The sequence below is a fragment of the Paenibacillus amylolyticus genome (genome assembly GCF_047302515.1).
In the GTDB taxonomy this organism is placed as follows: domain Bacteria; phylum Bacillota; class Bacilli; order Paenibacillales; family Paenibacillaceae; genus Paenibacillus; species Paenibacillus amylolyticus_G.
The window spans coordinates 3344756-3402426 of record NZ_CP168019.1; the positions used below are offsets into that span (position 1 = coordinate 3344756).

Here is a 57671-nt window from a genome sequence, read left to right on the forward strand (position 1 = left end):
AGCTTAAGAATATAGCGGAATAACCGCTTGATCCGGTCTTCCTCTTCAGCCATCATCACGCCACCGATCTGAGGTAATGCTGCAAAGTCTTTCATCATACGGCCCATATCGATAATGTAACCATGCCAAGGTTCAGTTCTGTGGGAACGGGCCAGGGACATAAGCAAGGTCTGAACAAATGTTGTTTTTCCGAGTCCCGGCATGCCGTACACGACCAAATGGCCTTGATCCACAGGCAATGCGAGCGGTTGTTGGCGCTGATTAGGGAGATCATCCAGCAAACCAACCAGTGGTTTCAGACCACTTGCCCCGCCATCAAGCAGCAGATCCCGATTCTCTTCTTCCTGCCATTCCTGAAGACCTTCCCATTCCAGTGTCTCTGGTAAAGGTGGCAACCATGGTCCTGGCAAACGTCGGATACCCGCATCCGCTGCAGACTGCGCAACATAATCAATAAATACCTGAAGCTGTTTCGGAACATCTTCACCTTTGAGAACGGCTCTGCGCTCTCCAGTTAACAGAGGCTCCCGCTTACCGTTCAGGCGCACCTCCATAACAGGCAATACCGTTGTTGAATCCTCCTGCTGGTTATAAGGTGCACCACTCCAGGCGAATTGCATTTCTTCAAACACTTCATCACTACCAACCTGGAAATATCCGCGACCAGGCTTTGTAATCCAGGCAGCATTTGGAATCTTGATCATGTCCCTGCTGTCTCCCTCACTTTGTACGCGAAGGCAGATCCGGAAGCGCGAATTACTCCATATTTTATCGTCTACAACACCGGCTGGCTTTTGGGTTGCCAGAATTAGATGAACCCCAAGTGTCCGGCCAATGGCCGCGATACTGATCAATTCATCCATGAACTCCGGCTGGTCCCGCTTCAATTGCGCAAACTCGTCAATGATAATAACCAAATGTGGAAGTGGCTGTTCATGTCTGGAACGCAGAATCTTGTAATATTCATCAATATGCTGGAGGTTTCCCGCATCATTTAATATTTTTTGCCTTCTGACCAGTTCGGCACGAAGTGAAATATTCGCCCGCTCGATCAGATTCCCATCCAGATTGGTGATTGTCCCTACCACATGAGGCAGATCAACAAATGTATTGGACATCCCGCCACCTTTATAGTCAATCAGCATGAAGGCCAGATCATGTGGATGGAATTCAGCAGCGAGTGAAGCTACGATGGACTGGATGACTTCACTTTTACCTGAACCGGTTGTACCTGCAATCAGACCATGGGGACCATGACCCTGACGTTCAATTTTGTCATGCAGGTTTATCGCAATTTTTTTGCCGCCAGCGCGTACACCCATTGGTACGGGCAGCGTATCAGGATATCTCGTCTGCCCCCACCTGGACACCACATCCAGATCTTCCACGCGTGATGTGCTCAGCATATCGAATAACGGAAGCACTTGCGGGATATCTGAAGCAGATGACCGCTTTAAGCGGATCGGTGACATATAACGGGAAAGCGCCTCTGTCATCTCCTTCGAGATCACATCAGGCTTGTACGTTTGTTGAATAACATCTGCATCTTCCGTTTTTTTGATATACACCCCTTTGCCTTTGGAGGCATCCATAATCAACTGACAATGCATCGGTAGAGACTCTTTGCGATTAGCCAGTATGATGGTGCATACATCAATCTCGTGAGCCGACTCCAGCAGCAGCGGAAGCAACGGTTCTTCTTCAATTAATTGCGTATCGGAGAGAATTACAACGTAACATGGCGTTTGTACGCTTTTCTTGTAGCGGTCTTCCTTATTGCTACGACGCCGGTTCAACACGGAAAACAAGCTGTCCGCCAATTGATGCGCACCGCTGTGCCTGTCGGCCATATAGCGTTGTCCTTGGTCTTCATCCCAGATATGGGGCATCCAGCGAAGCCAGTCCCATTCCTTGCTGTCCTTTTCTTCATAGAAAGCAGCAAGCTTCAGTTCATCCGGGGAATGGCGTACCGTCAGTTGTGAGATGATGACTCGCAGGGAAGTAAGCACTTCCTCCCGATCACCCACAAGTCCCATAACCTTCGATTGGAACAAAGGCAATGTAATGGAAGCATCCGGTACCGTCTGGAATTCAGCCGCAAGTTCATGGGCCGCTTCAATCAGCTCATCCTTCTCATAACCATCAATCCGCGGAACCTGAAGTTTGATGCGGAATGGAATCTCTCCCGTACCAATGCGCACCTGAAGGAAATCATCATCCTCTGGTGAACGCTCCCACAAGGAACTGTTCCGGTTCTTCACCACTTGAAGACACACACCCGGATCACCATGAATTTCGTACAGGCTCTTCACTTGCTCCGCCTGAGCTTCTTTCAGTTCTTCCCTGTGTTTGTCCAGTTGGGCAAGATACATTATTTTTCGTTCTTCCAATTTTTTGCGATATGATTTCTTGTTGCTCAGATACACGAAGAATGGAATGGTGTAAGAAGTAAGCATCATCATGACCGTCATCATCTGAAACATCATATAACTGCTGTTATTCATTTTGCCGGTCATATTGATATATACGTAGAAACCAATACTGACCATGGTCATCATGATCGGCACAATAATGGATATCATGGAAAACGTGGGTTTGCTCGGTTCTGTTGGAGGCCTGAGTATTTCGAGTCTCTCTTCCTTGAGAACCGGTGTCATTCTTGGAGAACGCTGATATAACACATTCACGAAGAGAAGACCTCCTTTAGTTCGTTCAATAATGAATGTATACGTTCAAAAGCCCTATTCGTTGCTGTCCTGCTGAAACAATGAACGTCTTCCATATACAGGCGCTTCTTCCGAAGTTGTTGAAAAAGCCCGCTGGACACGTACGCAACTGCCTTGTCGCAACCCTGTTTCCATTAACTGCTGTGCGTTCTGCGGAGAGAACCACAGACCTTCCGGAAACTTGGCTTCAAGGATGTACTGAATGCCGTCGCCCGGTGCCTGTCCAAAAATGCGAACGCCGAGTAATGTCTTCAAATGTTCAATGGTACATTCGTCCGGAACATCGATGTCGAACCATTCTCCTTCCTCGCGGCCGGAATACACGGTTAGAATCATCCGAATCCCTCCCATGGTCTCATATGTAAATTGTCCTAATGTCAGATTAAATCAAAAAAAAGAGAATGAATCGTTAATCAACCCTATTTTCTTACATAAACACCCTGTTTGCAATGTACCACATGTAATTTTGTTACATATGACCCACGTATATATTAAAATATCGTACATTCGACTCAGAACTTTTGTGGCAGTTATGCAATTTAATATTGCGAGGATACGAAAATTATCGTTTTTTGTTCCATTTAAATGGTAATTAAGTTACGTTTTCCAGGACTTTTATTCCTTCGCTCACAATTGAATTGTGAACACTTTTCAAACATTACCCACCTTTATGTTTTCATAAGCTGATTTTAAGGTAATTTTAAGCATTGGAATTTAATATTAGCTGTATGAAATAACAACCGTGAGGTGATTTCAAGTGAGAACCCTAATAACCTTTCAAAACAAATCAATCCCTGTATATTTTAATCAAGAAAACAAACAACCTATGCAGAAGACATTAAGATTGCTTAGCAGTGCTCTTGAGCATAAAATTAGCAACGGTAAACGCGCCATTCAAAAATGTCTGCATTCTTTAATTAGTATTGAGATTGTTAATGGAGAAGCCATTCTCCACAGTCGAAGTGAAAACGACTCCCTTGCTTTATCGTTATATTAAAAGGAGTCAACCAAGACACATTCATTACAAGACATGAAAAAGGAAGCTGTCGTCATAGACAAGCTTCCTTTTTTGAGTTGTATACACGTTAACAGCGGATAGCAATTATTATCAGCCATCGCTCAGTGCAGTTTGCTCAGGACATAGACGGCATCATGTTCTTCCGCAATCTCGGCTTTACGAATACGAATGACAAACAGCCGAACCAAATTGGCACGTGTATGTTCTTCCTGACAGGTATTCAGTTTCCTCAGAATAAAGCGGTCAATGGACATGAATTTAAGCCCCTTTGCCATTGGATTTACGGATCTATTCTTCCGTGTATCCATAAATAACCAGATAGCGTCAGCCCCAAACAGCTTTTCCACTCTTATCTTAAGCCGTATTTTCCCGAGGTGTAATATTGTGCAAAAAGCCCGTCCCACCAAGCTGGAGACGGACTTTCGCATGATTTGTCGATCTTTTTATAACCCACTCTAATCATTCATAAATGCCCCTGCTTGTTCACCCTTTTTCGACTTATTTCACTCCCGGATATTCCCGATATTGGTGCTGAATGCTGATCCAACGAGTACGTGTAAACTTCTCAATCGCCCAATCCCCACCGAAACGTCCAATCCCTGAAGCTTTTTCACCGCCAAACATCACATGCGCTTCATCGTTCACAGACTGATCATTTACATGCACCATACCCGATTCAATGCGCTGGGCAACCTGATATCCTCGATTCAGATCTTTGGTGAATACGGAACCACTAAGTCCATAAGGAGTATCATTCGCCAAACGTACAGCTTCCTGCTCATCATGAGCCTTCATGATCACTGCCACCGGGCCAAACAATTCCTGCTGCACGATATCCTGTTCAGGTTTAACATCGGCAAGTACAGTAGGAGACAGCACACTGCCTTTACTGGTCCCCCCGAGCAATAATCGTGCACCTTCGGCCTTGGTTTTGTTCACAAGCTCCTGTAATCGTTCTACCTCTTTTTCCCGAATGAGAGGACCCACGAGTGTGTTAGCATCCGCTGGATCACCTGCCTGGACATTCTTCGTTTTGGCAACAAATGATTCGACGAATTGGTCGTAAATATCGGCATGCACAATGATACGATTCAGCGCCATGCAGATCTGTCCCTGATGCAGAAACTTGCCAAAGACCGCCGCTTCGGCAGCACTTTCAATGTCCGCATCTTCCAGCACAACCATGGCGTTGTTGCCACCTAATTCCAGTGCCGTTTCTTTTAAATGTTCACCCGCCAGTTTACCGATCCCTTGTCCAACTTCTGTGGAACCCGTGAATGAAATTACTTTGGGAACCGGATGAGCGACAAAGTAATCCCCGATCTCGCTGCCACTTCCGGCAACGACATTCAGCACGCCCTCAGGCAGACCAGCCTGTTCGAACAAATCGGCAATAAGCCAACCTGCCGTAATCGGAGTGTCTGATGCTGGTTTAATCACCACACCATTACCAAGGGCAATCGCTGGAGCTACAGATCGAAGGCATAGATGCAAAGGGAAGTTCCATGGCCCGATAACACCAATCACTCCCTTTGGCTCACGAACCACACGGTTCTCTTTGCCAGGTGTGTTGGACGGGATGATCTCACCCTTCATGCGATAAGGAAAAGATGCTGCTTCATCCACAATCCGTTTAGCCGCTGCAAACTCCGCCTCCGATTTGATTCGGGTACTCCCGGACTCCGTGATCAGCAGCTGAATAATCTCCTCTTTCCGCTCTGCCATCAGGGATGAAACTTTACGCAATACCTCTTCTTTCGCAGCGGGCAAAGACTTCGCCCATTCAATCGAATTTTTCTGAGCTGACTCATAAGCCTTATCTATGTCTTTCTTATTGGAAGAGCGCCATGTGGCAATAACTTCTCCCGAATAAGGATTGATATTCTCCATTGTTTTCTCACCGGAGCCATTTACCCAGCTGCCATTAATATATTGTTTCGTCCATGTTGTATGTTCAGTGTCCATTAAAGTCATGTGAATACGCCTCCTGATCAAGATTAAATGTCACACCTGCACAACGGTGTAATACATCATTAACCTTGTTCAGAATTACGCAAACGTGAAGACCTGAATTAGCTCTTCCATTCTTTAAGCTTAAGGGAAACAATACAACCCCCACTATTCTCTCAGCATCTGGACGTCTTTCAACAGTCGGGCAGGCTCTTCTCTCCAAAGAGGCTCAAGTCCTCCCATCCGTAGCCAACTTCCATCAGATCTTGACCACCAATGCGGAGGGACTGTGTCTGGACTGGAGTGCCTCCCATCTTTTCATAGAAGCGACAAGCTGAATTACGCTCCAAAGCCCATATGATCAAACGTTTCATATTGTGGGTCTGCAGATGATGAACGACATGTGTCGCGAGTTGCTGACCTATCCCCGTTTGTTGCACTTCCTTCAGCAAATATATAGCATACAACTCTCCATCATAAGGTAATTTGCCTTCACGCTCCTTACCCCCACAAGCAAATCCGACAATGTTCCCATCATCCTGTTCAGCTACCACCAGGATCTGATCCTTTTCGCCAGAACGAATGGTCTTCTCCCACTGGGACAATCTTGATTCTATAGTCAAATGATCCAAAAAATCGTCAGGCACAATTCCCCGATACGTTGTTTTCCAACTCTCCGTATGTACATGAGCTATCCCCTGCGCATCCCCTTCACGCGCCTGCCTGATCAGCATAGTTATCACTCACTTTCTCTCGTAACTTCCGTAGATTTACCATATTATATGTTCTTCTTTCTATAATTCCAAACTCATCCACTTCAGTCCTGATGCCGCTAGGCATGATTCGTAATCAAAAGTGGACTTTTTGAACTACCTCTTATAAAGTAAAATCCGGCGCTACGGCCGGATCGTTACCCTAGTGCCTACAGATACCTTGGAAGACAGATCCAGTACATCCGAGTTGTACATGCGTATACAACCATGGGAGACGGATTTACCAATAGACCAAGGCTCATTGGTTCCGTGTATGCCATAATGGGGAGCAGACAGCCCCATCCACAACACGCCAAATGGCCCACCTGGATTGGATTGTTTGTTAATAATAGTGAACTCCCCATTTGGAGTCTGCGTGAGCATCTTGCCGGTGGCCACAGGATAGCCCTTAATCACCTGATTGCCGTCCAGAAGATATAACATGTGATCAGACAGATCTACAATAATCCTGTAATCTGGCATAATGACATCCCTCCTGACCTATCTTATGCAAGATACCGGATGATGCCCGCCTGATTTCAGGCTTCCTCCCACTCTTTCACACTACGGGAGTGCTTGGGTTTGCGACTATTGGCCGGTTTGCTGGAAGCGGTACGCCTTCTGGATGCCACTTCTTCCTTGCGTTGCTGATATTGCAATTCCTTCTGCATTTTCAGATAATTATTCAGTCTTTTTTCATCCAATGAACCATTCTGTATGGCCTCTTTCACTGCACATCCAGCTTCCCGTGTATGACTGCAATCCAGAAATCTGCACGTGGCCGCAAGTTCTTCAATTTCTCCAAAAGCATGCGACAGCCCATCATTGCCCTCATCCCAGAGATTAAGCTCGCGCATTCCTGGAGTATCGATCAATACGGCTCCCTGTGGAAGTACAAACATCTCCCGGTGTGTTGTCGTATGTCTCCCACGGCTGTCTCCCTCGCGGACGGATTGTGTAAGCTGCACATCCTCACCCATCATCCAGTTCACCAGCGTAGACTTGCCACTGCCAGAAGATCCCGTGAGCGCAACAGTCAGCCCTGGCTGCAAGTATCGTTCCAGTAAGGATTTACCTTGACCCTCCACTGCAGATATTGCAAGCACTTCAACGCCTGAAGCAATTCCCTCTACACTTCGGATCTGTTCTTCCACATTGTTGCACAGATCACTTTTGCTCAAGATAATGACTGGCCTTACGCCACCATTCCAAGCCATCATCACGTACCTTTCGAGTCGTCTAAGGTTGAAATCATGATTAAGTGCTGCCACGATCAACAGTGTATCTACGTTTGCGGCGATTAATTGTTCCTTGGTCACTGGACCTGCCGCCTGTCTCGATACCCTGCTCCGACGGGGCACCAGATTGTGAATAATTGCTTCTTCACCTGCCTGACCTGTAATTGCCACCCAATCTCCAACCGCTGGTACCAAGCTGGTCTCCAGACTATCATGACGCATTCGGCCCGAAATTCTTCCCCAGCATTCGCCCTCTTCTGTAATCAAACGTTGCAGATGTCCATGGTCTGCGATAATTCTGGCTGGCTTTTTCTCCTGCTCTTCCATCCCTGTCTCTTGCCACAGTTCCTGCCACTTTGCTGACCAGCCGTACTTCTCAATATGGTTATCTAAAATAAAAATTCCTCCCAAAATAAGTTGTTTACTTCGTTCAAGCCGAGTGAACAATCATCTCCGGTTCAGATCAAAACAAAAAACCACGAGTAGAAATACACCCGTGGCAATAAGTAGTTAGCCGAATCAAAGATGATCCCTTCTTGTAGATCTACCGGATAGAATACTTAACCCTCCGATATAAACAATTCAGGAATACCCTTTTATCGGCAAACAAAAAAGCCACGGGTGCGTCACCCGTGGCTTCATCTGAGCATGTCATACTTCACGTTACAATGGATACTACTATCCAGCTAACGCAAAATTACATGCTTTGATCCGTTCCGGAGACGCTGTTCATATTCAAATTAACGTATACTGCATTTAAATTTGTCATAAACAATCGCCTCCCTTGTAGAATTATCCATTATGTTACACACTGAGCTTAACAGTTGTCAAGCCCAAACTTTTTTTACCACCAGCTACTCTATTTAACCTGATCCCAGCGTGTCCACATTTCCTTCGGATTCAATTCGTAGATCTCCTCTTCCCGATACATGAACTGATGCATGATAAATTCCCGCCGAATCGTGGCAAAGTCTTCATGGTATTGCTTTATAAATGTATTGATTTCTTTTTCCGTATACTTCCGACCAAATTCAAGCTGCTCGACCAGATGACCAAGTACAATCAGTTTTTTCTTGTATTGAGCCGGAATCTGACGCAGTCGTCCATCTTTGGAGAAAAAATTCCTCATGACCGACGCTTTCAATGTTTCGTTCACATCACTCATATCCTCAACCTCCTCTCGATTAAAGATAAAATCAACCGAAGCCTGTGCATTCTCGCGGATAAACGAAGGATTGAGTGTGAAATACACTGTATTTTTCTCCCGTCGTTCCTTAATCAGCGCCGCCTCTCTCAGCTTGGATGCATGATGTGTCACGGTTGGCTGTGACAGATTCAGCCGCTCGGCAAGTGCCTGTCCGTGCAGTTCACCCTGTGCCAACAACAGCAGCATGCGAAGCCGGGTCGGGTCAGCCAACGCTTTATGATAAGCCACAATTTTCTCCAGCTGCATCATCGTTCATCTCGCTTTCAATTAGATATAAATCTAATTTGATATTAGTCTTTTCTTCTCTGCACGTCAACTCCTTTGCTTTCAAGTAAGCTTGTCTAATTAAACTCCACGCTTGAACTGGCATTGGCTCGTTATTTACGGTAGGATTATATTGCTTGAAATAAGGAGGATTAAGAACATGGAAGATGTCATTATTATCGGCGGAGGCCCATGCGGTCTGTCTGCTGCCATTGAATGTGAGCGGCTGGGACTGTCCGCTGTGATTGTTGAGAAATACAATATCGTTCAATCTATTTATCTGTATCCAACCCATATGCAGTTTTTCAGCACAGCCCCGCTGCTTGAGATCGGAAACGTTCCGTTCAGCACACCTAATGATAAACCGTTTCGTTATGAAGCACTTGCCTATTATCGCAGGGTAGCCGAACATTTTGGTCTGCGTGTTCATAACTATGAGGAAGCCCGTGAAATTAAACGCAAGGATGATGGTACGTTTGAGGTACATACGCTCAATCGCCGCGGGGAAGCCATCGTACATGTTGGAAGCAATGTAGTTGTAGCTACCGGTTATTTTGACCATCCTAACTATCTGGGCATCCCTGGAGAAGATAAAGATAAGGTAACCCACTACTTCCGGGAAGCCCACCCGTATACCCGTACACGTGTCGCCATTATTGGCGGAAGCAACTCAGCCGTGGATGCGGCCATGGAACTGGTTCGGGTCGGAGCACATATTGATATGGTTTATCGCGGCAGTGGTCTGTCCCAGCATATTAAACCATGGGTACGCCCGCTATTCGAGAGCATGGTGACAAAAGGTCATATCACACTCCACCTGGAATCACGCGTGAATGAAATACTCGATGATTCGATTCGTCTGATACACACGGATGGTTCCACTCGGGAACTGGATAATGACTTCGTACTGGCAATGACCGGTTTCCGACCAGATCGTCAACTACTCACGTCGGTAGGTGTGGAGATGTCTGATGATATGGATAAACCTCTATATGATGCACAAACGATGGAAAGCAGCGTACCTGGTGTATATGTAGGCGGAGTCATCGCTTCGGGTCGTAATGCCAATGAAGTCTTTATTGAATCCGGGCGCTGGCATGGACGTTACATTGCGGAACATATCGTTAGCAAACAACGTGGACAGACTGAAGGGAAATGAAAACAATGGATATGACTTCCCTGCTGTTGCTCGTATTTGCGGCTCTCGGGATTATCAGCAGCAACACACCTGTGACCGTAGCGATGGTATTTCTGTTGTTGCTACGAGTCCTGAACCTGAATCAGGCATTTCCATGGCTTGAAAAATACGGACTTACACTGGGCATTATCATTCTGACCATTGGCGTGATGGCACCTCTTGCCAGTGGAAAGATGAGTCTGCAGACGATCGGTGAGTCTTTCCTGCACTGGAAATCACTGCTCGCCATTGGCGTAGGATTACTGGTGGCATATCTCGGAGGACGTGGCGCTACGCTGATGGGTACACAGCCAACTGTCGTTGCAGGGCTGTTAATTGGAACGGTACTTGGGGTTGCCCTATTCAAGGGTGTACCTGTGGGTCCATTGATTGCGGCGGGAATTTTATCATTGCTGCTGGGCAAATCCTGATTCAAGTTGTGAAGGTTGTGACCTGACATGCTATGCAGATTGGCTGTATTTCCCACCGTTGTGTGATATACTTCTATTCATGCAAATCATGTACACGAGTCTACAACAGAATAATCCACATTAGAGGTTGTTCAAAAAGTCCGCTTTTGATTACGAAGGATGCCTAGAGGCATCCTCAGCATCGAATATGGAATTCAGCCGAAATAAGCGGGAGGCTTACGAAGTATGTTTCCGTAGGAAACATTTTGGTTGCTCACGTAGTTTTCCCTACGCTCCGCTACTCCATTTCTAGCTTCATCCCATCTTCTCGGTACTGAAAACCGTCCTATTTGAACACGTACTATTATGGTTATGCTGTTGCATAAACGTATAGATTCACTTTGCAACTATTAATGGCGCAGGAGGATTCAGGAACCATGTCACGTCAGTTTATTACAGAAGCCGTGATGGTGGCCATTTACGGTCAATTATTAGCGCCGCCCGCGCCTGTAGAATATATTGTTCCTTATACCACCATCCTTGAGCTATATGAATTCCAGACCAGTCCTGATCCCATGATGGATAACCCCGCAGATGATCAGCATGTGAAATCCAAAATCAATGAAATGATTTCTTATTTCGAGGAACCGCTGAATAAGAAAAAAATAGAGCGTGCGTTACTTGTTCCATGGGCCAAAAGCCCCTCCATTTTATTTGGTGACCAAGTATCCATTGCCATTATCAATGCAATAGATACGGCACAGTACGGGGAGTATTTCGATCCCATTGAGACCGAACTGCTGCTGACATCTCAGCGCCTGAGTATCCCGATTCTCACCGATCAGGTTGAACTGATTGCACGCATAATTGAGTCTGAATCACCTGTACAGGTATTTGATATTGATGATTTTGATTTTGCAATGGATGATGAACCACTGGATCAGGTGTAATTCATGCTCTGTGCACTTGAATCGGATTTTTTTAAAAAAATGACCTTGGCATCCACTGTATCGTGCATGCCAAGGTCATTTTTTGCGTCAACACTTATTTTATTCTGCAATATCCCGCGCTAACAGGATTCGGCTAATCTGATTCAGAGGTGGTAACGACTCCAAAGCAAAAAACTTCAGACCTGCATCACTATTTACACGCGACTCCACAAGGTCATCCTGAATGATCACTGTCCGGAACAGGGCAATGACATAATACTCTTCATCTCCGCTTGAATGCAAATACCGAAGGTCAGGCCCCGAATAGAGACCTTCAAGTGTCATGGTATCAGCAGTCCAACCTGTCTCTTCCCATAACTCCCGATGTGCAGCATCTTCAATAGCCTCACCCGGGCGCATCTCACCTGCTGGCAACCGCCAGTGACCATGTTCAGCATGCTGAATCAGCAGTAATTCACCTTGTTCGTTCTCAGCCCGCACCGCCGCTTTTACAACAATATGAGAGCGTTTTGCGATATACTGGGCCAAATCTCGTGGTGGCAGATTCACTGCTTATCCCCTCCTCCTACTCGGAAGCCGGTGGCGACCTGTAATCCATCTATTGCTTAGCAGAATACTTCAAGGATTAGACTTCGGTATAACGGTATTCGATATCTTGACCTTCATCAACGATATCCACATGCAGTTGGTGCCCTTTCAGATACCAATAATCGTGATCTTCCATAAAGAATTGGATCCCCGACACTTCGGTTTGATCCGCAGGATGTCTTGGTTTCTCCACAGCAATACCTAGGGAAAATCCAGGGTGAAGACCTCCGCCAGAGCTATAACGTGCAAAAAATCGAATGCTGTCTCCCTCGTTCAAATTCAGCTCTTCCTTGTACCAGCGAGCAGCTTGATCGGATACATGTATGGTACTCATTTGGTGTCAGCTCCTTCTGTATATATATGTTCCATCATATCTCGACAGGGACTTGAATACAAACCCGAGTGACCACATAAAGACAAAATAAGTTGTGAAAAATGTTTGACAGATTGTAAAAGCCGGTGTTAAGATGCAAACATACGAGGTCTACATTGTATTTATTTCCAAAAAAAGAAAGGGTGATTACGGTGTTTAACAAACATATGATAGGTCAATTCAGCACACAACTAAATACCGGAGCACACCCGAAATCATTATTCCGTTCATAAGTCGGCATGACAGGCGATCTTTCATTAGAACCTCTGTGATGTATACTCACAATCGAACTTATATATGGTGACGGCTCTGTTCTCTGAGCCATGCTGCCGTATGATTATATGAAGACATACCGCCTGCGTGCGGTATGTCTTTTTTTGTGGGTACATTTCGGCATTCATGAACGGAATTTGCATTTCTCGGACATCGAAAGGAAGGGATAACACTTGTTCTCTGTACTTAAAAACCTGGCCTGGTTCTTCCGGCTGGAACGCAAACGATACCTAACCGGTGTCATTTTGCTTATTCTGGTGGGCATTGCCGAACTGCTGCCTCCTCGTCTTCTTGGTAATGCCATCGACGAGATTGTGCGCGGTTCCATTACCGGCACCTCACTTACGCGTTATATTTTGCTAATTCTAGGAACGGTCATCATTATCTATCTGGTTACATACGTTTGGATGCACAAACTGTTTGGTGGTGCCAACCTGGTGGAGCGGCTGCTTCGTTCACGCTTTATGGACCACTTGTTACGGATGACTCCTCCCTTTTTTGAGAAAAACAGAACAGGAGATCTGATGGCTCGGGCCACCAATGATCTTCGTTCCATTGCCACTACAGCAGGCTTCGGCATGCTGACCTTAACAGACTCTACAGCCTTTCTGGCCACCGTATTGTTCGCCATGGGTTTCCTGGTTAGTTGGAAACTGACCTTGGCGGCAATCCTGCCATTACCTTTTATCGCCATTGCCATGATGATCTATGGTAAAGCTGTACATCAACGTTACACCCTGGCACAGGATGCATTTGGAGATATGAATGACCAGGTGCTGGAATCCATCGCCGGGATTCGTGTCGTGCGTGCTTATGTGCAGGAACGTCTGGACGAGAAACGGTTCGCCGACGTGACAGAAGATGTGTATCGCAAAAACCTGGCTGTTGCCAGAATGGATGCGCTATTCGAACCCACCATCCGCCTCTTCGTTGGACTCAGTTATGTGATTGCACTTGCCTACGGCATATATCTTGTATTCCATAATGAAATTACCCTGGGGGATCTCGTATCGTTTAACATGTACCTGGGGATGATGATCTGGCCCATGTTTGCCATCGGCGAATTAATTAACCTGATGCAACGTGGTAGCGCTTCGCTTGATCGGGTCAACGAGACTTTATCGGTAGTACCTGCCGTACAAGATGTGGAGCAACCTGCTCACGTTACGAATCCGGAAGAAATTGCGATGCAGGATGTTACATTCCGCTACCCAAGTTCCACTGTCGACAATCTAAGTCACATCAGCTTTTCGCTGCGACGGGGTCAAACATTGGGTGTTGTGGGCCGTACAGGTAGCGGTAAGTCTACTTTGCTCAAACAACTGCTTCATGAATACCCTGCCGGTTCGGGTACATTAAGCATCTCGGGTCATCCGATTCAGGATATCGCCAAAGATGACTTGCACAGCTGGATTGGGTACGTACCACAGGAACAAGTTCTGTTCTCCAAATCAGTTCGTCAGAACATTCAATTCGGTAAACCTGGGGCCAGTGATGAATTCATCATGGAAGCCATTCGTACCGCCGCTTTTGACGGGGATCTGGGAACCTTATCCGATGGACTGGATACACTCGTTGGTGAAAAGGGAATCTCTCTGTCCGGTGGACAGAAACAGCGGGTATCGCTGGCGCGTGCCTTTATTGCTAATCCTGATATTCTTATCCTCGATGATGCCTTATCTGCGGTCGATGCACGTACTGAAGCCAAGATCATTGAAAATATACGCAACAAACGCTCGGGCAAAACCACGCTGATCTCGACTCATCGCCTGTCTGCTATTGAACATGCTGACCGAATCATCGTACTGGAGCACGGGAAAATTACGGAAGAAGGCACTCACCAGGAACTGTTAGCCATGAACGGCTGGTACCGTGAACAGTATGAACGGCAACAGGTCGAGTCCAATCTGTCCACGTAGGAGGTCAATTCATTGAAGTCTAATACAGGCAAAAGGCTGCTTGATTACGCCTTGAAAGCCAAAGGAACATTTATCGCTGCATTAATTATGCTTACCATTGGTGTTGCGGCCGAGCTTGCCGGGCCGTTCATCGCCAAATCCATGATCGACAATCACTTGCTCGCGATTGAGCAGCCTTTCTATGAGACGACAGCTTCAGATGAAGCCGCGGTCTACAACGGTAAGAATTACAAACGCGAAGGCTTGTTCGAACCGGATGAAAACAAAGGTTCCGAAGTGCGGGTATTACAAGCCGGCAGAAGTTTTTATTTTGTAAACGAACCGGTAAGCGCACCTGACGGGGACCGCACATATGCGGATGGAACCCTCACGGTTACACGCGCAGGTGAGGTAACAGGCCAATATGCGGCAACACCCCTGTCCGCTGGTGAACTGTTTGCTTTTTACAAACCGGAGATGCCCAGCATCTATCAATTAATTGTGTATTACATGATCTTCCTCGTGATCTCGGTCATTATGGAGTTTGGTAAAACATTCTGGCTGCAATCCTCGGCCAACAAGGTCATTCAAAGACTGCGTAACGATGTGTATGCCCATATTCAGCGACTGCCGGTGCACTTTTTTGATAACCTGCCCGCAGGTAAAGTTGTATCTCGGGTCACAAACGATACAGAAGCCGTCAAGGATCTGTTCGTTGCCGTTCTTTCGAACTTTTTCTCAGGAATCATCACGATTACAGGTGTGTATGTCGCACTTTTCCTGCTTGATGTTCGCCTGGGTCTTATCTCATTATTCGTTGTGCCGATGCTCATTACATGGATTGTGCTCTATCGTAAATTCGCCACTCGCTACAACACGATCATTCGATCCCGACTGAGTGAAATCAATGCAATCATTAACGAGTCCATTCAGGGGATGTCCATTATCCGCGTATTCCGCCATCAGAAACAAACCAAACAGGAATTCGAAGATCTGAATGATGACTATATGAAACACCAGAACAAAATGCTGAACCTGAATGCCTTCACCTCACACAACCTGGTTAACGTATTACGGAATATCGCCTTTGCGGTGGTCCTGTGGTACTTCGGTTCCAGTGTGCTGGATGGCACAAGTATTATCTCATTAGGTGTTCTGTATGCCTTTGTTGATGTTCTGGGTCGCTTGTTCCAGCCAATCACCGGTATGGTGAATCAACTCGCCAACCTGGACTCCTCCCTCGTATCCGCTGGTCGCGTCTTTGAGCTGATGGATGAAAAGGGAGAAGCTGTAACCGATGGCTCTATGCCAAGATACAAAGGGAATGTTGTCTTCGATGATGTATCCTTTGCCTATAAAAAAGATTACGTGCTTAACAATATCTCATTCAAAGCATCCCAAGGTCAGACGGTCGCTCTGGTCGGTCACACCGGTTCAGGTAAAAGCTCAATCATCAACCTGCTATTCCGGTTCTATGATCCGCAAAAAGGCAAGATCACGATTGACGGTCAGAACGTCAAAGATCTGCCTAAACAGTGGATTCGCGAGCATATGGGGATTGTATTGCAGGACCCGTATCTGTTCACAGGCACCATTGCTTCCAACGTCAGTCTCGGCGATGAGAAGATCTCCCGTGAACGAATTGAACAGGCGCTGCGTGATGTAGGCGCTGAACGTATCCTAGCTCATTTGCCTCAAGGCTTTGACGAACCTGTCATCGAAAAAGGAAGCACATTGTCTGCTGGACAGCGTCAGTTGATCTCCTTTGCTCGGGCACTGGCGTTTGATCCGGCCATCCTCATTCTGGATGAAGCGACTGCCAATATTGATACGGAAACGGAAGCATTGATTCAGAATGCACTCGAAGTCCTCAAAAAAGGACGTACCACCTTCATCATTGCTCACCGTCTCTCCACTATTCGTTCGGCAGATCAGATTCTGGTTCTGCATCGTGGGCGTATCGTTGAGCAAGGTGCACATGATGAACTGATGGAGCTTAAAGGCCGCTATTATAAAATGTATCAGCTTCAGCAAGGTGCGCAAGCAGCAGCGAGTGCAACCAGCGAGAATCCGTCAGGTGAGATCATTCCAACCTCAACCTCCTTTGCCGGAGGCAATGCATAACAGAGTAAAACAGATAGCTCTTTAAGTAACCAATCAAAATGATGTACTCGACGGCAAAACAAAAACCGATCTACACGGCTACCTCAGGGTTTGCGGTGTAGATCGGTTTTTTGTATTTTTATCTGGAGGCATGTTCTGTTAATGTTTATTTCGTCCAGACAAAAAACAATCCACGTGCAACCTTACGGCTGCTGCGGATTGTCTATCCATCCTTTGATCGTATATCCCATGTACATCACGGTCTCTCTTGCGAGAAAAGGAAACTTGCTGCGCCAGGTTCGATACGCCGTAGTTCGTGTCGGAGAAGGTACGGCATCCATACCCAGTCCGGCAGCCAGCTTCATGGCACGTTTCATATGTAATGGATCACTCACAATCGTATAGGTTTGATAACCGGCCTGTTCACCAATCGGAATTGAATTGACTAGATTCTCCTCGGTAATTCTGGATTTGGTCTCTATGCGAATGTCCGCAGGATCTACTCCATGTGCGATGGCATACTTCTGACCCACTACAGCTTCCGTATGTTCTCCATCACCACTTGATCCACCTGTGAAAAGCAGATTACGAACGGTACCCTGACGGTATAATTCAATCCCGTGTTCAATACGTTCGCGAAATACAGGTGAAGGGTTATCCCCCGCCACGGCTGCGCCCAGAATTATTGCTGCATCCGATATCCTGGATGAATCCTCATCCGTATATGCAGATATACGTACAGCCGTAACTACAGTCCACAGGATTCCAACCAATACTACAGCCAGAACCGTCATTAATATCCAGCGTTCCGTTATCCGTTTGCTTGTCATCCATCCTCTTCCAAAGCCCTTGCTTGCATACTCTCGGTATGCATCCGCTCCAGCGTTTGCAGAGCTGCTGCGGATTCGGCATCCAGACCAAGCTCTGCAATCCATGCACCCGTATACTGCTGAAGACGGATCTCCAACTCCTGTGCACGGTCTTTGAAATCCTCCAATTCCTTAATCATGCGTGATCGTCCTTCCGGACTGAATGTCTCGTGAATTCGTTCCTTGAAATAATGATGTACGATACGGTTACGTTGCTGCCATAATTCATTCAACTGGCGAGTCTCTTCCTCAGAGAATGTAAAATGATGCCGCACTTCGTGAATGAGCTGCCCCAGTGAACTGCTCATCTTTCGTTCGTACAGATCTTCCAGATCTTCTTCAGACACAGCCTTGCCCTGAGACATTTTCATTAATAAAATCAGATTGACCAGCTGCTGTTCAAGCGCCTGCCCGTAGTACACTGCCAATCCGTAATAGGCAAACAATTCCCTGGAGTGTTCGCTGTCCAGCATGTCACCATTCTGGATATCTGTATTTTGCATATGCGAGCGCCCCCTTCAACCGTACAATGTTAACCATTCCATGTCCCTCTATCCTAACCAAACCAAGAGCAACATTCAAGTTATCGGGAAGCGCGTCTTCTAACTCCGCAGATCTCTTCTTCCGGACAGCCACACATGGATGATTAGTAACCCTAATGCATAGAGCACAGTCCACAGCATAACCGAAACAAAAGAGTCCACCTTTGATTCATCAAATAACATCATCTCACCAACCAGATAAAAGGCTGGTGGAAGAATGCGGCCAAGCCATTCTAACGATTCAGGCAAACGTTCACTTAAGGAACCTTGGATAAACGATAGTAATAATACAATAATGAGGGCAGGCATACTTCGACTAAGCAAGGGAATGTACGATTTTTGAAAGAATACACTGATGCCTAATCCCAGCAGTGATAACCCCAGATGTCCTAACCAAGTCATCATCCACTCCTCACCTGTGGGTTGTCTCTCGAACATTCCAGCGAACACGGGATACAGCACAGTGATTGCGGTGAGCATGAATTGCATTATCCAGGCACAGATGAGTTGACTTGTTACCACCTTACGCCTGCTTCCTGCATGAAGGACGAGTAATTGATACTGCTTTGCAGGTTCGGTATTCATCACCATTACTCCGAGCCAAGCAGCTGCCAGAAATAACAGCATAGCCGTGACACTGTAACTGTCCGCAATAGGGTTGGGTTTGTAGGAATAGATCAGCAGCATGGTGATGATATAAAAGATAACCGGTGCAAAATATTTCTGTGAGCGAATGTGATGCCTTAACAAATATCGGGTCAGATAGATCATTTGGCTTCTCCCCCCGCATCATCCATGGAAGAGCTTAAGTCCACAGATTCTGTGACACCTCTAAGACTCGCATGTACAGCTGGATGTTGTCCTTCCAGCAGACTTTCCATATGTAATTGACTTTCTTCCTGTTGTACAGACACAACCGAACCTCCGGATGCCAGAATTATTCTGAGGACATCATCTGTTGATTGTTGAACTACTTTCCAATCCCACAACCAAACATTGGATATCCCTGAACTTGTATTACGAACTAAAGACAGTACTCCCGGTTGTTGTACAATCGATAGATCGTTAGCCAAATCCTCTTCAGCTTCCGTCAGACTTTGAATACGTACAACGGGTTCGCCAGCTTGTAGTATATCTTCACGACTCCAGTAGCGGAGCACGCGGCCTTTCTTCAACACAATTACCTGGTCTGCCAAACGTTCGATAAGCAACGGTTCATGGCAAGCTGTAACGATGGATGTCCCTTCATCCTTCCATTGTCCCAATAAGGATACGACTGCCTCTTGAGCTGGAATATCCAAGCCTGACAACGGTTCATCCAGCAACAAAAGACCACCCGGTCCAGGTAACAGGGCCTGAATCAAATTCACTTTTTGCAATGTGCCCTTGGATAATAAGGGTAACTTCTGATCGATCGCGGTATCCAGATATAAAAGTTCACTAAGTTCTCTAATCCGCTCACGCAGTATTTCGGGGCGAATGCCCCGAATCCGACCCATGTCCCACAGATACTCTCCAGAGGTAAAGGGTAAACGTGGCAGGCTATCTACTGCATACCCATCAGAACCCTTCATTGTGCGCTGGATCGATCCTGTGTCGGGTAACAAAATACCTGCCAACATACGTAGCAACGTGCTTTTGCCCGAGCCGTTTCTGCCAACAAGTACAGCACATTCGCCCTGCTTCACTTCCAGATTAATTTCATCAAGTACTTGAGCATTACCTAATCGCTTGCTCACTTGTTGAAGCAATATACCTCGACCTGATGGGTCTAGTGTAGCTTGATCGGACTTCTTGAAAAGACCACGTGTACTCCATGTCATTGTGGGATCACATCCGTTCCGGAGCCTGCACACCAAGCAAATATAGAGTGTGCGCGAGGCGTTCGGCAGTCCGTTCGGCCAATGCGATCCGGAAAGATCTTACATCAGATGGCGCATCCGCAATCCGTTCGGCGTGATAGAAGCGGTTGAACGCTTGAGCGACATCTATTGTATATTTGGCAATGACCGAAGGCTCATTCCGATGAATTGCTTTTTCCAGATACTCGGGATAATCACCCAGCAGTTTCAGCAATGCCCAGGAGGTATCTCCGATAAGGGATGGAGTGGTTACTGTGTTATTCTCACCTTCCGCAAGGTTGGGTTTAGGCATAGGGTTTTCATTTTCCACGCGGATCGCCTCTTCTGCCTTGGCAAGCACACTTTGAATCCGGGCATGGGTATACTGCACATAAGGTCCGGTCTCTCCTTCAAAACTCACCGCATCTTCCAATGAGAAGTCCACATCGTTTAACCGACTATTCCGCAGATCACCGAAGACAATGGCACCTACACCAACAGCCTCAGCCACCTTCTGAGGGTTCTCCAGATTCGGGTTTTTCTCCTGAATAATCTGCAAGGCACGAGCAACTGCCTCATCCAACACTTCCTGCAAAAAGATGACTTTACCGCGGCGGGTAGACATTTTCCGTCCCTCAAAACGCATTAATCCAAACGGGATATGTTCACACTTCGCAGACCATTCATGACCCATCCGGGATAGGACCGCAAATACCTGCCGGAAATGTAACTTCTGCTCGCCTCCGACCACGTATAACAACCGATCTGCCTTCATCACCTCATGACGATAGACTGCCGTAGCCAAATCCCGAGTAGGATAGATTGTTGTTCCATCTTTTTTGATAATCAGGCACGGGGGCATGTTCTCATCCTCCAGACGTACCACGAGTGCTCCATCACTCTCTTCAAGTAAACCTTTTGCCTTGAGTTCTTCAACCACTGCGCCCATCTTGTCATTGTAAAAGCTTTCTCCCAGCGTATGGTCGAACTTTACATTCAGACGTTCATACATCCGGTTGAATTCCTTCATGCTCACTTCCACAAAGAACGCCCATAACCGCTGTGCTTCATCATCCCCTTGCTCCAGCTTGCGGAACCAATCCCGTGCCTCAATCTCCAGAGAAGGATCGTTCTCCGCCTCATCGTGGAAGCGCACATACAGTTCCAGTGACGTACGGATCGGGTCTGTCTGCAACGCTTCATCATTGCCCCACCGTTTGTAGGCTGCGATCTGCTTGCCAAACTGGGTTCCCCAGTCTCCCAGATGATTCACACTTACGGAGGTATAACCCGCTTCGTTATACAACCGATACAGTGCTGCACCGATCACAGTAGAACGCAAATGCCCGATTCCGAAGGGTTTTGCGATGTTAGGGGAAGACATATCAATCACAACACGTGAACCTTGACCAAGCTGGAGCTTACCAAATCCGGCATTCCCCAGTTCTTTCAGCAGATTCGGCGCGAGCTTCTCCCGGTTAAAACGGATATTTACATACGGCCCGGCGGGTGTCGCTTCAATTCCAGATGCCTGTAATCCCGTTGCGAACTCAGTTGCAATGACTGCCGGTGCTTTTTTTAATGACTTCGCTAATGCAAAACAAGGGAACGCTGCATCCCCCATCTCCGCCTGTGGTGGGACTTCCAGTAATCTCAGAACCTCTTGTTCATTCAAACCCGTTAAAGGGGCAATATCGGCCGCAGCCTGCTTCATCAACATGCCAAACACTCCTTATCCATTCATTATTGGCTGAAAATAAACACAAAAAAGCTCTCGTCTCTAAATAAGAGACGAGAGCTGAATTAACAGTTCCCGCGGTACCACTCTAGGTGAACAGCTACTCCTAATATGCATCAACATGCATACCAGTATAACCTGTTCCGCTCGATGCGTATAACGGTCGCAAGCCGGGTTACCCTCAGACAGATATGGCCTATCCCCAATCGGGATAAGTACATCTTTTCGGATAACCATCTCACGGGTGCGGTTCACTCAGGTCATGTCATACCGGCTTCCACCTCTCCCGGCTCGCTGTCATGTATGGATCTGGCTACTCTCCCGATCATTGATATTCTTCGTTTCAATTCATTGCCATCATTATACATACCACGATCAGACTTGGCAACCTACATTAAAAATCCCCTACTGAAAGGCAACACATAGGCACATCGTCTCAGATGCTTGTGTTCACTGCCTTCCCTTAGGGGACAACGGTCATTATCGGTTTTAATTATATATTCCAGTGAAATAATATTTACGCCACTGCTGCCATCAACCGGCAAGCTTCTGCACATCTGCGGCAAGCCTCTGCACATGTTTGGCAGTGATCATGGTGGTGTTTGCCACACTCTGCGGCGCAAGCTTCACAAGCTTTCACACACAATTCGCATATTTCAGCAATGAAATCACTTCCACGTGTCATCGCTTGTGCAGCAAAACTGCAGATCTCCGCACATTCCCGATTCAAACGAATGCAATCACGCAGCATCGCCAGATCATATTCTTTCAGACTCGATATGTAACATACGTTGCATGCATTCATGCACTCCAGGCAAGCATCGATACATTGTTGATATTGTTGTTGTGTCATTTAAAGTTACCCCCCAGGCAAAGTTTGCTATGCATCTTAATACCCAGTTCGGAGGAATATTGAATCATCTAACCTACTTTATCGCTTCCAATTCCAGTAATTGGTCACGAATGACAGTTTGGTCAAAATGTTCACCTATAAACACAGCAACATTAGGGACATCTCCCTGAGGTGTGATCTTCATGTAATCCGATTCACGGTAGGCATACTGGAACCAGAAACGGCTCGCCGTGTCACTAAACGATAAGATGCCTTTTGCTCGATACACGTCCCGTGGCAAAGCAGATACAAATTGTTCAAATGCTTCACTGTTCACCGGATGACTGAAATAATGCGTATACACCATAACATGTTCGTGTGAGGCATGAGGAGCAGAATGCTCGTGTCCGTGGTCATGACTATAGCTATGAGATGCGTCAGTATTCGTAGCATCGCCTTGGACTGTATGATCTGTATGCTCATGTCCATGATTGCAGCCATGTGTACCACAAGCTTCCGTATGCACATGATGCTCCTGGTGAGCCGGCTTGCCTGCTTCAGAAGCTGAATCACGTACGTGCACGTCTACACCGCTGCGAAGCAACAGATCCATCTCCACCTCACATTTCACTGTAGGGATTACAGGTGCGAAGCCATTCCATTTTGCCAAAAGCTGTTCCAGATCCTTCAGTTCCTGTGCACTCACCCGATCCGTTTTATTCAAGAGAAGCACAGACGCACAACGAATCTGCTCCTGCATTAGTTTGAAGGTCTGCCCCTTCTGCTCCTGATACAGACCAGACAGATGTGCTGCATCCACAACAGTAATGAGACTTTTCAGTTCCAGTCGCATGTAGAGTGAGGTCTCCGTTACCGCATCCAGAATCTCCATTGGATTCGCCGCACCGGTTGCTTCAATGATGATCACATCCGGTGATTCCTCCTGAATGAGATCGGCAAGTTGCAATCCCAAGTCACCACGAACGGTACAACAGATGCATCCACCTAACATCTCTGTCATCGGAACGGTGGAATCCACAATCTGACCATCCAGATTGACTTCGCCTAACTCATTCATCACTACTGCGGGACGCAAACCCTGCTGTTGCCAATGTTCGATCAACTGAACAAGCAGTGTTGTTTTGCCACTCCCCAAAAAACCTGACAGTATATATACAGGTATGGATTGTTCTTTTAAAATCGTTTCATTCATGCGTATACACCTCTCTGATTGTCCTTCTTGTAACCTAGTCTATCTATATCTAGCGAGTGTACACCATCCCGCATTCGTTGTGCAATAACGTTCAACTCTTCCCCAGTACATTGCCTGATTCTAACGGATGGTCTATGCTATGAGGACATGTTGATTGAAGGAGGAAGTTTCATGACTAATTCAGTGGAACAACATCGCCAGGAAGCTCCAACCACGGTATCGTGCATGATTGTTACAGTGTCTGACACGCGAACTAAAGACACCGATACCAGTGGCCAGCTCATGCACCAGCTTCTGGATGAAGCAGGTTATCAGATCGTTGAATACATCATCACACCAGATGAAACAGAGAACATTCGAAGCATCCTGCAAGATGCAGCCGTTCGTGATGATATTGAAGCCGTGCTGCTTAGCGGCGGAACAGGGATTGCACCCCGAGATACAACCTACGAAGCGGTGTCCTCACTACTGGACAAGGAACTCCCGGGCTTTGGTGAGATCTTCCGTTTTCTCAGTTACACCGAAGATATCGGTTCCGCTGCCATCCTGAGCAGAGCCGTCGCTGGAACGATTGGACGCACAGCCGTATTCTCCATGCCGGGTTCCAAAGGAGCTGTCAAATTGGCCATGGAAAAACTCATTTTGCCCGAGCTGCGACATGTCATGCGTGAAATATATAAACCCGTCTGAAAGATCAGACGGGTTTTCGGGTTTATTTTCAGCTGTACGGTAAAGTAAGTACAAAGGGTATCTCGCTCTACTTACCTTAGTTGCCCCAGCACACGTTGGAACACCTGCATAACATCCTGTTCATACTTGTCCTTTTCCCCACCGGAAGCTGTATAAACGAGTGAGACGTATCCTTTGCTGCGAATCGTTGTCCGGCCAAGTGCATTCTCCAAGACAGCCTCATCACGATCCTCACTATACATTTGTTTCATGCTGGCAGCTCGTGCAGCCTTATCACTGAAAATATGGACTTTCACAATGTGCCTGCCACTTCCATTCAACAAATACATATAAGAGATCCCACCATGGCCGTCATCGGCAGACATATTATTCATCAGCTGAATACCTTTTGATTCAAAACTCTTACTGATCTCACTCACCAATTCACCGTTTAATCCGTGTCCTTGATTCTGTGCCCGCATATTTCCTTCATCTGTCGCTTCACGGGTGTAGACCTTCCGCTCCTGTTCAATGGATGATGCCGAACAAGCCACCAGGGACCAGATACTCGTTATCAACACGCCACTTACAAGTACTGACTTCATTGTTCTTCCAGCCAGACTTCGCCCTTTTCTACCAAACCACATGCCAATCCTTCCTTTCCAGCCACGTGTACTGTGACCCAATCAGGTAGAATTAGCATGTCTAAGGACTTAGAATCTTATGCGGATGGCAGATCTGATATTGTATTGACCACCGTACGACCCACTGCACCACCTTGGAGTATCGTCTCCAGCGTAAGAGGCAATTGACCTAGAGAAATCTCCCGGATTCCCAGTTCCAGCGCGCGCTCTGGTTTCCATTCTCCGCCGAGCAGTTTCCACAATCGTTCCCGACGTTCCATCGGACAATATACAGAGTCTATACCCATAAGCTGGATGCCACGCAAAATAAACGGAAGTACCGTGGATTCAAAAGCTGTGCCTCCAGTTAACCCGGATACCGCTACCGCACCTCCGTATTGAATCTGTTTCAATCGCTCCGCAAGAGCCGGTCCTCCTGTTGGATCAACAACTCCCGCCCATAGCTGTTTCCCCATCGCTCCTTTAGCTGGAGTATCAGCTTCTTCACGAGTAATGACCTCTGAGGCTCCCAAGTTTCTAAGCAATGGCTCCTCCTGCTCCTTCTTGCCTGTGCTGGCTGTTACTTCAAAGCCAAGCTTCGCCAGAATCGCTACTGCCATACTGCCAACACCACCCGTTGCACCCGTAACCAGAACCTTGCCCATCTCCGGTGTCACTCCAGCCTGTAACAGCGCATCTACCGAAAGTGCAGCCGTAAATCCTGCGGTTCCAATTGCCATGGCTTCTTTCTCACTAAGACCTGGTGGCAGAGGTACCAGCCATTCACTGCGCAGACGCGCATACTCGCTGTACCCTCCGTAATGGGATACGCCAGGTTCAAATCCTGTACTGATCACCCGATCTCCTGGTGCAAAACGTCCACTGACCGACTCCTCTACCGTTCCAGCCAGATCAATTCCCGGTACCATCGGGTACTCACGAACAACACCGCCTTTCTCAAGGGTAGCGAGTCCGTCTTTATAATTGACACTGGAATACTGCACCTGTACCGTAACATCTCCATTCGGCAGATCTTCCTTCTTCAGTTGCTCTATAGAAGCTTTCACTCCGCCCTGTTCTTCTTTACGGACAACATATGCGTTAAAATGGTTTTTCATCGATAGCCACTCCTTCTTTGGATTTTATATATTTTTCCATTAAGCACATGAATTGTTCGCATTCAGCTTAACGGCTCCTTTTACCTATGGAATTCTTCGAATATTGATGATCAAACTCTGTCTCTCCTGAGCGTCAACAGATAGATTAGTGGACCCACAATAGGGATGATCCCCGCCGCTGCCCAAGCTGCTGAACGTCGACTCACTTCAGTATCCCTGTATATCGCAATCATGGAAAGTAAAGTCAGCAGCACAAAATCAATCGTCATGATATGTACAAAGGCAGATTGCTTGAATGCTTCCATATATACATCCGGATGACCTTGCATCACGGCATAGAAAGCTGTCCCCAGCGTCAACAGCAGAAGGACTACATGCGTCAGCTTGTGGGCTGCTACCCGTCCAATTCCCGACTCCCGCTGACGACCAAAATGCAAGCTTGCGTAACCCGAAGCTCTATTTGCGGATGATGACCATGCATAATAGGGAAGCAGGGCAAAAGCACCCAGTCCGAAAGAAAGTATGACAAACGGCCAAGCCGGAACACGGCCTCGTTCTTTCGCAGATGTTCTTAACAGCATACAGGCATAAACTGCCGGGAAAATACCTAACCACGAAAATACCGTAAGTAACCAAGGTTCTTTGCTTTGCATTGTAATCAGTTCTTTGAATATCGGATCACTTCCAGGTGACTGCCCCGGTGCCAACAACAATGCATAGGCAATAAAAGCGATCCAGACCAGTCCTAATATCCATCTCATGTCTGCACCTCCTCTTACTTTCATCCCCTACAGCTACGGGATTGAAACAATGCGATGCAGAATTTGGCGGCTCCTGCGCTTTCCCGAGAAATAATTACTGTTTTTCCCCTACAACCTCTTGAATTGTGCATGACTATTTCCAGTATAGCCTGTTACCTTGGCAGCCTGTCCATGAGATTTCTTACATCACTGGTCCACCTCATCGGGATCATATAAGAATAACGTCTATCAACTATCGACGTACTTTCACAGAAGACAGACCGCGTATAGCGGAAATTTTGCTTGCGATCATCGAATCGTTCAACTCCGCTAAGAACGTATACATTTTATAGGCATCAAAAAGGCATAAGCCAGTATACCTCACTGGTTATGCCTCTCTGTAATTCTTATGTGTGAATTATTCCTCTGTGGATTTCACATGTTCCGCAATGAGCTTCTGCTTCATATTCCATGCCGCAGGGCTGATGTTCACACGGTAGATCTCCGGGTTGAGCTTCCGTTGGTATTCAGGCCAGAAGAGGTTCATCTGTTCCCGGTGGTACGCCCGAATCTCATCCAAATTAGGCAGTTCATAAACTTTACGTCCATTCACAAAGATTGGCTCCAGCATATTCACCGCTTCGTAGCGGGTAACGGTCTTTTTCAGATAAGGGTGTAGCGGGTTGAACAGCTTGAGCGGTCCGCCCTGTAGCGGCTGCTCTTCCTCTGGATAGCAGATATAATCTGCAATCGCTTTGCCATGTTTCGGATCAATGATCCGGAACACTTCCTTTTTACCTGGAGTGGACACCTTTTCAGGATTGGCAGATATTTTGATCGTAGGCAGCATGGCACCGTCCACTTCACGCTCCACCAATTTGTACACTCCACCCAAAGATGGCTGGTCAGAAGCGGTAATCAACTGTGTACCAACACCCCATGTATCAATCCGTGCTCCTTGAGCCTTTAGGTTGAAAATCGTGTTTTCATCCAAATCATTAGATGCAACAATTTTCACATAATCCAAGCCAGCCTCATCCAACATCTGACGTGCCTGAATCGACAAGTACGCTAGGTCACCACTGTCGAGACGAATGGCATTCATCTTTTTGCCTTGGCTCTCCAACTTCTTGGCTGTTTTGATGGCGTGAGGTACTCCACTGTTCAATGTGTCAAAGGTATCAACCAGCAGCGTAACCTGATCAGGCAACACTTTGGCATACACGTCAAACGCCTCCTGTTCGCTCATAAAGCTCTGTACCCAGGAATGGGCATGTGTACCTGCTGTTGGGATTCCGAAGCGCTCTCCGGCCAGCATATTAGACGTTGCATCGAAGCCTGCTACATACGAGGCACGTGCGCCCCAGATGGCAGCATCCGCTTCCTGCGCACGTCGGGTGCCGAATTCGAGCAACGTATCCTGCTGCGCTACTTGTTTGATCCGCGAAGCCTTGGTTGCAATCAACGTCTGATAATTCATGAAGTTAAGTATCGCCGTCTCCACCAATTGAGTCTCCATAATGGAGCCTTCTACCCGAATGAGCGGTTCGTCAGGGAAAACAATTGCACCCTCCTTCATGGAATGAATCGTCCCCTGAAATGAAAACTGGAGCAACTCTTCCAGAAAGACCGGATCGTAATTTTCCTCTTGTTTGGATAAAAATTTGATGTCGTCCATCGTAAACCGAAGCTGGCTGATATAGTTCACAATGCGTTCCAATCCGGCAAATACGGCATATCCGTTGCCAAAAGGAAGCTTACGGAAATAGGCTTCAAATACCGCCTTCCGCTTATGAGTACCATTCACCCAATGGGCGTACATCATATTGATCTGATATTTATCCGTATGTAAAGCCAGGCTAGTTGTCTGCATTTGTCTCATCCTCTCTGACTTCCGCTCGTGCCCCCAGATTTCATCTGTGAACACGGGTTAACATATGGAGACTCATTCTTCATGATTCTGTTCATCCGTATTAAACAAACAAGTCTCCCGTAAAAAACTCTATACACCATTCACCATATTCATCCGGTTCCTAACATGAGGTCAACCAAACATGACTATGGAGTAAATTAAGCCAAGACTGTCTCGCTCGCCTTAACCACCGAAGCACCAAGGCTGGAACGAAAATGTCCAAGTGCCCACTCATGCCCTGCCGGATTGAAGCTGGCAACGGCATCTTCATATACCGTAATATGAAAACCTTTATTGTAAGCATCCACTGCGGTATGCAATATGCAAATATCCGTGCATACCCCTATGAGTGCAATATCCGTAATACCACGTGCACGCAGTCTGAGTTCCAGATCGGTCCCACAGAATGCACTATATCTCGTCTTATCCATCCACTGTATATCTGTTTTCCGTTCTTCCATCACTTGGGCAAGACGACCATATAACTGTCTTCCCTCCGTATTTCTGATGTTATGAGGTGGGAAAAGTACAGTCTCCGGGTGATATGGATCATTTTCTTCGTGTAGATCCACAGCCATGATTACCTCATGTTTGTTCTTACAATAGGCCTCGGTTACAGCTGCAATTGTCTCTTCGATCTCTACTGCCGGCTGACCTACAGGCAAAGAACCTGTCACAAAATCCTTCGTAAAATCAATGACAATCAGTGCTTTCATCGTCAACACTCCCTTAGCCCAGAAATGGTTGATCCTGATTCAATCAGATTGACACACCTATACATTATTACGTATAGATGGAAAGGCGTGGTACGAGTTCTGTAAAACGATATAGCTGCGCCGGACGCTGCGAGTACTGGTTGGAACTCACCAGGTTCCCCTCTTCATCTCTTACTTCTTCCACAATGCCTTTACGGCTGCGGGTAGACGTAATCTTGCGAATGAAGTTTGGTTCTTCAAAATCCGGTACAACACTTTGAATAACCTGATATAATTCACTTAATGTAAAATCACGTGGCAGGAACTGACGAGCAATCGTCGTTTCCAGCATCTGCTGTTGAATACGTCGATAAGCATCTTCAATGATTGTTCTGTGATCAAAGGCCAGTTCCAGTTCTTGCAGCGCCTCCTGAATGGTGAACAATCCAACATCCTCAGCATCATCTGCTGCTTGGCGTTGATCCAGCATCCATTCTTCCACAAGCGCGAAAAATGCGTGGGAGATAATCCAGCCCCTCGGGTCACGACCCGGCTGACTGTATACATTCAAGTACTCCAGATGTCCACCATCTACACCTGTCTCTTCCATCAGCTCACGCTTAGCTGCACCATAGATGGATTCATTCTCCTGACAAAATCCACCGGGTAATGCCCATCTGCCTGCAAAAGGCCAGCCTTTGCGCTTGATCAGCATCACTTTCAGTTCCCGAATGGGAAGTGTCTTCGTCACCGTCTTGCGCTCCCGCTTGGTTAAGGTGAACATAACGATATCCGCAGGAACACCATCGGGGGTACGATATTTTTGGGAACTATAAGCACGTGCTGCTTGTTCGTCGCTCTCTGCATTGAAGTGTTCGTAGTTTTCGCTCATGGGCACCACCGACTATTTTCATTTTGATAATTTCATTATGACATAATAATATCTTTTGTCAACAGCAGGATTCATGCGTTACGTTCTCGGGCGTGCTATGCGGAATGTCGCCGTAGCCATACATCCCAACGTGCCCGATGCATCACGAACCTCCGATTGAGTCGTAACACTTCGTCCTGCTTGATGCAGTACCGTAGCTGTCACCGTTAATTCCCCTTGTTTCATTGGTGCAAGGAAATGTACGTTCAGATTTGTTGTCACACAGCCGTCTACTTCCATTGCTGCTGTTGCAACCATACCCATCGCCTGGTCCATCAGTGAAGTCAATACACCCCCATGAATAATCCCCATGGAGTTGGTATGATGTTCACCTGCTGTCAACGCGATCTGTACTTCTTTGCCATCTCCTTTAATATAACGACAACCGAGAAATCCCCAGAATCGTCCGTCTCCGTCTTCCACCATTTTGTCCAAAATACTCATTATTCATTTCTCCTTTATTCACTGTACGTATCAAGCTCTCTTGATGTCATGTGCCTTTATCATTAAAAATCAGCCGCGCCACACAAAATAACCCCACAGCGTGGAGCTTTGCTTGGAATTATACTCCGAGTACTTGGCGATAGCCACTCCACATTAACGGTTATGTAATGTCAAAAAGGGCGCGGACAGCGTCCGCACCCTTCCGTCATTTAACCGCAACTGGTCGGAGGTGAATCCGTTCCAGCCTCCACGTTTACTTTTTCAGAAACCGTATCCCGGATTACAGAGATCACTAGTTGAAGCAAGTAGTTGATGTCGCTCTGGCTCTGCTGGAATTCCGTAACCAATGGAATACTGTCCAGTTCGCTTTGCAGATCTTCAATTTCCTGTTCAATTTTGCTGACCATCTCCACATTTTTGAAGCTTTCAAAAGCAACAATCTCTTTTTGTTTTTTCTTGATCGTTGCAATCAACTGCTGGATGCGCTCATGATCCCGAATTTTGGTTTCAGCCTGTTGAAACTGTCTAACTTCCTCACTCGTTCCGAGCATATCAGCCAATTCTTTGGCTTTTCCCATAATGTCGTCGCGTATGACCAGATTGCGCGTATCGTAGGTTGGCATTCCATAATGGTTGTACTGCACTTCTTCCTGCGCCACTGAAATCGCTCCATTCTATGAGATGATATAAGATGAATACTTGACGTTGCATTAAGCTCAGTTGACTGCTCAGTGACCGCTGCGGTGTCGGATCGTTCTTTTGATCGCTGTTGTCTCCGAATTTTTTCGATTGAAATTGTTCAAGGTTAAAATTTGGAGACAAAGGCGAACGCTTCGCTTCTACAGAATCGATTCCGTCACCTTCGCTACGCTCGGCCGTAACCCGCTAAGTGCAAAAAGTATTCATCTTATTGGTGTGTGTATTACTGATTGGCAGCTACCGGCTCAGGGAGCAGGTTGCCCCGAATATAAAAAGTCATCGGATCGGTGATTTCCACTTGTACGAAAGTACCGATCAATTCTTTGGGTCCTTCAAAATGCACCAGCTTGTTGCTGCGCGTACGTCCTGCCAGAACTTCGGAATTCCGCTTGCTCTCACCTTCAACGAGCACTTCAACGATTTTGCCGCGTTGCTTTTCATTGCTTCGGTGGCTGTATTCGTTGATCGTTTCGTTCAAGCGCTTCAAACGTTCCTTTTTCACTTCCATCGGTACGTTGTCTTCCATCACCGCAGCCGGTGTACCTTCCCTTGGGGAATAAATAAAGGTATAGGCAAAATCATACCCTACTTCACGGACAAGGGAAAGTGTATCTTCAAACTGTTCTTCCGTTTCCCCCGGAAAACCAACAATAATATCCGTTGTCAACACAACATCCGGGATGGCCTTTTTAATTTTGTCAGCCAGCTTCAGATAGTGTTCCCGGTTATACTTGCGGCTCATACGTTTGAGTACTTCTGAACTGCCAGATTGCACCGGAAGATGAATGTGCTCCACCAGATTTCCACCCTTGGCCAGCACTTCAATCAAGTGGTCATCAAAGTCACGTGGGTGACTGGTTGTAAAACGTACCCGCGGAATATCAATTTGGCGAATGGCATCCATCAAGTCACCAAAACTGTAGTTCAGGTCGGTGAAGTCCTTGCCGTACGCATTCACATTTTGACCAAGCAGCGTGATCTCCTTAAAGCCTTGTCGTGCCAAATCCCTAACTTCAGCAATGACATCTTCCGGACGACGGCTGCGTTCTTTGCCCCGCGTAAACGGAACGATGCAATATGTACAGAACTTGTCGCAGCCATACATAATGTTCACCCAGCCGCGCATACCCTCACGTTTCTTCGGCAGGTTCTCAATGATGTCGCCTTCCTTGGACCACACCTCAACAACCATTTCTTTGCTGAACAACGCTTCCTGGATTAGATGTGGCAGTCGATGCACGTTATGTGTACCAAAGATCATATCCACAAATCCATGCTTCTGCATGATTCGGTTGACGACGCCTTCTTCTTGGGACATACACCCGCATACGCCAAGTAACAATCCCGGACGTTCAAGTTTTAGCGTTTTCAGGTGACCGAGCTCACCAAATACTTTATCTTCCGCATTTTCTCGTATGGCACACGTATTGAGCAGAATAATATCAGCTTCTTTGCGATTCTCTGTAGCCTGATATCCCATAGACTCAAGGAGTCCTTTGATGGTCTCCGAGTCATGCTCGTTCATCTGACATCCATACGTATATACAATATAGTGTTTGCCTTTCCCTATGTTTTTCAGTTCATCGGGAACGGCATTTTCGTAAAGCACCTGGACGTCTTCCTTGCCCCGCTGTTTCTCCTGACGATGATTGGGTTCCGATTTGATGTTAATCTCACGGCCCCGGATTCTTATCTTTTTGCTGAATTCATCTTGCGAAATTACTTTGGCATCGGAAAAATCAAAATATTGGGAGTAATCCTTTTTTGAGTCTTTAGCCATTTCCTTCGGTCACTCCTTACAGCCTCTATTAATAAAAAATCGTTCATTCATCCGTGTTCCACATGAATATCTTGCTTGGAACATCAAAAGAGCATTACAGCAAATTATAGCATGAATTGGGCTGTAGTTCCACATCCAAAGCGCATCTCCCTTCGTCTAATCCGAAACATGCCATGCGCAGAAGAGCACTCAGAAATCACAAAAACCTGAGCCTTGCCATCAGGGCTGGAATTAACCGGCCCCTGTTGGCTGTGCTCAGGTTTATATGTTATTCAGACCGCCATAATTGGGGGCTGAAGCTATTACATGTAATTAATCGATGATTTCAGCAGTGTCGCCATTACGAGCGCCAGCAGCGTTAGCTTCATCTGTATCAATATGCATGTCCAGTGCAAAAGAATCGGATACACGAGCCAGTACATTTTCCAGTACCAGACCGCGATCTCCACCCAGACGAACTTTCAACATTTGTTTGTCCTCGATACCCCATTTAGCAGCATCAGAAGTATGGAAGTGAATGTGACGAGCAGCAACGATAACACCTTTATCAATCGTTACCTCGCCAGCAGGACCTTTAATTGTGATTCCTGGTGTACCTTCAATGCTTCCAGATTCACGTACAGGTGCTTTAACACCAATCGCAAATGAATCTGTCATGGAGATCTCCAGTTGCGTTTCAGGGCGAACAGGTCCAAGGATACGCACTTTATCAAACTGTCCTTTCGAACCAATTACCGCTACAGTTTCGTTAGCAGCGTATTGGCCAGGCTGGGACAGAGGTTTAAATTCAGTCAGTTCATAACCTTTGCCAAACAAAATTTCAACGTGCTCTTGGGATACATGAATGTGACGGGCAGATACGCCCACAGGTACTGTTTTACTCATTGTAAATTCACTCCTTGTTTATCTATGGCCTGTACTCAGGCTCTTAACAACCCAATGGTATTATACCCCTTTTTGGAGTGAAATGAAAACGAACTGGTGAAAATTCATGAAATACACTTATTTCACCATCATTCCCCTCCTTTATTTGGAAAACAAGTTTCAATTCAACCCATTCAACGCACACACCAGTTCACTATTTCATGGAATTCCCCTTCATCTGCATCTTCGGATTGCTCTCTGGCAAGTGTTCCCCCAGATAACTCATCGCATTCCCCCACAACCAGCCGCGCACTAAATGTTCATCATAATGCTTGAGCAGGATTTCCGTCAGTTTCGGATAATGTCCTGAATGTTCAAGTCTCTGAATATACGTTGAAATCCCATCAAAATCAGACCCCATCATCAGATGGTGCTGCCCGCCGAGAGAACAGAATTGCTCAATATGAGGCAACAGATCTTCTATTTTTATCTCACCCTCCTGCTTTACAAACCAGGGCACAAACGTCAGTCCGATCCGCCCTTCCCGGGCAATGATAGCCTGAATCTGATCATCTTTCAGATTACGCACATGGGGACATACGCTGTAGCTATTGGAATGGGAGGCGATAAAAGGACGTTTACTCAAGTCAGCCAGTTCCCAGAAACCTTTCTCTGTCAGATGTGACACGTCGAGCAGCATTCCGATTTCATTACACTGGCGCACTAGTTCCTTCCCCTTCTCGGTCAGACCTGCTCCACGCTTCTCCATTACTCCGTCAGCCGCCCAATTGGCATAATTCCAGGTTAGTCCAATAATTCGAACGCCCATCTGATAACATAACTCCAGATAGAACAGGTTGCCCTCCAGGCCATCCACACCCTCCAGTGTGATTAATCCCCACGGACCCTCTGTTTGCCCCACCTGAGCCACCTGTTCACGCCATAACAACGTCTGTGTGCCGCCAGGCCGCTCCTGACTTCTCTCCACACGTCTACGATAAATCTCCAACTGCCCCATCACATGTTCAAACTTGCCTCTGCCAAGCACTTCGGGTAAATAGATGGCGAACGCCTGCAACCCTACATTCCCCTCTTTCAAACGTTGCAAGTTCGCATCCAGTTGTGGAGCATTTTCAAATGAAAGGGCAGGCTGCATCAAAATTTTGCTCAGTGCATCACAGTGAAAATCAGCTACACGCCAATCAGACATGGACATCTTAAACCCTCCTCCATATGTTATTGCAAAAAAACGCAAAAAAACCTGTCTACATCGTAAACAGGTTCAATGCATACTGCATGTATTATCTGGGCTCCACAATCAGCTTAATGGCCGTTCGGTCCTCGCCGTCGATCACAATGTCTGTAAAAGCTGGAATACAAATCAGGTCAACTCCGCTTGGTGCTACAAATCCCCGGGCTATCGCTACCGCTTTAATGGCTTGGTTCAGTGCTCCTGCTCCAATTGCCTGCAGTTCAGCATTTCCACGTTCACGAAGAACCCCTGCAAGAGCGCCGGCTACAGAATTAGGATTGGACTTTGCTGAAACTTTTAATACATCCATGGTAAGTACCTCCCTGGGAATGTTGAAAGTTTGTTTCCACTTACTAGATGTTATTCGCGGGAGGCAAAAAAATTCCTTCTTTTTAGACGGGTTTCCCTGCAAATTGGGACAATACCCCTATTCCATGCGCCACTCGTCCTCCGTCAGACGAATTTTTTCGATGCGTGTTGCCGCACCTGTGGCTTCATCAATTTCAACAAAAACACCATGGAAGTGCCATTTGCCATCATCCACAACAAAACGTACAGGTAGCTGGGTGTAGAACTTACGCAGAACGGCCTCACGTTCCATACCCAATATGCCGTCACGAGGCCCTACCATGCCTGCATCCGTCAAGTAAGCTGTTCCTCCAGGCAAAATCCGATCATCATTACTCTGTACATGCGTATGTGTACCTACAACGAGAGACGCACGTCCATCCAGATGCCATCCCATGGCAATCTTTTCTGACGTCGCTTCAGCATGCATATCGACTAAAATACATTTATGGTCTTGGCGCAGCTCATCTACAATTTCATCAGCTACACGGAATGGACAATCCAGAGCAGGCAGGAACGTTCTTCCTTGAAGATTGACAATCGCTAGCTCTTTCCCTTCGCCTTTGACAACCGTGTATCCTCGTCCTGGTGTGCCTGGTGGAAAGTTCGCTGGACGAATCATGCGGGGCTCATCATCTATAAAATCAAAAATATCCTTATTGTCCCAAGTATGATTACCAAGTGTAATACCATGTACACCCCAGTTGAAAAACTCATTTGCGATTGCACCGGTAATACCACGACCTGCTGCCGCATTTTCACCATTCACAATCACCACATGTGGTTTATACTTCGATTTCAGATACGGTAAATTTTCCTTTAATGCCTTACGTCCCACGTTACCTACAATGTCACCAATAAACAAAACTTTCATTGATTACTGCCTCCTCAATTCCTGCAAAGTCCTCTTACTTCAAATGTTGAACCTTTGCAGGACTCTATCTCATGCTCCATGATGTGTAGTTGCCTTTTAACAGGCTATCAACAGGAAAAGTGGCCCACTACTGCGGCCACTTTTCCGTAATGCTCTATTTTGCGTATTCAACCGCACGGGTTTCCCGGATGACAGTGACTTTGATGTGACCCGGATAGTCGAGTTCATTCTCAATCATCTTCGTGATGTCACGGGCTAAGCGGAAGGCTTCAGCATCATCGATCTTCTCAGGCTGTACCATAACGCGAACTTCACGTCCGGCCTGAATGGCGTACGATTTCTCGACACCTTCGAAGGATTCTGAGATTTCTTCCAGCTTCTCCAGTCGTTTGATATACGTTTCCAGCGTTTCGCGGCGTGCGCCTGGTCTTGCTGCGGAGAGCGCATCTGCTGCGCCAACCAACATGGCAATGACCGAAGTCGCTTCGCAATCTCCGTGATGGGACGCGATACTGTTGATTACAACCGGATGTTCTTTGTATTTCTTCGCCAGTTCCACGCCAATTTCGACGTGTGATCCTTCCACTTCGTGATCCAGCGCTTTACCGATGTCATGCAATAGACCTGCACGTCTTGCCAGAGTTACGTCTTCTCCCAGTTCGCCAGCCATCAGTCCAGCCAGATAAGCGACTTCCATGGAATGTTTCAAGACGTTCTGACCGTAACTTGTACGGAACTTCAACCGGCCCAAAATTTTGATCAGATCCGGATGCAGACCATGCACGCCCACTTCAAAGGTAGCTTGCTCACCGTATTCACGGATGCGCTCATCCACTTCTTTGCGGGATTTCTCAACCATCTCTTCAATCCGTGCCGGGTGAATACGTCCATCAGCCACCAGTTTCTCCAGGGCAGTACGGGCGATTTCACGGCGAATCGGGTCAAAGCCCGACAGAATAACAGCTTCTGGCGTATCATCGATAATGAGGTCAATCCCTGTAAGGGTTTCAAGCGCACGGATGTTACGTCCTTCACGACCGATAATCCGGCCTTTCATTTCTTCATTTGGCAGGGTAACAACAGATACCGTTGTTTCCGCTACGTGGTCAGCCGCACAACGTTGGATGGCGAGTGTAATAATCTCGCGGGACTTTTTGTCCGCTTCTTCCTTCGCTTGTTGTTCAATGTCCTTGATCATTTGAGCCGTCTCATGACGAACTTCCTGTTCTACGTTGGACAGTATGATACTGCGTGCGTCTTCCATGGTGAGGTTGGATATACGTTCCAACTCTGTCACCTGGTTTTTGTAAATCATTTCGATCTGCTGCTGAGTCTCATCAATTCGTTTCTCTTTGTTAGCCACTTGCTCTTCTTTACGTTCGAGTGATTCCAATTTTTTATCCAGCGACTCTTCTTTTTGCAACAATCGTCTTTCTTGTCGTTGAATTTCATTCCGACGTTCACGAGTGTCTTTTTCAGCTTCAGCGCGAATGCGATGGATTTCATCCTTCGCCTCCAGCACCGTTTCTTTCTTCAGTGCTTCTGCCTCTTTCTTCGCGTTCTCCACGATTTGTACGGCAGCTTGTTCCGCACTAGAGATTTTAGCCTCTGCAAGAGATTTGCGAATAAAATATCCTACTCCGAACCCAATGAATAGCGCGGCTGCAACGAGAGCGATCGTGATTGCAATTTCCATACTGTTCACCTCCTCGTTGGTTCCTCCAAGGCATTCCTTGGGTCAATTTGCAGTTTTCAAACCTTACATATGTTTGGGAATAACGAATACTCACGGCGATCCCCCGCCGATTTTCATTTCACATGTACATGTTTCCACGTACTATTCACTGTTTCCAGCGAACCCATAATTAAGAATGGTATAAATCTTAAGAAACCGAAACCGCTTTTTTGGAAGGAAAAAGGGTTGTCCATTTCTTACAGACTCATGTCCATTTTAGTATTTGACGAAAGAAATTGTCAAGAGAATGCAGTATAGTGACTCTAGTCTGCTAATCCCATAACAACGCTTCGTCATCTTCAGGGTCCCCAGCCTCATCTTCTTCAATTAAACAATTCACGACCCGGCGCACCATATCCATTGAAAAACCACGTCTCATTAGGAAGGGAAGCGTTTTATTTTTCTTCTCTTTGACGTCCCCTTTGACCTGATTCCATTTTTTGCGTCCTGCACTCAAAGCAGTCTCAAATTCCGCATCTGTACTGATCCCTTCTAGTGCCTCAACAATGAGATCATTGGCAATGCCCTTTTGACGCAGCTCTTGCCTTATCCACAGTTTTCCCTTCCGCTTGCCCTCCATACGCTGTCTTGTCCATTCCTTCGCAAATAGATCGTCATCCACCAGGTTCTCCCGCTCAAGCCGATCCAGCGCCTCTTCAATCAAAGGTGCAGCAAACTCCTTCTGACGAAGTTTCTGACTTAATTCATGGCGTGTGCGCGGTTTATGCTCCAAAAAGCGCAGAGACTGTGCATACGTCCGCTGTCGCTCGTCAGCTAGAATGATATCTTCCAGATCCTTCTTCATAAACGTATTACCTTGAGTCATCCTGTATTTAATCATCACATCTTCAAGAACCGTAATGGAGTGGATGCCAAAAGTGATTCGATAACGAGCTTGCCTGCTCTTCGTTCGTTCTACACGTGTAATAATAAGTTCTTCGTTGTCCGGAAATTGGGATAGGCCATCCTGTTCTGCTTCTTCATATAAATCCTCGTCATGTTGATCCATTCTGGTCTCCCCTTTCATAACATTTTCATTCTGACTACGCCAAACACATCTTCACATAAGACAAAGAACACCAATAATACAAAAGACCGGGAACTCTGCCCGGCCTTTACTCCACAGTTAGCGTGCTAACAGCCCCTGTCCATTGGGACAGGGGCTGTTAGACAGCACGAGTACTCCCACTACAATCCATTATCCAGATTGATCCAAGCTCAATCAGATAAGTTTACGGAGTCCAGTGGGGAACACCCTCAGGGTCCTCCCTACAAGGGAGGTTTTGAGAGATTACTCGTTGATTTCAAACAATTCTTGTTCTTCTGCTGCTTCTTTTTGTTGCTCTTCACTAGTTGGCGCAGGAACTGCAGTAACCAAGTTACTGGCTACACGAATTTTTTGTTCAATGATGTCAGCAATATCTTTATGCTCTTTCATGAACTGCTTTGCGTTCTCACGGCCTTGTCCTAAACGCTCGCCTTCGTAGGAGTACCATGCACCACTTTTATTAACGATGTCCAGCTCTGTACCAATGTCAATGATACTGCCTTCTCTCGAGATACCCTCGCCATACATGATATCCACTTCCGCTTGTTTAAACGGAGGTGCCACTTTATTTTTAACAACTTTAATACGAGTACGGTTACCAATCATGTCATTGCCTGATTTGATACTCTCAATACGACGCACATCCAAACGTACTGTAGAATAAAACTTCAGAGCACGACCACCAGGTGTTGTTTCCGGGTTACCAAACATAACGCCGACTTTCTCACGAAGCTGGTTAATGAAGATTGCGATTGTTTTGGATTTGCTGATTGCACCAGACAGTTTACGCAGCGCCTGAGACATCAAACGCGCTTGCAAACCAACGTGTGAATCACCCATTTCGCCTTCAATCTCTGCTTTTGGAACCAATGCGGCTACAGAGTCAATAACGACGATATCTACTGCACCACTGCGTACAAGAGCTTCTGCAATTTCCAGCCCTTGCTCACCCGTATCTGGCTGAGACAGAAGCAATTCATCAATATTAACACCAAGTTTGCTTGCGTATTGTGGGTCAAGAGCATGCTCGGCATCGATAAATGCAGCTTGTCCACCCGCTCTTTGTACTTCAGCGATAGCATGCAATGCTACGGTTGTTTTACCAGAGGATTCAGGTCCATATATTTCAACAATACGGCCTTTAGGCAAGCCGCCTGTTCCTAATGCAATATCCAAAGCCAAGGAACCACTGGGAATAATTTCCACATTCATATGAGTGGACTCACCCAGTTTCATGATGGATCCTTTACCAAATTGCTTCTCTATTTGACGGAGCGCCATATCAAGCGCGGCACGACGGTCTGACAATAAGCTCACACCCTTTACTGTTTATAAGATAATGATACCTTGTTTTAACACGTTTGCCAAGCTTTTTTTCGAACATACATTCGTTTTTTTTGTAAAGGCCGAGGCGCCTCTTCCTCAAGGAAACTTTCCATTAAACAGAAAAAAGAACCGTAAACAAGGCTGTAAAGCCTAATTCTACGGTTCTTCCGTCTTCCTTAATTATACTTGCTTGGAACTGTAAATGCAATCGAAGCTATTAACTAATCAATCCATCGCCACAAGTTTTTGCCATAAGCGATAGAGAATCGCTTTGGCTGAACGAATGCGAACCGTCTCGCGATTACCATTAATACGCAGCTCATGAATTTCCGTCTCTTTTCCACGTTCAGCAAGAGCGATGAAGACAAGTCCGGGTGGTTTGCGTTCCGAATATCCCGGTCCAGCTACACCGGTAACAGCCAAGCCAAAATCAGCATCACCAATCATGCGGATCTGCTCAGCAAGCACTTTTGCAACCTCAGGACTTACCGCCCCAGGTGCATCTTCACCTTCCAGATAATCATGAGGCACATTCAGCAGCTTTTCTTTAATTTCATTGGAGTAACAAACAATTCCACCTTTGAGCATTGATGCGCTTCCGGGTACAGAGGTCAGACTTTGCATGACAAGCCCTCCTGTACAGCTCTCAGCAGCGCTAAGCGTCAGCCCCATGTCAGACATCATGGTTACAATCGTGTACTCTATAGGCACATCCTCGTTCGCGTAGAGATGTTCTGTCAAACGTTCCCGAATCTGAACCTCCATCGCATCCAGCTTCAGCTTCGCCTCTCCCTCACTCGCAGCCTTTGTGGAGACACGTACCGTAACTTCGCCTTCGCTCGCGTAAGGAGCAATCGTAGGGTCTGTCTGCGCGTCAATCAGATCCATAAGTCGATCTTCCAGAGCAGATTCACCAATACCTGCGAATTTGAGCATTCGGGAATAGATCGGCATCTCTTCTGTGAGTACATGCTGGAACAGCCAAGGTTTGACTTCCTGTTCAAACATTGGAATCAACTCTTTAGGTGGTCCAGGCATCACAACATAATATTTGTCATTGTCAGAAATCGCATTTCCTGCCGCAAGGCCCGTTTCATTGGCCAGAGGTGTTCCGCCATCAATAACGATCGCCTGACGTCTGTTATTCTCTGTCATATCCACATTACGATCTCTGAAAAAGCTCTCAATTTTGTCCATTGCCATTCGATCTGTATGCAGTTTCCGGTTAAGAACAGCTGCGAGCGCATCCTTGGTCAGATCATCTTGGGTAGGCCCGATGCCACCGGAAAATAAAATAACGTCTGCACGGCTCTGCGCAATGCGAATAGCTTCACTAAGTCGGTTCAGGTTATCCCCAACCACCGTTTGGAAATATACATCGATCCCCATCGCAGCCAATTCACGGGATAGGTATCTGGCATTGGTATTGACGATTTGTCCAAGCAGTAGCTCTGTGCCAACTGCAATGATTTCTGCCTTCATTGAGCATCCTCCTGTACACGTGGTGAGTGATCAAAGGGCAATAGGATAATTTCCTATTGCCCCTGACCCAATGCTTCCTTCATGATTACCCATTTAAGAACAAACCATTATGCTTTTGTTAAATGAAGCAGGTTTTTGTTTTTGATAAAGTAATCGATACCCGACCAGATAGTAATAAGCGCTGCTGCCCATACCGCGATAATATCGACGTGAATACCCGTGTATGAAAACGGGAAATTGTTCAACAGCAACAGCACAATCGCCACAATCTGCACTACAGTCTTCAGCTTGCCCCAAGCACTAGCGGCAACAACCGAACCATCCAGCAATGCAATTTGACGCAAGCCGGTAACTGCGAATTCACGACTAATAATCACAACTGCAATCCAGGAATCCAGCTTGCCCATCTCCACAAGCGAGATCAAAACTGCAGTAACCAGCAACTTGTCTGCGAGTGGATCGAGCAGTTTCCCCAGATTGGTAACCATGTTATTTTTCCGCGCAAGGTATCCGTCAATTCCATCTGTGCTTGCGGCGATGATAAAAATAACAGCAGCAATCAGTTGATTATACGGAAGCGACAAGCTTCCAAGCTGCAACGGCTCTGGATAAAATGGAAAATCCACGAGCAGGAACACCATCAAAAAAGGGATTAAGCAAATTCGTGCAAGCGTAATCCGGTTGGGTAAATTCACAAGACGCCCTCCCTCATATCCTCCATTACTCCAAACAATCATCATAATCCCGTTATCATCATCCGGAACATGAAATGTACAGTTTCAATGTCAATCCATATTAACATGATCCCACTATGTAGAAACGCAAAAAATAAAGTCAACCGCTCAAAAGCAAAACGCTTTAAACGTTCCGGTGACTTCCAGAAGATGTACTGCTTTTCACAAAGTCAGCAAACGATGAGGACTGGACTTGATGCTTGACTGCCAGCAATGCACACTTAGTATAATATACGCCCAATACCGTGTCAAAAAACACTTTTGCTACAAAAAGGCCATATTACTTGAAATTTGTATATTGCAAATCCAAAGGTAGGTTAGCACCATTTAGCAGTTGCATGACAGCTTGCAAATCATTTTTACTCTTACCAGTTACCCGAAGTTGATCTCCCTGAATCTGACTCTTCACTTTCATCTTGGAGTCCCGAATAAGAATATTGATTTTCTTAGCGATGTCCTGATCAATGCCCTGTTTAAAATTCAAACGCTGGCGGACTGTACCAGAAGACGCTGGCTCTACCTTTGCGTAATCAATGTTTTTCAATGGTAGACCACGCTTCGCCATTTTGGATTGAAGCACGTCAATGACAGCCTTAAGTTTGGTCTCATCATCAGATACGATCGTTAACGCATCCTTATCCAGTTTCAGGCTGCTCTTGCTGCCCTTGAAGTCATAACGAGCGCCAATTTCTTTCTCGGTTTGTGTAACGGCATTTGTCAGTTCTTGCAAGTCCATTTTGGACACGATATCAAATGAATTTTCTGAGCTCAAACCAGTCACCCTTTCAGTTAATCGTATGTTCTGTAACATTATAGAGGATACCTTAAGCAAAAGTCTAATTTCAAGCTGTTTTACACAAAGAAAAAAAGCATTTTTGGCTTCCACTTCAAGTGGTTGCCAAAAATGCTTGCTGGTCCAGCTTCCAACCTAATAGCGGCTGCGGTTGGGCTGTCTAAACATATCGAGCACACCCAAAAGTACATGTGCAAGTCCAAAACCCAATATTCCGTAACCCCAAGCACTTGGAGTCAGGTAATAACCTAGGAGGCTGACAATGATCCCTAAACCTGTTACGATCCAGCTGACTGTCATAGCCATCCACCTCACTTCACCAAAAGTTAACTGCAAGTTAAGACACGATTATTGTCTCCTGCAGTTGACCCGGTTATTCGCTACCAGTGGTACCCCCTGTACCGTCCGTTGATCCATTTTCAACACCTGTGGAAGAAGTAGTGCCACTACTGTCTTCACCAAGCTTCAAACGGATCCGATTGGTCGCCTTGCCATCCGTTACAACTTGCCCGCCAACCTCAATCGTGGTCGCTGCAGCGTAACCAGACTTAATATACATGCCTGTACTATCAAGCTCAAAGGTATAGCTGTCACCTTCGGCTGTGTTACCATACTCCAACTTCTCTCCACTGGAGTTTTCGCCTTTGTACACTTCCAGCCAGCTATGACCTGTTGCTTTAATTGTAACCGTTACAGGTTGCCCTGCACTACCGTTAACTTTAAAGTTCGTAATATTTCCTGATTTCCCATCTTCTGCAACACTCACATTAGACGGTGAATTGTCAGTTGGTTCTTTCTCAGTTTCATCCGTCTGTCCGTCCGTTTGGCCATCAGTTTGACCGTCCGTCTGTCCTTCCGTGTCTGTACCGCCACCGTTACCACCAGCGTCGCCCTCACCAGTACTGTCAGTACCTGAATCTGTCGCAGGCGGATTAGATGCCTGTCCGTTGTCGGCAGGTTGATCCGGTTTGTCCTCAGGCTGTTGTTGACTGTCTGTAATTTTGACCTGATCAAGCCCCGGATTTTCTGACTCATCACCATTGTTATACACCACGTATACATACAACAGTACTACGATCAAAACAGGGAATGTCCACATCAGCGCGACAGACATCCACCGATTACTACGCTCAACCGGACGGCTGGAACGCTTCTGAATAACCGGTTCCATCGTTGCTTCCGTCTCTTCTTCGGGTACGTCTTTTTTGTGTCCCTCCAGCAGCTCATCAGGGTTCAGTCCCACGGTCTCCGCATAGGTTTTGATGAAAGCACGCACATAGAAGCTGCCCGGCAGCACCTTATAGTCTCCTGCTTCTATGGCCTCCAGATACCTCTTGCGAATTTTTGTCATTTCCTGTACATCGTCAAGACTCATCCCTTTTTGCAGCCGGGCCTCCCTTAACTGCTGACCCAGTTCAGACATGCCATCTCCTCCTTATGTTTATCTCTTGAGTTGTTGCTAATCTATTCCATGATTCCGTACGGTTCCTTACAATTCGTCGGTGTAGCTAGCCGTAAACGTATCATAAATAATTTCTTCATTCGGATTGTTGCGAAGTTCAATAATAATATCAAAATCATTAAAATCATATTCGGATTCCTGTACAAAAATATCCGGATGTTCAATAACTTTGGTGCTAGGCATGGACATAATATCCTGCAACAAATTGTAATGCCGCTCACTGGAACGAATCGTGCTTACAATTCCGTCAATGATGAAGACATTGTTCGGGTTCAATTCGTCTTCGGACATTTGACTCCTTATCGTCTGACGAAGAAGTGTGGAGGAAACAAACGTCCATCGCTTCATTGCACATACGCTGCCCGCAATAATGGACTCCGTTTTGCCAACACGAGGCATTCCGCGCAAACCGATGACCTGATTGCCTTCCCTCTTAAATACTTCACCCAAAAAGTCCACAAGTAACCCAAGTTCATCTCGTGTAAAACGAAATGTCTTGCGATCATCCGAGTCACGGTCAATGTATCTGCCATGACGCACGGCCAGAATATCCACCAATTTAGGTTGCCGCAAAGCCGATACGGTGATGCTGTTTACTTTGCCAAGCATTTCACCAAGCAAACGGATTTTTTCATCATCATCCGATTCAAGCAGCATGCCTCGAGTTTTGCCTTCAACACCGTTAATGGTCAATATATTCACTTCAAGCATCCCCAGCATAGAGGCAATATCGCCTAACAAACCGGGTCTGTTCTTATGTATTTTATATTCCATATACCATTGTTTAGATTCCATTTCAACACCCCGTAATGCATTATTCCACATTATTCGACAGCAACAGAACGTGTCCACTGGACAACAATCTGAGACATCTTCTACAAATGGGTCACGTTAATGATATATAAAATGAAAATGAATTACAAGAACAGCTCTGTAATCCGTTTGTAATCATTAGAGAAAAGCCCCCTTGCGGGAGCTCTTCATCTGTAATCTTATGCGTTTTGTTTGGCCAATTTGACCATCAGGCACGCAATCGTACGACGCTCATCAGCATCGCCGACATCCCATAACTCTTTCAATGCCCGGTTGGAATGGTTCGCCGGATCGACTTTCTCATCAAGGAAGTCGCCGATTTCATACGCAAGTTTGTTGATGGTTTCTTCACTCATCCCCATCTTCTCTGCTTGCAGTACGCGATCACCCAGGAACTTCTTCCATGTGTCAAAACTGGAGAGCACTGTTTTTTCTGTTGACATGATAAATCCTCCTTAGATGACGCATGAGATTTAAAATCAACAGTTGTAATATGTGCTTTCCAGGCATTTTATATACGAGCATTTTGAAAATAATCCGGAAGACGACTGCTTCTCAGCAACCTTCACCTGTTTCGTTCACAGCCAGTCAAGTTTTCTTGCTTTTTTACGTTAACCAACCGCCATTTGGACTGATGATCTGCCCATTGATATAACCCGATTCAGGGAGGGCCAGAAAATAAACCAATGATGAGATTTCATCAGGTTGAGCAAGTCTTCCTGCCGGAATTTCCTCTTCCAGCATCTTCAGTTCACTCTGATCCAGATGGTTCAGCATGGATGTCTGAACGGCACCAGGAGCAACGGCATTTACGGTTACTCCGGAAGGTGCGAGTTCTTTCGCAAGCGCTTTGGTGAATGCATTCACCCCACCCTTGGTTGTGGAATACAGCACCTCACAAGAAGCACCAGACAGTCCCCAGATCGACGATACATTAATGATCCGGCCATACCTTTGGGAGATCATGTGAGGCATCATTTCCTGTGTACACATAAACGTGCCTTTGAGGTTAATCGCCATCACTTCATCCCAGATCTCCTCTGTAACATCAGCCAACATCCCATAGTGCGAGATTCCTGCGTTGTTCACAAGGATATCTGGCATGAGATTGTGCGACTCCAGCTTCTCACGCATACGCTCAATCTGTTCCCGGCTGCGAAGATCCGCAGACACGGTCATGATTTTTCCACTGCCCTGTTCCATGCACCGTCTAGCGGCTTCATTCGCTGCTTCATGCGATCTCATATAGTGTATAACAACATTCATTCCCACTCTGGCGAAGCGTTCTGCGATAGCCGCTCCGATACCACCGCTTGCGCCAGTTACCAGTACAGTCATTTCCCCAATTGCCTTCAATTGTCCCGTTCCCCTCTCCATATCAAGGACTCACGACTAGCGAAATAGCCAGATGATCCCAGCGAATATGTTCTCTCAGTCTGAGATTTACATCTTCCAGTGTAATCGATTCATAGAGCGGGAGCATATTGAAAAAGTCACCGCCACGGAATTGCTGACGTGTAAATTCATGCGCAATGTTCTCCGGAGAATTGAGCATACGCAAATATCCGCCTATTTTCTTTTTGCGTGCACGTTCAAAATCCGTGGAATCAAACCCTTTTTCTACAATGGCATCCACTTCTTCACGTATACGCGCGAGCAGTTGATCCGGGTCTTTTGTATCACCACCAATGGCTGAAAACGCGTATTGCGGCGAACTGTTATACTCATGTCCAAAGCTGTCCGAGATCAGATCTTCATCGTAGAGCTTCTGAAATAATCGTGTGCTTGAGCCAAACAAAAGATCCATCATCAGCTGCGTTGTCATATCTCGCCGTAACAATTGTTCCCCGGTAAGTCCAACGTCCGTCTCCTTGAATCCAAACAGACATTTGGGCAGTGACACAGCCAGTTTCGCTTCCCGTCTGGCTTCTCCTACCTGCTCAGGCTCCGGCTCGAAGAAACGTTGAATACTCCCCTGTGGCTTATAATCCTTCTGCTCCTGGTTCGATCGAACCATATCAATGACTTCTTGTGGATCTACACCACCCACCACAAACAAGAGCATATTACTCGGGTGATAGAAGGTGTTATAACACTCATACAACATCTCTTTGGTAATCGTACGGATGGATTCCACCGTTCCTGCAATATCGATATGCACCGGATGTTTCTGATACATAGCTTCGATCAATCCAAAATAAACACGCCAATCCGGATTATCAGCATACATGTCAATTTCCTGTCCGATAATGCCTTTTTCCTTTTCCACATTTTGATCCGTGAAGTAAGGATTTTGCACAAAGTCGACTAATGTTTGTATATTTTCATTCACATGTTCGGTCGCTGAAAACAAATAAACCGTCTGATCAAAGCTCGTAAATGCGTTAGCTGAAGCACCATGAGATGCAAACGTGGCAAAAATATCGCCTGTTGGTTCTTCGAACATTTTATGCTCCAAGAAATGGGCAATCCCATCCGGAACCTTCACTTCTTCCTGCCCTTCAACCTGAAAATGATTATCCACCGATCCATACTTGGTTGCAAACGTAGCATACGTTTTCTGGAATCCCGGTTTAGGCAAAATATAGACATGCAGTCCGTTATCCATTACTTCGTAATATAGTGTCTCCTGCAAATGCTCATACCGAATGCTCTCCACCGATTATTCCTCCTTCTCGTCCCGCAAGAAATAAATCGTATCCAGACGGAATTGTTCTGCCGCCTCACGAACATCTTCCTTGCTAATGTGTTCTACCTGAGCCAACAGTTCTTCAGCCGTTCTTTCTTTGCCAGACAACTGTCGATTGAAGTCATAAGCGATCATCTCAAAAGCAGAATCCTGCATTTCCTTAAGCAGGTTACGGATCATTGCTTTGGTCTGGGACATTTCCAGATCAGTGATTGTACCGCTTTTCATTTCTTCCAACTGCTGCTTGATGATAGTAACGGCCTTCTCATAATTAGGGATTTCAATCCCGGATTGAATCGTTGCAATGCCCTTATGTCCGTCATATCGCGAAGACGCGTAATACGCCAGGCTTTCTTTTTCACGAACATTGACAAACAGTTTGGAATGAGGATAACCACCGAGAATTCCGTTGTACATTAGTGCTGCGGCATACTGAGGATCTCCATAAGTGATAGAAGTACGGAGTCCCATATTGAGTTTTCCCTGACTCACATTCAGTCGCTCAACAACGGTCTCCACTGCCTTATCTCCTCGAACCGCTGCCTGTGTCTGGTAATCGGAGGAGGACGTTCGATCCACATTGAAATGACGCTGAACGAGGTTCTCGACCTCCTCCAGTGTCGTATCCCCTACCACGTACAGATCCATACTCGCCTGCTGCAGCCACTCCTGATAAGACGCAGTCAGTGTGTCGGGCTCAATCCCAGGCAGATCCCTTCGCTCACCCAATGGATGAAGACGGTATGGCTCGTTCTTGCACATTTCCTCGATACTGCGTTCAGCGGCATAGCGCATTTTATCGTTCACGATGGACTCCAGCTTTTTACGAACGGTCTCTCGCTCTGCTTGTACATAAGACGTCCTGAAATGCCCATTCTCCTGTGCAGGTCGTGTAAGAACCTCTCCAAGGAAGGCAAATGAACGATCCAATAGCTGCTCATCCCCTCCAACAAAGGAATCATTAATGGTATCCATTCGGAACTGTACAATCTGGTAATCCCCGCGTTTATAAACGTCAAAACCAAAACCTGCTCCATAGAGATGCTCCAGTTGCTCACGAAATTGCGTTGTTTCCGGATAGGACTCCGTACCGCGTCGCAGAACAAAAGGTGTCAGCGCTACTTTGGTTACTGTATCTTCCCGTAAAGGAACTCCTGCATATAGCGATATAGCAAACGTTTTGAAACGTTTAGTCGGAAGCACATGTATACGAAACTCTCTCTTGTTACCTCGTTCGAATCCTGATGTATTCAAATGTTAAAACCCCTTTACGGCGTCATTTATCATGCAATCGTATTAAGCTAAACGTAACAACCATTTTAACCCATTCAAAAGGCAAGAAGCAACCGAAGTCACGCCTTCTGGTTGCTTCCAACATCATCACATACAAAAGATATGCTGTCCGATTGTTTTCACTTGTGGGCGGGTCCAGATCCATTTGGATGTTGCTGTTTTCGGGTTAAAATAATAGAGACATCCACCGGACGGATCCCATCCATTCAGGGCCTGCTCAACTGCCTTTTTGGCTTGTGCGTTCGGTTCCAGATAGATCTGTCCGTCTGCTACAGCCGTAAATGCACCTGGCTGAAAGATCACGCCAGAAGGCGTATTTGGAAAGCTTGGTGATTTCACGCGATTCATAATTACTGCCGCTACTGCGACTTGACCTTCAAACGGTTCCCCTCGGGCCTCACCATATACTGCGTTAGCCATAATTTTGAGTTCATTCTCCGAGAGACCGAGTGCATTGGCAGATCCCATATTATCTTGCTCTTTATCTGCCGTATTGTTACTACTATCACTTCCACCTGAAGTTTTTTTCTTGTGCAATGGCGTTTCCGTTGGCGACCATTTGGTTGAAGCATTATACAATTTCAGTTTGGTTTCAGCTCCAACGACACCATCGGCTTTCATACCAAATTCGGATTGAAACCATTTGACGGATTTCAGCGTGCTGTTGCCAAAATTGCTATCGATTTTACCATTGTAAAATCCCAAATACTTGAGCCGGCCTTGAAGCTCATACACATCCTGACCGTAACTTCCATATTTCACAGCGTTGCTGCTGAAAGTAGGCAAGGCTTTCTCTTCAACTTGTGGTGTGCTTTGATTCGAACTTTCGGTTGCTGCATTCTCAGGAAGCAAATAGCGGATTCCCAATGCGGACATCAGCAAAATAGCAGTGAAAAGCCATATGTTCATTTTTCGCATCGACTGTGCTCTACCTTTCTCTTGTGGGATTAACAGAATCGCTAAGGTTATTATGACAAGCCTGCTTGCTTCCTATGCACCAAATCATCCGATCATTGGACATCATGGTAAAACTTCAGTCAAATTGTATGAAAAAAGCCCCCAACCATTAAGGTTGAGGGCTCGAATCGCCTGAATATTCATGTGCATTACAAGCTACGAGCTTATTTTATTCTGCTGATACTGTTCAAGTGAAACCAGTACTTCCCTTGGTTTGCTGCCCTCATAAGGACCGATTACACCCCGGGCTTCCATAGAGTCAATTAAACGTGCTGCACGCGTGTAACCAACCCGCATACGACGTTGTAGCAGGGAGACTGAAGCTTGTTTTGCCTCCAAAATAATCTGTACTGCCTTTTCGTATAAATCGTCCTGTACTTCATCTTCAGCCTGAATAGAGTCGTCCACCTCAGGTACAAGGGACTCATCATACTGTGCCTCACCTTGACCACGTACGTAGTTTACAATATTCTCGACTTCTTCATCGCTCATAAATGCACCTTGTACACGAACCGGTTTTGATGCGCCCATTGGCATGAACAACATGTCTCCGCGACCCAACAGTTTCTCGGCCCCACCCATATCCAGAATGGTTCGAGAATCCACCTGTGAGGATACACCGAAGGCGATACGAGAAGGTATGTTGGCTTTGATTACGCCAGTAATAACATCCACAGAAGGCCGCTGTGTAGCAATAATCAGATGGATACCGGCTGCACGAGCCATCTGGGCAAGCCGCGCAATCGCATCTTCAACATCTCCGGCTGCAACCATCATCAGATCTGCAAGCTCATCCACAATGACAACAATATAAGGCAGAACAGCCGCAGGATTATCTTTCATCAGATTATTGTAACCTTCAACGTTACGCGTGCCTGATTTGGAGAACAGTTCATATCGTTTCTCCATCTCAACCACAATCTTTTTGAGAGCAAGTGACGCTCTCTTAGGATCAGTTACTACGGGTGCCAGCAAATGGGGAATCCCGTTATATACGTTCAACTCAACCATCTTGGGATCGACCATCAGGAACTTCACTTCATCCGGCTTGGCTTTGTACAATATGCTGGTAATAATTCCGTTAATACACACCGACTTACCGGAACCTGTAGCACCCGCAACCAGCAAATGGGGCATACGAGCCAAGTTACCAATAATCGTCTGTCCCGAGATATCTCGGCCAAATGCAATGGTCACTTTGGATTCTGCATCCTGGAACGTTGCTGTCTCCATTACTTCACGCATCGTTACAACCGATACTTCACCATTAGGTACTTCGATACCAATAGCAGACTTTCCGGGAATCGGTGCTTCCATCCGAATATCTTTTGCCGCCAGAGCCAACGCGATATCATCCGTTAGGCTGACAATTCTGCTGACCTTGACGCCAATGTCAGGTTGAATTTCATATCTTGTAACGGCAGGACCCCGAACCACTTCAAGTACTTTGGCACGAACACCGAAGCTTTCCAGTGTGGCTTCCAGCTTACGTGCTGTTTGCATATAATCCTTCTGGTCACCCGCCTTGCCCCCATTGTTTGGCTTGGCAAGTAGACGGAATGATGGCAGCTTGTACGGCTTAGGAGGTGGCGGTGGTGGTTTCACCGGTTGTGTGTCCTGCCCTTCAGGAGTTGGAGTATCTGTTCCCTGCATTGCATCATTAGATACTTCTTCTCCACTCTGAATCTCATCCACAGCATTCATCCCGTTTGTACCCGCATCGGATGCAGACCACTCTGTCTCTACCAGTTCATCCGTTATTTTAATGGTATGCTCGCCCTGTTGTACTACGTTTGGATCGGCCAGATTATCCGGGAAAGGATAAGCATCATCCAGATCATCTTCAATGCTTGCCTCTTCTGCTCTGACGTGCTCGAAAAAGTCTCGAATGATCGGCGCTGAGTTAGGTTTAGCCTGAACAGGAACACGTGATGAAGCTGATTTGTTAGTTACGTCTTCGGTTGCATCCTGCCACGCCTCTAGATTGTGATCTTGTTCGGCGCGGTACACAATCTGTTCTGTTTCTGCCGAATCGACCTCATCCATTTCACGTCCTGATGTCGCCTGTTCCCGTTTAGCTCCCCATTTTTCGAAAAGTTGGAAGAATATGGGCGAGTTTCGTTTTGGCAGATGCTGTTCCTCTAATTCATCCTCATACTCGTCTTCGTCATCTTCAACAGGAACAGGTACCACTTTACGAGTGTTACCTCTCTTCCTGGCATCAGAAGCTGAAGCAGAACGTGCAGAGGGTCTAGACTCCAGCTTCTTGTACATCGAACTCCCGGCATCCCAGATCTTGGTTCGGAATATTCGTATCAAATCCACATAAGAGAGATTCGTAATCAGCATAAAACTGATGACAAACATCACGATCATGATAAGCCTTGCTCCAAGGCTGCCAAACAGCCACAGGAAAAGAACAAATTGTCCAGCTCCAAGATAACCACCGCTGATGTCCTTGTTAAGCATGGAGTCCCTCTCACCTGGCGTAGCAGGGGTTAGCAACTCGGTTTGCATATCATTATGTACCTGTGTAATCACAGCTCCAGGCTCAAGCGCACCTACCGGAATGAGCTTCTGGTGCATTGCAGAGACGGTGCTCATCAGGGTTAAGGCAAAGACCAGCAATACCAGTCCTGTTTTGCGTGTGGTCCAGCCACTCGGCCATTTCCGGTGAATCATCACCATGAGACCATAATAAATACCAACAAGTGGAATCGCAAAATAAAACTTACCAAGCATCAGTCCGAACATCTTGGAAAGCGAACGTCCAACGGTGGCTTCACCCGATAATGCTATGACAGCAAGGGTAATAAGCACAATCCCGTAAATTTCATATTTTAAAACGCCGCTAAAACCAGCGCCCTTTTTTTTCCTCTTTTTTCTTCTGGCCAAAATCAGGTCACCCCCAGAAGAATATTATACCATACAAATATATTCCGTACATATGTTCTTTTTCTGCTCAATTTGTCTGAATTCGTCGCGTTATGCTGATCCCCAGTTACCTGAAATCGGAATGGTCGAACCCGGCATATTGGCAGGATTGAGATAGGCTTCAAGAGGACAATCCAGCAAACGTACAATAACGGCTTCATTGTCATTAACAGGTCTCACCTGCATCAATAAACCATTCATTTTGATCTCCTTTGTATCTTCGCCCTCTTTCCACATTCCCGACCAGAGTTGTTCCGGGGGCATCACGGTATATAACGTCATTGGGTATAACCTCCCGCTTGCAGAGTCTGTCTCTTGTCTCCTATGAGCTGATTTAACTGAGCAATAGCCTGTCCAATCCCGCCCACTGCATCCATTAATCCATGTTTCACCGCATCTGCGCTTCCTACAGCTGTACCAATATCCCGATTCAACTCACCAGTCTTAAACATCAGTTCTTTGAACATCTCTTCAGAGATATTCGAATGCGAAGTCACAAATCGAACAACCCTCTCCTGCATTTTCTCCATATACTCAAACGTTTGAGGTACACCAATGACAAGGCCGTTCATCCGAATCGGATGGATCGTCATCGTTGCACTTCCGGCAATCAGGGAATATGTTGAAGCTACAGCAATCGGTACTCCAATGCTATGCCCACCTCCAATGACCACAGTAACCGTAGGTTTGCTTAGAGAAGCAATCATCTCTGCAATAGCCAGCCCCGCCTCTACATCTCCACCTACCGTGTTCAAAATGATCAGAATACCTTCAATACGCTGATTCTGTTCTGCGGCCACCAGCTGTGGAATGATATGCTCATACTTTGTTGTTTTATTTTGTGGCGGCAAAATCAAATGCCCTTCGACCTGTCCAATAATGGTCATACAGAAAATATTCGATTCACCTGCAGGAGACTGTGTCTGCCCAAATTGCTGAATAGTCTCTGTCACGGGAGAGATGGCCTTGTCCTCCTGAATCGGAATTTCCGGCGCTTCAACTTCCGGTTGATTGGATCTTGATGCCTGCTTGCCATTCATACGTTCATTCATTTCAATAATCCCCTTCTCCAGAAACATTTAATGTATTTCCTTAGTATGGGGATTTTTCCAACCGCCTTATACCCGATATATCAAATTGCTTCACATATTCACCCTATTGCAGATCTTCCTGAAAACGCAAAAAAAGCCCCTTCTCTACGAGGAACCGTCCAATATTACTCGTAGAGAAGGGGCGACTGTGTGCCTGAATATATGTTTTTGTTTAGCTTATTTTAAACTTCCATAATGATTGGCAAAATCATCGGTCTACGACGAGTTTGCTCATACAGGAAGCGTCCCAGTGCATCTTTAACATTTGTTTTGAGTGAAGCCCACTCGTTAACGTTCTCACTCATCAACTTCTGCAATGTGCTGCTAACGATCCGGTTGGCCTCATCCAGTAGTCCTTCCGATTCACGTACATACACAAATCCGCGAGAGATGATGTCAGGACCGGAAACAATTTTTCCATCCTGTTTGCTCAGTGTTACCACAACAACAAGGATACCATCTTGTGACAACAATTTGCGGTCACGAAGTACAATGTTACCCACATCGCCTACACCCAAGCCATCGATCAACACATTACCTGCAGTAACTTTACCTGCTCTACGTGCTGCTCCACCTTGAATTTCAATCACTTCACCGATATCCGTGATGAAAATGTTCTCAGGTTCTACCCCTACAGATTCAGCAAGAACCGCGTGGCGACGCTGCATACGGAATTCACCGTGAATTGGCAAGAAGAATTTCGGTTTCATCAGGTTGAGCATCAGTTTCAACTCTTCCTGGCTACCGTGACCAGATACGTGGACGCCACTGTTAGCACCGCTGTAATGCACGTTAGCACCCAGACGGAACAGTTCATCAATCGTACGGCCTACATATTTTTCATTACCTGGAACCGGTGTTGCTGCGATAATGACGGTGTCACCTGGCAGGATGTCCACTTTACGGTGTGTGGAACGAGCCATACGTGTCAGTGCTGACATTGGCTCTCCTTGACTTCCTGTGCAGAGAATCACGACACGATCAGCTGCCATCTTGCCTACTTCTTCAGGCTCAATGATCATGCCATCCGGAATCTCAAGATAACCCAGTTCTGAAGCAATACCCACCACATTCACCATGCTGCGTCCGATAACTGCAACTTTACGTCCAGTCACTTCTGCTGCATTGATCACCTGTTGGATACGGTGTACGTTGGAAGCAAATGTCGCTACAACAACACGTTGACTTGCTTTACGGAAGATATCTTCCAGCACGATACCCACATTTTTCTCCGATGGTGTGAATCCAGGTTTCTCAGCGTTCGTACTATCGGACAACAGCGCTAACACGCCATTTGTTCCGATCTGTGCCATACGCTGAAGATCTGCATATTGACCATTGACTGGAGTATGGTCGAATTTGAAGTCACCTGTGTGAACAACTGCACCTTCCGGTGTTTCGACACATACACCAACAGAATCCGGAATACTATGGTTAGTAGCGAAGAACGATGCTTTCAGAACAGATCCAAGTTGGATCTCGGAATCAGCATCAATCAGAATACGTTTTGTATCACCCAGCAAATTCGCTTCTTTCAACTTGTTTTCTACAAGTCCAAGCGTAAGTCTTGTTCCGTATACAGGAACATTCAGATGTTTAAGAACATATGGCAGACCACCAATGTGATCCTCATGTCCGTGAGTAAGGATGATTCCTCTTACTTTGTCACGGTTCTCAGTCAGGTAAGAAATGTCAGGGATGACAATATCAATACCAAGCATATCTTCTTCCGGGAATTTAAGACCAGCATCTACGACTACAATGTCGTTGGCGTATTGGATGACGTACATGTTTTTACCAATCTCGCCTACGCCGCCCAAAGCAAAAATCATCAGTTTATCGTTATTATTTTTCTTAGACAAATGAATCTAAACCTCCTATGGTAGTTGGACGTCGTACCTTATTATTTATTGTAAGTTAAGAAAAGTAGTCCATACATCACATACCCACCTATCGGGATGAATGCAAAAGAACACCTTTATTCACGATATTTGGAAGAAGTTCTTCGAAGTTATTCCCTTTGACCAACAAGTTGGAGTTGAAATTCCCTCTTAGCCGTTCCTTCCTTTTTCACCGCAAAGCTACACCACGAAGCGATGTCGCTTTCAATTTCAAAAAAATACCGCACCCAGTCACTTGACATCATTATACATGATTAAAAACAAAAAAAACAAGTCACTCTCTCGTTAACCTGTAGGTTTCCCCTTAGCAGTGGAAAAGAAACCTCACATTACTCGTAAAAAAAAGAACCGCAGCCTCTACGAAGAGGAGCGGTTCTTTTGCTGATCTGAAGGATATTCCCATGATTAATAAAATAGTCCATATACAACCAAAATGATTACAAATTAAGCAAACCTTTGATATAAACCTGCTCCTCTTCCGTTGGCGGAATAAGTGGCAACC

The 57671-nt window shown here is 46.3% G+C and carries 56 protein-coding genes (2 of these 56 running past the window's edge); 7 read left to right on the forward strand and 49 right to left on the reverse strand.

Annotated elements, in window-relative coordinates; translation table 11 throughout:
* Positions 1-2687, reverse strand: the 5' portion of a protein-coding gene (essC, locus tag ACDJ59_RS14240; RefSeq protein ID WP_413409554.1) for a type VII secretion protein EssC. Its footprint begins 1318 nt before the window's first position; only the first 2687 of its 4005 coding nucleotides appear in the window; it begins with the start codon at positions 2685-2687; its stop codon lies beyond the left edge, outside the window.
* Positions 2688-2741: 54 nt separating this feature from the next.
* The gene (locus ACDJ59_RS14245) at positions 2742-3062 is read right to left on the reverse strand and encodes a hypothetical protein (RefSeq protein WP_074094613.1); all 321 of its coding nucleotides are present in this window, start codon (positions 3060-3062) and stop codon (positions 2742-2744) included.
* 421 nt (positions 3063-3483) lie between these two features.
* On the opposite strand from ACDJ59_RS14245, the gene ACDJ59_RS14250 reads away from it, so the two are divergent.
* A complete protein-coding gene (locus ACDJ59_RS14250; protein ID WP_074094612.1) occupies positions 3484-3723 on the forward strand; it encodes a hypothetical protein in 240 nt (79 codons plus the stop codon).
* A 122-nt stretch (positions 3724-3845) separates the two neighbouring features.
* Here ACDJ59_RS14250 and ACDJ59_RS14255 read toward each other — a convergent pair whose 3' ends face one another.
* From ACDJ59_RS14255 to ACDJ59_RS14280, 6 genes are all read right to left on the reverse strand, one after another.
* On the reverse strand, positions 3846-3998 hold the full coding sequence (locus tag ACDJ59_RS14255; protein ID WP_413409555.1) for a hypothetical protein: 153 nt from the start codon (positions 3996-3998) through the stop codon (positions 3846-3848).
* 244 nt (positions 3999-4242) lie between these two features.
* Positions 4243-5718, reverse strand: coding sequence for an aldehyde dehydrogenase family protein (locus tag ACDJ59_RS14260; RefSeq protein ID WP_413409556.1), 1476 nt, complete (start codon positions 5716-5718; stop codon positions 4243-4245).
* A gap of 170 nt (positions 5719-5888) precedes the next feature.
* On the reverse strand, positions 5889-6428 hold the full coding sequence (locus ACDJ59_RS14265; protein WP_413409818.1) for an N-acetyltransferase family protein: 540 nt from the start codon (positions 6426-6428) through the stop codon (positions 5889-5891).
* 162 nt (positions 6429-6590) lie between these two features.
* Positions 6591-6929: a L,D-transpeptidase gene (locus ACDJ59_RS14270; RefSeq protein ID WP_076318547.1), complete on the reverse strand. Its 339-nt coding sequence runs from the start codon at positions 6927-6929 to the stop codon at positions 6591-6593.
* 56 nt (positions 6930-6985) lie between these two features.
* Positions 6986-8095, reverse strand: a complete 1110-nt coding sequence (rsgA, locus tag ACDJ59_RS14275; protein ID WP_413409557.1) for a ribosome small subunit-dependent GTPase A — start codon at positions 8093-8095, stop codon at positions 6986-6988.
* A 448-nt stretch (positions 8096-8543) separates the two neighbouring features.
* Complete coding sequence (locus ACDJ59_RS14280) at positions 8544-9137, reverse strand: metalloregulator ArsR/SmtB family transcription factor (RefSeq protein ID WP_339191614.1); 594 nt, start codon at positions 9135-9137, stop codon at positions 8544-8546.
* 178 nt (positions 9138-9315) lie between these two features.
* Between ACDJ59_RS14280 and ACDJ59_RS14285 the strand changes: the two genes are divergently transcribed.
* From ACDJ59_RS14285 to ACDJ59_RS14295, 3 genes are all read left to right on the forward strand, one after another.
* Positions 9316-10314, forward strand: a complete 999-nt coding sequence (locus ACDJ59_RS14285; RefSeq protein ID WP_413409558.1) for a YpdA family putative bacillithiol disulfide reductase — start codon at positions 9316-9318, stop codon at positions 10312-10314.
* 5 nt (positions 10315-10319) lie between these two features.
* Positions 10320-10763: a DUF441 domain-containing protein gene (locus tag ACDJ59_RS14290; protein WP_036609212.1), complete on the forward strand. Its 444-nt coding sequence runs from the start codon at positions 10320-10322 to the stop codon at positions 10761-10763.
* Positions 10764-11179: 416 nt separating this feature from the next.
* A complete protein-coding gene (locus tag ACDJ59_RS14295; protein ID WP_036609214.1) occupies positions 11180-11692 on the forward strand; it encodes a hypothetical protein in 513 nt (170 codons plus the stop codon).
* Between the two features lie 99 nt (positions 11693-11791).
* Here ACDJ59_RS14295 and ACDJ59_RS14300 read toward each other — a convergent pair whose 3' ends face one another.
* Positions 11792-12241, reverse strand: a complete 450-nt coding sequence (locus ACDJ59_RS14300; RefSeq protein ID WP_036609216.1) for an NUDIX domain-containing protein — start codon at positions 12239-12241, stop codon at positions 11792-11794.
* A gap of 76 nt (positions 12242-12317) precedes the next feature.
* Positions 12318-12614, reverse strand: coding sequence for a HesB/YadR/YfhF family protein (locus ACDJ59_RS14305; RefSeq protein WP_036609218.1), 297 nt, complete (start codon positions 12612-12614; stop codon positions 12318-12320).
* Positions 12615-13099: 485 nt separating this feature from the next.
* Between ACDJ59_RS14305 and ACDJ59_RS14310 the strand changes: the two genes are divergently transcribed.
* Positions 13100-14845, forward strand: a complete 1746-nt coding sequence (locus ACDJ59_RS14310) for an ABC transporter ATP-binding protein (RefSeq protein ID WP_413409560.1) — start codon at positions 13100-13102, stop codon at positions 14843-14845.
* 12 nt (positions 14846-14857) lie between these two features.
* Positions 14858-16948: an ABC transporter ATP-binding protein gene (locus ACDJ59_RS14315; RefSeq protein WP_413409562.1), complete on the forward strand. Its 2091-nt coding sequence runs from the start codon at positions 14858-14860 to the stop codon at positions 16946-16948.
* Positions 16949-17130: 182 nt separating this feature from the next.
* On the opposite strand, the gene ACDJ59_RS14320 is transcribed toward ACDJ59_RS14315, so the two are convergent.
* From ACDJ59_RS14320 to ACDJ59_RS14350, 7 genes are all read right to left on the reverse strand, one after another.
* Positions 17131-17757 carry a YdcF family protein gene (locus ACDJ59_RS14320; RefSeq protein WP_413409563.1) on the reverse strand — a complete coding sequence of 209 codons (627 nt, stop codon included), beginning with the start codon at positions 17755-17757 and terminating at the stop codon, positions 17131-17133.
* Positions 17754-18299: a hypothetical protein gene (locus tag ACDJ59_RS14325; RefSeq protein ID WP_413409565.1), complete on the reverse strand. Its 546-nt coding sequence runs from the start codon at positions 18297-18299 to the stop codon at positions 17754-17756. The genes ACDJ59_RS14320 and ACDJ59_RS14325 overlap by 4 nt, the downstream gene beginning before the upstream one ends.
* A gap of 99 nt (positions 18300-18398) precedes the next feature.
* Entirely contained in the window at positions 18399-19109 is a 711-nt protein-coding gene (locus ACDJ59_RS14330) for a hypothetical protein (protein WP_413409566.1), read from the reverse strand.
* On the reverse strand, positions 19106-20161 hold the full coding sequence (locus ACDJ59_RS14335; RefSeq protein WP_413409568.1) for an ATP-binding cassette domain-containing protein: 1056 nt from the start codon (positions 20159-20161) through the stop codon (positions 19106-19108). Before ACDJ59_RS14335 ends, ACDJ59_RS14330 begins: the two co-directional genes overlap by 4 nt.
* Before the next feature lie 7 nt (positions 20162-20168).
* On the reverse strand, positions 20169-21899 hold the full coding sequence (argS, locus tag ACDJ59_RS14340; protein WP_413409570.1) for an arginine--tRNA ligase: 1731 nt from the start codon (positions 21897-21899) through the stop codon (positions 20169-20171).
* Between the two features lie 535 nt (positions 21900-22434).
* Positions 22435-22770, reverse strand: coding sequence for a four-helix bundle copper-binding protein (locus tag ACDJ59_RS14345; RefSeq protein WP_413409572.1), 336 nt, complete (start codon positions 22768-22770; stop codon positions 22435-22437).
* Positions 22771-22843: 73 nt separating this feature from the next.
* Entirely contained in the window at positions 22844-23962 is a 1119-nt protein-coding gene (locus tag ACDJ59_RS14350) for a CobW family GTP-binding protein (protein WP_413409573.1), read from the reverse strand.
* A gap of 171 nt (positions 23963-24133) precedes the next feature.
* Here ACDJ59_RS14350 and ACDJ59_RS14355 point away from each other — a divergent pair, with 171 nt between their 5' ends.
* Positions 24134-24652 carry a MogA/MoaB family molybdenum cofactor biosynthesis protein gene (locus ACDJ59_RS14355; RefSeq protein WP_413409575.1) on the forward strand — a complete coding sequence of 173 codons (519 nt, stop codon included), beginning with the start codon at positions 24134-24136 and terminating at the stop codon, positions 24650-24652.
* A 71-nt stretch (positions 24653-24723) separates the two neighbouring features.
* Here ACDJ59_RS14355 and ACDJ59_RS14360 read toward each other — a convergent pair whose 3' ends face one another.
* From ACDJ59_RS14360 to dapA, 32 genes are all read right to left on the reverse strand, one after another.
* Positions 24724-25278, reverse strand: coding sequence for a hypothetical protein (locus tag ACDJ59_RS14360; protein ID WP_413409576.1), 555 nt, complete (start codon positions 25276-25278; stop codon positions 24724-24726).
* 74 nt (positions 25279-25352) lie between these two features.
* The gene (locus ACDJ59_RS14365; protein WP_413409579.1) at positions 25353-26372 is read right to left on the reverse strand and encodes an oxidoreductase; all 1020 of its coding nucleotides are present in this window, start codon (positions 26370-26372) and stop codon (positions 25353-25355) included.
* A 110-nt stretch (positions 26373-26482) separates the two neighbouring features.
* Positions 26483-27133 carry a hypothetical protein gene (locus tag ACDJ59_RS14370; protein WP_413409581.1) on the reverse strand — a complete coding sequence of 217 codons (651 nt, stop codon included), beginning with the start codon at positions 27131-27133 and terminating at the stop codon, positions 26483-26485.
* 397 nt (positions 27134-27530) lie between these two features.
* Positions 27531-28985, reverse strand: coding sequence for a nicotinate phosphoribosyltransferase (locus ACDJ59_RS14375; protein ID WP_036609243.1), 1455 nt, complete (start codon positions 28983-28985; stop codon positions 27531-27533).
* Between the two features lie 197 nt (positions 28986-29182).
* On the reverse strand, positions 29183-29740 hold the full coding sequence (locus ACDJ59_RS14380) for a cysteine hydrolase family protein (RefSeq protein ID WP_036609245.1): 558 nt from the start codon (positions 29738-29740) through the stop codon (positions 29183-29185).
* Positions 29741-29807: 67 nt separating this feature from the next.
* Entirely contained in the window at positions 29808-30611 is an 804-nt protein-coding gene (locus ACDJ59_RS14385) for an NUDIX hydrolase (protein ID WP_036609248.1), read from the reverse strand.
* A 78-nt stretch (positions 30612-30689) separates the two neighbouring features.
* A complete protein-coding gene (locus ACDJ59_RS14390) occupies positions 30690-31094 on the reverse strand; it encodes a PaaI family thioesterase (protein WP_036609249.1) in 405 nt (134 codons plus the stop codon).
* A 209-nt stretch (positions 31095-31303) separates the two neighbouring features.
* A complete protein-coding gene (locus ACDJ59_RS14395; protein ID WP_197997748.1) occupies positions 31304-31717 on the reverse strand; it encodes a RicAFT regulatory complex protein RicA family protein in 414 nt (137 codons plus the stop codon).
* A 299-nt stretch (positions 31718-32016) separates the two neighbouring features.
* Complete coding sequence (miaB, locus tag ACDJ59_RS14400) at positions 32017-33573, reverse strand: tRNA (N6-isopentenyl adenosine(37)-C2)-methylthiotransferase MiaB (RefSeq protein ID WP_413409586.1); 1557 nt, start codon at positions 33571-33573, stop codon at positions 32017-32019.
* Positions 33574-33885: 312 nt separating this feature from the next.
* Positions 33886-34458, reverse strand: a complete 573-nt coding sequence (gene pduL, locus ACDJ59_RS14405) for a phosphate propanoyltransferase (RefSeq protein ID WP_017689107.1) — start codon at positions 34456-34458, stop codon at positions 33886-33888.
* A 193-nt stretch (positions 34459-34651) separates the two neighbouring features.
* Positions 34652-35653: a dipeptidase gene (locus ACDJ59_RS14410; RefSeq protein ID WP_413409588.1), complete on the reverse strand. Its 1002-nt coding sequence runs from the start codon at positions 35651-35653 to the stop codon at positions 34652-34654.
* Positions 35654-35738: 85 nt separating this feature from the next.
* A complete protein-coding gene (locus ACDJ59_RS14415; RefSeq protein ID WP_007430104.1) occupies positions 35739-35999 on the reverse strand; it encodes a stage V sporulation protein S in 261 nt (86 codons plus the stop codon).
* Between the two features lie 117 nt (positions 36000-36116).
* Positions 36117-36911 (reverse strand): TIGR00282 family metallophosphoesterase, encoded by a 795-nt coding sequence (locus tag ACDJ59_RS14420; protein ID WP_036609256.1) that lies wholly within the window; start codon positions 36909-36911, stop codon positions 36117-36119.
* A 154-nt stretch (positions 36912-37065) separates the two neighbouring features.
* Positions 37066-38607 (reverse strand): ribonuclease Y, encoded by a 1542-nt coding sequence (gene rny, locus ACDJ59_RS14425; protein ID WP_036670418.1) that lies wholly within the window; start codon positions 38605-38607, stop codon positions 37066-37068.
* A gap of 310 nt (positions 38608-38917) precedes the next feature.
* Positions 38918-39655, reverse strand: coding sequence for a regulatory protein RecX (locus ACDJ59_RS14430; RefSeq protein WP_074094594.1), 738 nt, complete (start codon positions 39653-39655; stop codon positions 38918-38920).
* 282 nt (positions 39656-39937) lie between these two features.
* The gene (gene recA, locus ACDJ59_RS14435) at positions 39938-41002 is read right to left on the reverse strand and encodes a recombinase RecA (RefSeq protein WP_036609261.1); all 1065 of its coding nucleotides are present in this window, start codon (positions 41000-41002) and stop codon (positions 39938-39940) included.
* A 243-nt stretch (positions 41003-41245) separates the two neighbouring features.
* The gene (locus ACDJ59_RS14440; protein WP_413409589.1) at positions 41246-42502 is read right to left on the reverse strand and encodes a competence/damage-inducible protein A; all 1257 of its coding nucleotides are present in this window, start codon (positions 42500-42502) and stop codon (positions 41246-41248) included.
* 107 nt (positions 42503-42609) lie between these two features.
* Positions 42610-43197: a CDP-diacylglycerol--glycerol-3-phosphate 3-phosphatidyltransferase gene (gene pgsA, locus ACDJ59_RS14445; protein WP_017689114.1), complete on the reverse strand. Its 588-nt coding sequence runs from the start codon at positions 43195-43197 to the stop codon at positions 42610-42612.
* Positions 43198-43516: 319 nt separating this feature from the next.
* A complete protein-coding gene (locus ACDJ59_RS14450) occupies positions 43517-44008 on the reverse strand; it encodes a YajQ family cyclic di-GMP-binding protein (RefSeq protein ID WP_047842512.1) in 492 nt (163 codons plus the stop codon).
* 156 nt (positions 44009-44164) lie between these two features.
* Complete coding sequence (locus ACDJ59_RS14455) at positions 44165-44329, reverse strand: hypothetical protein (RefSeq protein ID WP_167350848.1); 165 nt, start codon at positions 44327-44329, stop codon at positions 44165-44167.
* A gap of 73 nt (positions 44330-44402) precedes the next feature.
* A complete protein-coding gene (locus ACDJ59_RS14460) occupies positions 44403-45452 on the reverse strand; it encodes a helix-turn-helix domain-containing protein (RefSeq protein ID WP_413409590.1) in 1050 nt (349 codons plus the stop codon).
* A 66-nt stretch (positions 45453-45518) separates the two neighbouring features.
* A complete protein-coding gene (locus ACDJ59_RS14465; RefSeq protein ID WP_047842510.1) occupies positions 45519-46286 on the reverse strand; it encodes a DUF3388 domain-containing protein in 768 nt (255 codons plus the stop codon).
* 197 nt (positions 46287-46483) lie between these two features.
* Positions 46484-46747 (reverse strand): DUF3243 domain-containing protein, encoded by a 264-nt coding sequence (locus tag ACDJ59_RS14470; protein ID WP_017689119.1) that lies wholly within the window; start codon positions 46745-46747, stop codon positions 46484-46486.
* A 163-nt stretch (positions 46748-46910) separates the two neighbouring features.
* Positions 46911-47681 (reverse strand): elongation factor P 5-aminopentanone reductase, encoded by a 771-nt coding sequence (ymfI, locus tag ACDJ59_RS14475; protein WP_413409592.1) that lies wholly within the window; start codon positions 47679-47681, stop codon positions 46911-46913.
* Between the two features lies 1 nt (position 47682).
* Entirely contained in the window at positions 47683-48963 is a 1281-nt protein-coding gene (yfmH, locus tag ACDJ59_RS14480) for an EF-P 5-aminopentanol modification-associated protein YfmH (RefSeq protein WP_413409593.1), read from the reverse strand.
* A 3-nt stretch (positions 48964-48966) separates the two neighbouring features.
* A complete protein-coding gene (gene yfmF, locus ACDJ59_RS14485; protein WP_413409595.1) occupies positions 48967-50247 on the reverse strand; it encodes an EF-P 5-aminopentanol modification-associated protein YfmF in 1281 nt (426 codons plus the stop codon).
* Positions 50248-50373: 126 nt separating this feature from the next.
* Positions 50374-51204: a spore cortex-lytic enzyme gene (gene sleB, locus ACDJ59_RS14490; protein ID WP_413409597.1), complete on the reverse strand. Its 831-nt coding sequence runs from the start codon at positions 51202-51204 to the stop codon at positions 50374-50376.
* 195 nt (positions 51205-51399) lie between these two features.
* Positions 51400-54138, reverse strand: a complete 2739-nt coding sequence (locus ACDJ59_RS14495; protein ID WP_413409598.1) for a DNA translocase FtsK — start codon at positions 54136-54138, stop codon at positions 51400-51402.
* Between the two features lie 90 nt (positions 54139-54228).
* Positions 54229-54459: a YlzJ-like family protein gene (locus ACDJ59_RS14500; RefSeq protein ID WP_413409599.1), complete on the reverse strand. Its 231-nt coding sequence runs from the start codon at positions 54457-54459 to the stop codon at positions 54229-54231.
* Positions 54456-55229 carry a ClpP family protease gene (locus tag ACDJ59_RS14505; RefSeq protein WP_413409600.1) on the reverse strand — a complete coding sequence of 258 codons (774 nt, stop codon included), beginning with the start codon at positions 55227-55229 and terminating at the stop codon, positions 54456-54458. The genes ACDJ59_RS14500 and ACDJ59_RS14505 overlap by 4 nt, the downstream gene beginning before the upstream one ends.
* A 221-nt stretch (positions 55230-55450) precedes the next feature.
* Positions 55451-57130 (reverse strand): ribonuclease J, encoded by a 1680-nt coding sequence (locus tag ACDJ59_RS14510; RefSeq protein ID WP_036609284.1) that lies wholly within the window; start codon positions 57128-57130, stop codon positions 55451-55453.
* A 476-nt stretch (positions 57131-57606) separates the two neighbouring features.
* A protein-coding gene (gene dapA / locus ACDJ59_RS14515) for a 4-hydroxy-tetrahydrodipicolinate synthase (protein WP_036670403.1) crosses the window boundary here: on the reverse strand, positions 57607-57671 show its 3' portion. 814 nt of this gene lie beyond the right edge of the window; only the last 65 of its 879 coding nucleotides appear in the window; its start codon lies off the right edge, out of view — the gene reads right to left on this strand; it ends in the stop codon at positions 57607-57609.

Bases quoted from the DNA above. Each gene is read 5' to 3' on its own strand.
- ymfI (WP_413409592.1), bottom strand. From the start codon at position 47,681: ATGGAGAGGGGAACGGGACAATTGAAGGCAATTGGGGAAATGACTGTA.
- ACDJ59_RS14470 (WP_017689119.1), bottom strand. From the start codon at position 46,747: ATGTCAACAGAAAAAACAGTGCTCTCCAGTTTTGACACATGGAAGAAG.
- ACDJ59_RS14460 (WP_413409590.1), bottom strand. From the start codon at position 45,452: ATGTCTGAACTGGGTCAGCAGTTAAGGGAGGCCCGGCTGCAAAAAGGG.
- sleB (WP_413409597.1), bottom strand. From the start codon at position 51,204: ATGCGAAAAATGAACATATGGCTTTTCACTGCTATTTTGCTGATGTCC.
- ACDJ59_RS14430 (WP_074094594.1), bottom strand. From the start codon at position 39,655: ATGGATCAACATGACGAGGATTTATATGAAGAAGCAGAACAGGATGGC.
- miaB (WP_413409586.1), bottom strand. From the start codon at position 33,573: ATGGCTAAAGACTCAAAAAAGGATTACTCCCAATATTTTGATTTTTCC.
- ACDJ59_RS14465 (WP_047842510.1), bottom strand. From the start codon at position 46,286: ATGGAATCTAAACAATGGTATATGGAATATAAAATACATAAGAACAGA.
- ACDJ59_RS14260 (WP_413409556.1), bottom strand. From the start codon at position 5,718: ATGACTTTAATGGACACTGAACATACAACATGGACGAAACAATATATT.
- ACDJ59_RS14295 (WP_036609214.1), top strand. From the start codon at position 11,180: ATGTCACGTCAGTTTATTACAGAAGCCGTGATGGTGGCCATTTACGGT.
- ACDJ59_RS14505 (WP_413409600.1), bottom strand. From the start codon at position 55,229: ATGAATGAACGTATGAATGGCAAGCAGGCATCAAGATCCAATCAACCG.
- ACDJ59_RS14500 (WP_413409599.1), bottom strand. From the start codon at position 54,459: ATGACGTTATATACCGTGATGCCCCCGGAACAACTCTGGTCGGGAATG.
- ACDJ59_RS14245 (WP_074094613.1), bottom strand. From the start codon at position 3,062: ATGATTCTAACCGTGTATTCCGGCCGCGAGGAAGGAGAATGGTTCGAC.
- ACDJ59_RS14350 (WP_413409573.1), bottom strand. From the start codon at position 23,962: ATGAATGAAACGATTTTAAAAGAACAATCCATACCTGTATATATACTG.
- ACDJ59_RS14345 (WP_413409572.1), bottom strand. From the start codon at position 22,770: ATGACACAACAACAATATCAACAATGTATCGATGCTTGCCTGGAGTGC.
- ACDJ59_RS14290 (WP_036609212.1), top strand. From the start codon at position 10,320: ATGGATATGACTTCCCTGCTGTTGCTCGTATTTGCGGCTCTCGGGATT.
- ACDJ59_RS14420 (WP_036609256.1), bottom strand. From the start codon at position 36,911: ATGAAAGTTTTGTTTATTGGTGACATTGTAGGTAACGTGGGACGTAAG.
- ACDJ59_RS14355 (WP_413409575.1), top strand. From the start codon at position 24,134: ATGACTAATTCAGTGGAACAACATCGCCAGGAAGCTCCAACCACGGTA.
- ACDJ59_RS14285 (WP_413409558.1), top strand. From the start codon at position 9,316: ATGGAAGATGTCATTATTATCGGCGGAGGCCCATGCGGTCTGTCTGCT.
- ACDJ59_RS14270 (WP_076318547.1), bottom strand. From the start codon at position 6,929: ATGCCAGATTACAGGATTATTGTAGATCTGTCTGATCACATGTTATAT.
- ACDJ59_RS14365 (WP_413409579.1), bottom strand. From the start codon at position 26,372: ATGAAAAACCATTTTAACGCATATGTTGTCCGTAAAGAAGAACAGGGC.
- ACDJ59_RS14320 (WP_413409563.1), bottom strand. From the start codon at position 17,757: ATGACAAGCAAACGGATAACGGAACGCTGGATATTAATGACGGTTCTG.
- ACDJ59_RS14375 (WP_036609243.1), bottom strand. From the start codon at position 28,985: ATGCAGACAACTAGCCTGGCTTTACATACGGATAAATATCAGATCAAT.
- ACDJ59_RS14385 (WP_036609248.1), bottom strand. From the start codon at position 30,611: ATGAGCGAAAACTACGAACACTTCAATGCAGAGAGCGACGAACAAGCA.
- ACDJ59_RS14440 (WP_413409589.1), bottom strand. From the start codon at position 42,502: ATGAAGGCAGAAATCATTGCAGTTGGCACAGAGCTACTGCTTGGACAA.
- ACDJ59_RS14255 (WP_413409555.1), bottom strand. From the start codon at position 3,998: ATGTCCATTGACCGCTTTATTCTGAGGAAACTGAATACCTGTCAGGAA.
- ACDJ59_RS14370 (WP_413409581.1), bottom strand. From the start codon at position 27,133: ATGAGATGGATATTAGGACTGGTCTGGATCGCTTTTATTGCCTATGCA.
- rny (WP_036670418.1), bottom strand. From the start codon at position 38,607: ATGGAAATTGCAATCACGATCGCTCTCGTTGCAGCCGCGCTATTCATT.
- pduL (WP_017689107.1), bottom strand. From the start codon at position 34,458: ATGAGTAAAACAGTACCTGTGGGCGTATCTGCCCGTCACATTCATGTA.
- ACDJ59_RS14305 (WP_036609218.1), bottom strand. From the start codon at position 12,614: ATGAGTACCATACATGTATCCGATCAAGCTGCTCGCTGGTACAAGGAA.
- ACDJ59_RS14390 (WP_036609249.1), bottom strand. From the start codon at position 31,094: ATGAGTATTTTGGACAAAATGGTGGAAGACGGAGACGGACGATTCTGG.
- ACDJ59_RS14415 (WP_007430104.1), bottom strand. From the start codon at position 35,999: ATGGATGTATTAAAAGTTTCAGCAAAGTCCAATCCTAATTCTGTAGCC.
- ACDJ59_RS14280 (WP_339191614.1), bottom strand. From the start codon at position 9,137: ATGCAGCTGGAGAAAATTGTGGCTTATCATAAAGCGTTGGCTGACCCG.
- ACDJ59_RS14335 (WP_413409568.1), bottom strand. From the start codon at position 20,161: ATGACATGGAGTACACGTGGTCTTTTCAAGAAGTCCGATCAAGCTACA.
- ACDJ59_RS14455 (WP_167350848.1), bottom strand. From the start codon at position 44,329: ATGACAGTCAGCTGGATCGTAACAGGTTTAGGGATCATTGTCAGCCTC.
- ACDJ59_RS14380 (WP_036609245.1), bottom strand. From the start codon at position 29,740: ATGAAAGCACTGATTGTCATTGATTTTACGAAGGATTTTGTGACAGGT.
- ACDJ59_RS14395 (WP_197997748.1), bottom strand. From the start codon at position 31,717: ATGCCAACCTACGATACGCGCAATCTGGTCATACGCGACGACATTATG.
- ACDJ59_RS14325 (WP_413409565.1), bottom strand. From the start codon at position 18,299: ATGCAAAATACAGATATCCAGAATGGTGACATGCTGGACAGCGAACAC.
- ACDJ59_RS14360 (WP_413409576.1), bottom strand. From the start codon at position 25,278: ATGTGGTTTGGTAGAAAAGGGCGAAGTCTGGCTGGAAGAACAATGAAG.
- ACDJ59_RS14330 (WP_413409566.1), bottom strand. From the start codon at position 19,109: ATGATCTATCTGACCCGATATTTGTTAAGGCATCACATTCGCTCACAG.
- argS (WP_413409570.1), bottom strand. From the start codon at position 21,899: ATGTTGATGAAGCAGGCTGCGGCCGATATTGCCCCTTTAACGGGTTTG.
- ACDJ59_RS14265 (WP_413409818.1), bottom strand. From the start codon at position 6,428: ATGCTGATCAGGCAGGCGCGTGAAGGGGATGCGCAGGGGATAGCTCAT.
- ACDJ59_RS14410 (WP_413409588.1), bottom strand. From the start codon at position 35,653: ATGTCCATGTCTGATTGGCGTGTAGCTGATTTTCACTGTGATGCACTG.